This window comes from Streptococcus sp. HMSC057G03 (assembly GCF_001808745.1).
Lineage (GTDB): Bacteria > Bacillota > Bacilli > Lactobacillales > Streptococcaceae > Streptococcus > Streptococcus parasanguinis_Z.
This window is the reverse complement of the sequence record NZ_KV794423.1, coordinates 117,631-160,976: the sequence shown is the minus strand read 5'-3', so window position 1 is coordinate 160,976 and position 43,346 is coordinate 117,631. Positions and strand designations below refer to the sequence as shown.

General features: G+C 44.1%; 36 protein-coding genes and 2 tRNA genes. 36 read left to right on the top strand and 2 right to left on the bottom strand.

What is annotated here, in order from left to right; all coding sequences use genetic code 11:
• Positions 1-852: 852 nt before the first annotated feature.
• The 23 genes from HMPREF2686_RS10750 to rsmA all read left to right on the top strand — a co-directional run bounded on the left by HMPREF2686_RS10750 (position 853) and on the right by rsmA (position 25,614).
• A complete protein-coding gene (locus tag HMPREF2686_RS10750; RefSeq protein WP_315940696.1) occupies positions 853-1,098 on the top strand; it encodes an LPXTG cell wall anchor domain-containing protein in 246 nt (81 codons plus the stop codon).
• Between the two features lie 197 nt (positions 1,099-1,295).
• Positions 1,296-6,107, top strand: a complete 4,812-nt coding sequence (locus tag HMPREF2686_RS04840; RefSeq protein WP_070449432.1) for an accessory Sec-dependent serine-rich glycoprotein adhesin — start codon at positions 1,296-1,298, stop codon at positions 6,105-6,107.
• A gap of 72 nt (positions 6,108-6,179) precedes the next feature.
• Positions 6,180-6,383, top strand: a complete 204-nt coding sequence (locus HMPREF2686_RS10540; RefSeq protein ID WP_186822865.1) for a hypothetical protein — start codon at positions 6,180-6,182, stop codon at positions 6,381-6,383.
• Positions 6,295-7,299, top strand: a complete 1,005-nt coding sequence (locus HMPREF2686_RS04835) for a sugar transferase (protein WP_049506662.1) — start codon at positions 6,295-6,297, stop codon at positions 7,297-7,299. The genes HMPREF2686_RS10540 and HMPREF2686_RS04835 overlap by 89 nt, the downstream gene beginning before the upstream one ends.
• Positions 7,300-7,520: 221 nt before the next feature.
• Entirely contained in the window at positions 7,521-8,738 is a 1,218-nt protein-coding gene (gene secY2 / locus HMPREF2686_RS04830; RefSeq protein WP_003008926.1) for an accessory Sec system protein translocase subunit SecY2, read from the top strand.
• Between the two features lie 8 nt (positions 8,739-8,746).
• Positions 8,747-10,336, top strand: coding sequence for an accessory Sec system protein Asp1 (gene asp1, locus HMPREF2686_RS04825; protein ID WP_049474630.1), 1,590 nt, complete (start codon positions 8,747-8,749; stop codon positions 10,334-10,336).
• On the top strand, positions 10,329-11,873 hold the full coding sequence (asp2, locus tag HMPREF2686_RS04820; protein WP_049506663.1) for an accessory Sec system protein Asp2: 1,545 nt from the start codon (positions 10,329-10,331) through the stop codon (positions 11,871-11,873). The genes asp1 and asp2 overlap by 8 nt, the downstream gene beginning before the upstream one ends.
• Positions 11,870-12,340 (top strand): accessory Sec system protein Asp3, encoded by a 471-nt coding sequence (asp3, locus tag HMPREF2686_RS04815; RefSeq protein ID WP_049474632.1) that lies wholly within the window; start codon positions 11,870-11,872, stop codon positions 12,338-12,340. The genes asp2 and asp3 overlap by 4 nt, the downstream gene beginning before the upstream one ends.
• Positions 12,341-12,364: 24 nt before the next feature.
• Entirely contained in the window at positions 12,365-14,749 is a 2,385-nt protein-coding gene (gene secA2, locus HMPREF2686_RS04810; RefSeq protein ID WP_186822864.1) for an accessory Sec system translocase SecA2, read from the top strand.
• An 11-nt stretch (positions 14,750-14,760) separates the two neighbouring features.
• Positions 14,761-16,275, top strand: coding sequence for an accessory Sec system glycosyltransferase GtfA (gtfA, locus tag HMPREF2686_RS04805; protein WP_049506665.1), 1,515 nt, complete (start codon positions 14,761-14,763; stop codon positions 16,273-16,275).
• Entirely contained in the window at positions 16,259-17,614 is a 1,356-nt protein-coding gene (gene gtfB / locus HMPREF2686_RS04800) for an accessory Sec system glycosylation chaperone GtfB (RefSeq protein ID WP_049506666.1), read from the top strand. Before gtfA ends, gtfB begins: the two co-directional genes overlap by 17 nt.
• Positions 17,607-17,798 carry an accessory Sec system protein Asp4 gene (gene asp4 / locus HMPREF2686_RS04795; RefSeq protein ID WP_003003066.1) on the top strand — a complete coding sequence of 64 codons (192 nt, stop codon included), beginning with the start codon at positions 17,607-17,609 and terminating at the stop codon, positions 17,796-17,798. The genes gtfB and asp4 overlap by 8 nt, the downstream gene beginning before the upstream one ends.
• A gap of 1 nt (position 17,799) precedes the next feature.
• Positions 17,800-18,024 carry an accessory Sec system protein Asp5 gene (locus HMPREF2686_RS04790; protein ID WP_003003038.1) on the top strand — a complete coding sequence of 75 codons (225 nt, stop codon included), beginning with the start codon at positions 17,800-17,802 and terminating at the stop codon, positions 18,022-18,024.
• 366 nt (positions 18,025-18,390) lie between these two features.
• Entirely contained in the window at positions 18,391-19,284 is an 894-nt protein-coding gene (locus HMPREF2686_RS04785; RefSeq protein ID WP_049506556.1) for a TDT family transporter, read from the top strand.
• Between the two features lie 85 nt (positions 19,285-19,369).
• Positions 19,370-20,047, top strand: coding sequence for a CPBP family intramembrane glutamic endopeptidase (locus tag HMPREF2686_RS04780; RefSeq protein WP_070449430.1), 678 nt, complete (start codon positions 19,370-19,372; stop codon positions 20,045-20,047).
• A 78-nt stretch (positions 20,048-20,125) separates the two neighbouring features.
• Positions 20,126-20,467, top strand: coding sequence for a ribonuclease P protein component (gene rnpA / locus HMPREF2686_RS04775; RefSeq protein WP_070449427.1), 342 nt, complete (start codon positions 20,126-20,128; stop codon positions 20,465-20,467).
• A gap of 1 nt (position 20,468) precedes the next feature.
• Complete coding sequence (locus tag HMPREF2686_RS04770) at positions 20,469-21,284, top strand: YidC/Oxa1 family membrane protein insertase (RefSeq protein WP_070449514.1); 816 nt, start codon at positions 20,469-20,471, stop codon at positions 21,282-21,284.
• A gap of 15 nt (positions 21,285-21,299) precedes the next feature.
• On the top strand, positions 21,300-22,247 hold the full coding sequence (gene jag / locus HMPREF2686_RS04765) for an RNA-binding cell elongation regulator Jag/EloR (RefSeq protein WP_037615603.1): 948 nt from the start codon (positions 21,300-21,302) through the stop codon (positions 22,245-22,247).
• A gap of 75 nt (positions 22,248-22,322) precedes the next feature.
• Entirely contained in the window at positions 22,323-22,952 is a 630-nt protein-coding gene (locus tag HMPREF2686_RS04760) for a ribonuclease P (RefSeq protein WP_070449424.1), read from the top strand.
• Positions 22,953-23,099: 147 nt separating this feature from the next.
• Positions 23,100-23,234: a 50S ribosomal protein L34 gene (rpmH, locus tag HMPREF2686_RS04755; RefSeq protein WP_003003086.1), complete on the top strand. Its 135-nt coding sequence runs from the start codon at positions 23,100-23,102 to the stop codon at positions 23,232-23,234.
• A gap of 125 nt (positions 23,235-23,359) precedes the next feature.
• Positions 23,360-24,130: a TatD family hydrolase gene (locus HMPREF2686_RS04750; RefSeq protein WP_070449422.1), complete on the top strand. Its 771-nt coding sequence runs from the start codon at positions 23,360-23,362 to the stop codon at positions 24,128-24,130.
• Entirely contained in the window at positions 24,102-24,686 is a 585-nt protein-coding gene (rnmV, locus tag HMPREF2686_RS04745) for a ribonuclease M5 (protein ID WP_186822863.1), read from the top strand. The genes HMPREF2686_RS04750 and rnmV overlap by 29 nt, the downstream gene beginning before the upstream one ends.
• A 52-nt stretch (positions 24,687-24,738) precedes the next feature.
• Complete coding sequence (rsmA, locus tag HMPREF2686_RS04740) at positions 24,739-25,614, top strand: 16S rRNA (adenine(1518)-N(6)/adenine(1519)-N(6))-dimethyltransferase RsmA (protein WP_070449418.1); 876 nt, start codon at positions 24,739-24,741, stop codon at positions 25,612-25,614.
• Positions 25,615-25,657: 43 nt separating this feature from the next.
• Here rsmA and HMPREF2686_RS04735 read toward each other — a convergent pair.
• Together HMPREF2686_RS04735 and HMPREF2686_RS04730 are read right to left on the bottom strand one after the other, a co-directional pair.
• Positions 25,658-25,746, bottom strand: a tRNA-Ser gene (locus tag HMPREF2686_RS04735).
• 4 nt (positions 25,747-25,750) lie between these two features.
• A tRNA-Leu gene (locus tag HMPREF2686_RS04730) sits at positions 25,751-25,833 on the bottom strand.
• A gap of 247 nt (positions 25,834-26,080) precedes the next feature.
• Between HMPREF2686_RS04730 and rsgA the strand changes: the two genes are divergently transcribed.
• From rsgA to HMPREF2686_RS04665, 13 genes are all read left to right on the top strand, one after another.
• Positions 26,081-26,959, top strand: coding sequence for a ribosome small subunit-dependent GTPase A (gene rsgA, locus HMPREF2686_RS04725; RefSeq protein WP_070449417.1), 879 nt, complete (start codon positions 26,081-26,083; stop codon positions 26,957-26,959).
• Positions 26,960-26,973: 14 nt separating this feature from the next.
• The gene (rpe, locus tag HMPREF2686_RS04720; RefSeq protein WP_070449415.1) at positions 26,974-27,633 is read left to right on the top strand and encodes a ribulose-phosphate 3-epimerase; all 660 of its coding nucleotides are present in this window, start codon (positions 26,974-26,976) and stop codon (positions 27,631-27,633) included.
• Positions 27,626-28,258, top strand: a complete 633-nt coding sequence (locus tag HMPREF2686_RS04715) for a thiamine diphosphokinase (protein WP_070449414.1) — start codon at positions 27,626-27,628, stop codon at positions 28,256-28,258. Before rpe ends, HMPREF2686_RS04715 begins: the two co-directional genes overlap by 8 nt.
• A gap of 1 nt (position 28,259) precedes the next feature.
• Positions 28,260-29,510: a DNA recombination protein RmuC gene (locus HMPREF2686_RS04710; protein WP_003012406.1), complete on the top strand. Its 1,251-nt coding sequence runs from the start codon at positions 28,260-28,262 to the stop codon at positions 29,508-29,510.
• Entirely contained in the window at positions 29,497-30,441 is a 945-nt protein-coding gene (locus HMPREF2686_RS04705) for a 3'-5' exoribonuclease YhaM family protein (protein ID WP_070449412.1), read from the top strand. The genes HMPREF2686_RS04710 and HMPREF2686_RS04705 overlap by 14 nt, the downstream gene beginning before the upstream one ends.
• Positions 30,442-30,576: 135 nt before the next feature.
• Complete coding sequence (gene purR, locus HMPREF2686_RS04700) at positions 30,577-31,392, top strand: pur operon repressor (protein WP_003012466.1); 816 nt, start codon at positions 30,577-30,579, stop codon at positions 31,390-31,392.
• 23 nt (positions 31,393-31,415) lie between these two features.
• Positions 31,416-31,970, top strand: a complete 555-nt coding sequence (locus HMPREF2686_RS04695) for a hypothetical protein (RefSeq protein WP_049506569.1) — start codon at positions 31,416-31,418, stop codon at positions 31,968-31,970.
• A gap of 205 nt (positions 31,971-32,175) precedes the next feature.
• The gene (gene rpsL, locus HMPREF2686_RS04690; protein WP_003003125.1) at positions 32,176-32,589 is read left to right on the top strand and encodes a 30S ribosomal protein S12; all 414 of its coding nucleotides are present in this window, start codon (positions 32,176-32,178) and stop codon (positions 32,587-32,589) included.
• Between the two features lie 19 nt (positions 32,590-32,608).
• Entirely contained in the window at positions 32,609-33,079 is a 471-nt protein-coding gene (gene rpsG, locus HMPREF2686_RS04685) for a 30S ribosomal protein S7 (protein ID WP_003003105.1), read from the top strand.
• A 319-nt stretch (positions 33,080-33,398) separates the two neighbouring features.
• Positions 33,399-35,480 carry an elongation factor G gene (gene fusA / locus HMPREF2686_RS04680; RefSeq protein WP_003003071.1) on the top strand — a complete coding sequence of 694 codons (2,082 nt, stop codon included), beginning with the start codon at positions 33,399-33,401 and terminating at the stop codon, positions 35,478-35,480.
• A gap of 279 nt (positions 35,481-35,759) precedes the next feature.
• Positions 35,760-36,770 (top strand): type I glyceraldehyde-3-phosphate dehydrogenase, encoded by a 1,011-nt coding sequence (gap, locus tag HMPREF2686_RS04675; protein ID WP_003003093.1) that lies wholly within the window; start codon positions 35,760-35,762, stop codon positions 36,768-36,770.
• A 234-nt stretch (positions 36,771-37,004) separates the two neighbouring features.
• A complete protein-coding gene (locus tag HMPREF2686_RS04670) occupies positions 37,005-41,795 on the top strand; it encodes an endo-beta-N-acetylglucosaminidase (RefSeq protein WP_070449411.1) in 4,791 nt (1,596 codons plus the stop codon).
• A 202-nt stretch (positions 41,796-41,997) separates the two neighbouring features.
• Positions 41,998-43,197 carry a phosphoglycerate kinase gene (locus HMPREF2686_RS04665; protein ID WP_070449409.1) on the top strand — a complete coding sequence of 400 codons (1,200 nt, stop codon included), beginning with the start codon at positions 41,998-42,000 and terminating at the stop codon, positions 43,195-43,197.
• The last annotated feature ends 149 nt before the right edge of the window (positions 43,198-43,346 follow it).

The following is a 43,346-nucleotide window of genomic DNA, read 5'->3' as shown; positions in this document are numbered from 1 at the left end:
ACGTCCGAATCAGTGTCAGCGTCTGAGTCAGTTTCAGCATCTGAATCGGTATCTACTTCAGAATCAGTTTCAACGTCTGAATCAGTCTCAGTCTCAGAATCAGTATCTACATCAGAATCAGTATCTACATCAGAATCAGTTTCAACGTCTGAATCAGTTTCAACGTCTGAATCAGTTTCAACGTCTGAATCAGTATCTACATCTGAATCAGTGTCAACATCCGAATCAGTCTCAGCGTCTGAATCGGTCTCGACGTCAGAGTCAGTCTCGACGTCAGAGTCAGTCTCAACGTCTGAATCAGTTTCAACTTCTGAATCGGTCTCAACCTCTGAGTCAGTTTCAGCGTCTGAATCAGCATCAACGTCCGAGTCAGTTTCTACCTCTGAGTCAGCATCTGCGTCCGAGTCAGTATCAGTTTCTACCTCTGAGTCAGTGTCTGCATCAGAATCGGCATCTACTTCAGTTTCAGTTTCGACATCAGAGTCGGCGTCTACGTCCGAATCAGCATCTGCATCTGAGTCAGTGTCAACGTCTGAATCGGTATCAGCATCAGAATCAGTGTCAGTGTCTGAATCGGTTTCAACATCAGAATCAGTGTCAACGTCCGAATCGGTTTCTGTATCTGAATCCGTTTCTACGTCCGAGTCAGCGTCAGCCTCTGAATCAGCATCAACGTCTGAATCAATCTCGACATCTGAATCATTGTCAGCATCGTTGAGCAGTTCAGTATCTGAAAGCCAGTCAGTCTCTACTTCGGTTTCAGTTTCGACATCAGTCTCTGCATCTGAGTCAGCATCATTGAGTACCTCTGCACCTGAATCAACTTCAACATCAGTAAGTACTTCAGTTTCAGTGAGTCAATCACAATCAGGATCAACATCTGGTAGCGGTTCATACTCTAACTCAATGAGCCAATCAATTTCTCATTCAGAGTCATTGTCTGCATCAGAATCAGCAAGTGGATCACAAAAACACAGCCAGTCTGTAGTGCTTCCAAATACTGGCGAAACAGGATCTGTAACATCAGCTCTTCTTGGGGTTGTTACAGGGTTAGCTGGAATTGCTGGACTTATCCGACGTAAAAAGAAGGGGAAATGATCTAGTAGGAAATATCATTTTTTTCGAGTGAATCTCATAGGAGATTCACTTTTTTACTAGTAGAATGAAGTGTTTTTAATGTGTTACAAAAAAATTTGAAAATTAAACAATAATATAGAAGTTTTTTGTAGCAAATTACTTGAATCTACGTAGTATTCCTGTATAATTAATAATGACTACAATGTAAGGGGAATATCATGCAATTTAAGCGTTCAAAAGGAAACTTTCGTGAAACAGATCGTGTCGTACGCTTCAAATTAATTAAATCAGGAAAAAATTGGCTTCGAGCATCAACGGCTGCTCTAGGCCTCTTTCGCGTGGTGCGTGGGCAAGTGGAGGAGACCATCATTGCCAACGTACAGCAAGATCAAATAGAAAATCAAAAGCATAACCAAGCCTTCTTAAAAGGTTTGATTACGGTAGGGACTGTTTTTGGTGGTGCTGTGCTTGCTACGACAGCTAAGGCGGAGGATGCAACATCACTTGCACCAACGGTTTCTGAGACAAAAGAGGAAACCTTGGCAGAAGTGGATAGTGTGGTCTTAGGAAATACCTCTACCCAGTCTTCAGAATCCAGCTCTGTTTCAGGATCAACTAGCCTTTCTACATCTGTGAGTGTATCTACTTCGATCAGTGAATCCGCATCTTTATCCTTGAGCGAAGTTGGATCAACTGCATTATCAACGGCACTTAGCGAGTCTGCTCAAGCTCTAGAGTCAGAGGTAGTTGTTGATGAACCGACTAGTTTAGAAGAAGCCACTGTTTTAGAACAAAATACCTCTGAAGCTGAATTGCTTCAAGAAATTGCAGGGAATTACGCATCTAAAATGACGGACAACGATCGCCGATCAGTTGTCGAAGCGGTCATTAACAAAGTGCAGGCCGAAGTGACTGCAAGCAATAACTTGATCCACACCAATGCCAGTGCTCAAGCTTATGCTGACCAGCGCGATCGTTTGGAGAAAGCTGTCGATGAGATGATGACGACCTTGACAGCTGCAGGTTTTGTGGGAAATACAAATGTAGATGGGAAACCTGCGATCTCTGCTCAGTTGGCTCCTCTAGCTGAGGAAACATACTTGGCTGATGATGTATTGGATATGAGCCCGAACCCAGAAGATCCCAATGGTGCGAGTGTAGAAGATCCTACACTTGACACACCAGGATATGCTAAGGATCCTCATCTAGATAAAGATCTCTTAAGATTTTCGCCTGAAGAGTTGAAAAATTTTTTAGGTGAACCCTACACCAATCGTTATACATTTGGTATTTGGGACTTTGTGAATAAACAAGGAGAGTCACTTGGTTACTATGCGACCATGTCGATTGATATCAGTGAGATAGATCCGGAAAAGCATAAGGCAATGGATGTTTATTTCCGCATTGTCCGAAAATCAGATGGGGCTGAAATTTTTTCACAAACTGTATCTCCAAAAGGATATGGCCAAGATATTCAATTACCAAAAGAAGTACTGATTGGTCAGGCTCCCTTTGGGAACAAGGTTTTTAATTCGGAACCTTCTACAGATAATGGGACCTTTGGAATGATGACGAATTTTATTCCGGAACAGGCTTTCTTATTCCGGAGTATTTATGATGTCATGACGCCTGAAAATCAGGGGCAATTGATTAGGACGTATCCTAGTATCAAAATTCCATCTATGATGGGACAACAATCGACCTTCTATAGAGAAGTGGACCCGAATGGTAGATGGTTTAATGGGCAATATGAACCAACGGGGAAAGAAAGATCCTTACTAGAGTATAGAATCTACGGATTGGAAGGCCAGCATTATACAGCTTCCAATCCACGCGAATTTCCTGGTTATGTACAGGTCCCAGCGCACACCGTGTTCCCGAATCGTAAAAGTGGGGTGTTCGATAATAGTAAGAATGGGAAATCAAGAATTGAACTATTAGGGGATGCGCGTGAGCATTTCATTAAAAGTGAAGTTGTCACCCTTAATCAAAATGGTGATTATTCTCTTCGCTACTATGTTTTAGATCCTTCTAAAATCCATGATGTTAGTAGTGGTGACGTAGGCAATACTCAGGTAACCGATGTATATACACTTGTTTATGAAAAAGAATTTAAACAAGATAGTACGGATAAGCTTTCAGATTTAGGTGGAACTCGTAAAGTTGAAAGTAAAAACAAGGACTATTTTCTGAATGTCACACCAAGACGAATAGATTACCAACATTTCGAATTGGATATTACGGGTTGGTTCTCTAGTAAGGAGACAGCTACTTACACTGATGAGAAAACAGGAATAGAATATACTGTTCCAAAACCATTCACGGAACTTCCAAAATCAGCATACCTCGATAAAAATACGACCATGGTCGTTGGAGAAGATGCAACACCTCAAGGAGCAGATGGTTTTTCCAACTTCAAACAAACGATCAAAAAAATAGTAGATTCATATCCCTTAACGAGTGTGAATTATTACTATCGGAAGATGACACCGTCAGAATCTGCTTCACAATCTCAAAACTTCTCGATTTCAACTTCAGAGTCACTAGTTTCAGAATCCATTTCATCTTCTCAATCTGTTTCGGTCAGTGAGTCCGTTTCCTTGTCACAAGCATCTAGCTCCGCCAGTCAATCAGATTCACAGGTTTCAACCTCGATTTCCTTGTCACAATCTGTCTCGACAAGTGAATCCAACTCGTTGGTTCAGGAATCGGTTTCCGCCAGTCAATCAGAATCCTTGGTTCAAGAATCCGTTTCAGCAAGCCAGTCGGAGTCGTTAGTACAAGCCTCCGTTTCAGCGAGTCAATCAGATTCGTTTTCAGCAAGTCAATCGGATTCGCTGGTTCAGGCATCTGTATCGTCTAGCCAATCAGAATCACTAGTCCAAGCGTCAGTTTTGGCAAGTGAATCAAATTCATTGGCTCAAGAATCGATTTCAGCCAGCCAATCAGACTCATTGGTTCAAGCCTCGGTTTCTGCCAGTCAGTCCGAATCCTTGGTACAAGCGTCAGTTTCTGCAAGCCAGTCTGAGTCTTTGGTTCAGGCATCTGTATCGGCGAGTCAATCGGAGTCGTTAGTACAAGCCTCCGTTTCAGTGAGTCAATCACAATCTACTTCTGATGTTGAATCTAAGTCTCAAATTACAGAATCTATGTCCTTTTCTCGTTCTGATTCAATGAGTCAATCGGAAACGCAAGTATCGACTGATTTGCAATCAACATCATTGAGTCAATCAGAATCGTTAGTGCGAGAGTCAGTTTCTGCGAGTGAATCGGAATCATTGGTTCAAGAATCGGTATCGGCCAGTCAGTCAGACTCGCTGATACAAGAATCAGTTTCCGCTAGTCAGTCCGAGTCGTTGGTTCAAGAGTCCGTTTCGGCTAGTCAGTCCGAGTCGTTGACCCAGGCATCCGTTTCCGCTAGTCAGTCAGAATCACTGGTCCAAGAGTCAGTTTCTGCGAGTGAATCGGAATTATTGGTTCAGGAGTCTGTATCGGCCAGTCAGTCAGACTCGCTGATTCAAGAATCAGTTTCCGCGAGTCAATCCGATTCGCTAGTTCAAGAGTCGATTTCAGCTAGTCAATCTGAGTCCTTGATTCAAGCATCAGTTTCCGAAAGTCAATCGCAATCTACTTCTGATATCGAATCTAAGTCTCAAATTACAGAATCTATGTCCTTTTCTCGTTCTGATTCAATGAGTCAATCGGAAACGCAAGTATCGACTGATTTGCAATCAACATCATTGAGTCAATCAGAATCGTTAGTGCGAGAGTCAGTTTCTGCGAGTGAATCGGAATCATTGGTTCGGGAGTCTGTATCGGCCAGTCAATCAGAGTCGCAGGTTCAAGTCTCAGTATCTGCTAGCCAATCAGATTCGTTGGTTCAAGCATCTGTATTGACCAGCCAATCAGAATCACTAGTTCAAGAGTCGATTTCAGCTAGTCAATCAGACTCGTTAGTACAAGAATCCGTTTCGACAATTCAATCCGACTCCTTGGCCCAAGCATCCGTTTCTACTAGTCAGTCCGAATCGTTGATTCAGGACTCCGTTTCAGCGAGTCAATCCGATTCGCTAGTTCAAGGGTCGATTTCAGCCAGTCAATCAGAGTCGCTGGTACAAGAATCAGTTTCTGCCAGCCAATCAGACTCGTTGGCTCAAGCATCTGTATCGGCCAGTCAATCCGATTCCCTGGTTCAGGAGTCTGTATCTGCCAGTCAGTCAGACTCGCTGATTCAAGCATCCGTTTCAGCAAGTCAATCTGAATCCTTGGTTCAAGAATCAGTTTCTTCAAGTCAATCTGACTCCTTGGCCCAAGCATCCGTTTCGGCAAGTGAATCAAATTCGTTGGCCCAAGCATCCGTTTCGGCCAGTCAATCCGACTCCTTAGTACAAGCGTCGGTTTCAGCTAGCCAATCAGACTCGCTGGTACAAGAATCAGTCTCAGCAAGTCAATTAGATTCATTAGTTCAAGCTTCTGCTTCGACAAGCGAATCAGCTTCAACTTCTCATGTCGTAGCTGCATCGCAGGTTTCAGAGTCTGGATCGTTCTCTCGATCCGTTTCTGAGAGTCTATCTGCTTCACAATGGACATCCTATTCAGAATCTCTAGCGTCAACATCTGTTTCAAAATCTGACTCCTATAGCCAATCAGCTTCACTCCTTTCTTCAAGCGAATCGGCTTCAACGTCCATGCCAGTATCTGAATTTCCTTTGACGAGTGTTTCAGATTCTATAAGCGCATCATCGACAGAGAGTCAATCCTTATCGCAGGAAATTTCTGAATGGATCAGTGTGTCTTATGCGTCAAGTTTCTCTGCTGTGACAAGTTCTTCGGAGTCTGTCGTGTCTTCGTTTGGCACCTCTTACTCAGAATCTCCATCAGATGCAAGCTCACTAACTGCGACGCACTCTTCCGGACCTGCTCTTCCAGAGACAGGTGCCCATCCTTCATCTAATATTCTTGCTACAGGAGCTTCCATTCTTCTGTCTGGATTAGCCCTTTTAGGAATTCGGAAAAAAGATGGCAAATAAAATCTTAAAAGACCGGAATGAACCGGTCTTTTATTGATCTAGAATGTCTAAGAAGTTGGGAAATATGTTATAATGAATGAGGAAGTTTTCGTTGAGGGATATGAAAAAGGTTACTTTGTGAAAAGCTCTGTTTGCCCTCATATCTTCAGAAAATATGGGATTAAAAAAGAAGAGTCAGAGGAAAGAGATGAAAATCCATTTTACAAATTTATTTGGGCAATCTTCGAAAAGTGTTGCCCTGATGGCACAAAACGATATTATGAATGTGGTTCGTGAACTTGGGGTTAATGAACTAGGGATCTACTTTTATGATCATAGCAATGAACCAGCTAGCGAATTGAACTCGCGAATGGATGGGATTTTAGCAGGCGTTGCTTTTGGGGATATCGTCTTCGTTCAATCTCCTTCTTGGAATGGAATTGAGTGGGACCGCCGTTTGGTTGATAAGTTAAAACTCCTTCAAACCAAGCTGGTCATGTTTATCCATGATGTTCCACCACTCATGTTTGAGAGCAATTATTACCTGATGCCTAACTATATCGACATGTACAATCAGAGTGATTTGGTCGTTGTTCCGTCAGAGCAAATGTACCATCGTCTAGTCTCAGAAGGGCTCACAGTGAAAAAATATGTGGTCCAAAAGTTGTGGGATTTGACCCACAGTTTGGATCTCTATACCCCGCAATTTGAGAAAAAACTGATCTTCTCAGGGAATCCGTCGCGTTTCCCTCATATCATCGACTGGAAATATGATACACCCCTTCATGTCTATACTGAACCAGTTGAAGGAGTTGATTATTCCAAGGTCCATATTGAAGGCTGGCGAACCAAGCAAGAATTGCTTTTGGAGCTTTCTAAGGGTGGTTTTGGGCTGGTCTGGGGAAATTCAGAGAACCCCGAGGATGAGCGAGATTACTACAAAGAAAATATTTCCTACAAATTATCGACTTACTTATCTGCAGGTCTTCCAGTAGTGGTGCCAGACTATTTGTCAAATGCAGGCTATATTCGAGAAAAAGGGCTTGGCTTTGTAGCATCCAGTCTTGAAGAAGCCAATCGTTTGGTTCAAAACTGCACAGAGGAAGCGTATGCCCAAATGGTCCAAAAAGCTCACTATACTTCTTATTTGATCCGCAATGGCTATTTTACAAAAAAATTATTCGTCGATACCATCATGGCCTTGGATGAATAACATTCAATGAACAATCCTTTAGATAAACATCTGAAGGATTTTTTGTTGAATACAGTACCAAATGGGGAATTTGAAATATTATCAAATATTAGTGACAAATGAGTTTGGAAACGTCGCAAATTATGGTAAAATAAGTTGAGATAAAATGCTCTAAAGGCACATATTAAAAGGCTATTCCCCAGGTGGAAGAGTCAAAATGAGTAAGAGAAAGTTTAAAAGAAATGTTAAAACGATCTGAAGTAGGAAAGAGATTTTGTTGGACGATATTTTTCGTCTTTATTTATGTTTTGGGAAGTAAAATTTCCTTGCCTTTTGTTGACTTATCAAAGGCCTTGAGACTCAATGAGGGAACGACAACCGGTTTACAGCTCTCAAGTGCTGTGATGGGGGGGAACCTCCGTGGAATGTCGATCTTTTCGATCGGTCTATCCCCGTGGATGTCTTCCATGATTTTGTGGCGGATGTTTACCGTTTCAAAACGCTTTAACCTCGAAAAAACCAGTTCGGAAATTGTGGAGCGGCGAAAGATGTACGTGACCTTGGCACTCGCCATTGTCCAGTCCTTGGCAGTGGCCATGTATCTCCCCTTGAAGACAGGGTTGAACTCCGGACTTGTCATTGCGGTCAATACCATGATTATGGTAGCCGGAGCCTTCTTTCTAGTTTGGCTCTCAGATCTAAATGCCGCTTTGGGGCTTGGAAGTTCTGTTGTGATCATGATGGCTGGGATGGTTATGTACCTGCCAGAAGATGTGATGCAGACCCTTTCAAGTGTCAATAATATCCCAGAGATCGCTTATGTTCTGGGCGTGATTTTTATCTTGATTTTTGTCTATGTGGCAGTCTTGGTGGAATATTCCAAGTACCAGATTCCTGTCAATAAATTAGGGATCCACAACAACTTGAAAAGTTATACTTTTTTGGATATCAAGCTCAACCCAGCAGGAGGGATGCCCTTTATGTACGCCATGACCTTGGTGTCCATTCCTCAGTATGCCATGCTCTTGATCTTGTCTATGGATTCCAATGCTAAGTGGGCTGCTCGTTTAGCCAAACACTTGGTGATGGGAGATCCGATTTGGATCCTTCTTTACATTCTGATGATCGCCCTTCTCTCTTTTGCTTTCGCCTTTGTTAATGTGAACGGAGAAGAAATTGCAGATAAGATGATGAAGGCTTCCGAGTATATCGATCATGTCTATCCTGGAGCAGATACACGTCGCTATATCAATAAAATTGTGCTACGCTTGACGGTTTTTGGAACCTTGTATCTGATCCTCTTCACGGCGCTTCCTTTTTCTCTCTTGTTATGGGATAAGGATCTCTTGCGCTTGACCATGATTCCAGGAACCTTCCTCATGTTTGTCGGGATGATTTACAATATCCGAGAAGAAATTCGTGCCCTTCGTGTGAATCAACGTTATACAAGAATATTCTAGGAGTAACCATGTATTATTTTGTACCAGCCTGGTATGGAACGGACCGCATCTGGCAGCAAACAGCTACCCCTTGGTACTGGATGCGAGAGTCTATTGAATTTGACGATACCATTAATCAAGTTCGTATTTTTCAAGAAGCAGAAATGGATCGGATCTTATTGTTGCCTCAATATAGTCCACAACTGCGCTATTTTTTACACCGCCAAGATTTGTTAGAGACAGATGTCCTTTCGATTTTTGATAAGATCCAACAGGTTCCGTCTAGTTTGGCGATGCGCCCAGTTCAGCTTCAGGACATCGAATGGCCGAGTGAGACCACTTTTTCCTATACTCCCTTTTTGGTGATGGCATTTCGAAAGGGCCACCACCTAGCAAAAATTGATATGGGAGTGGATGGAAACCTTCTCTCTTTGACCCGTTATAAGAATGACGAGATCAGCTACATCGAGTACTTAGATGATCGTGGCTTTATCTCTAGTAGAATCTACTACAATGAGGGAAAACCCTATTTCCAAGAGTATCTGAGTTTTGATGGGCAATGGGTTTTGAGAGAGATGTTGATCGAAGAGAACCACTCCGTCATGGTTAATGAAGCTTTCTTTCATGCCTTCAAAAAAGAAAGCTATGCCAATATGGGAGACGTTGTCGCTGAAAAAATGAAGGAGCAGCTAGCAACCTTGGTTCCAGGACGAGATCAGTTGGTTTTGGCAGCTCATCCAGCAAATTTGGCTTTTTTACAAGATACAGCAAGTAGTGTCAAGAAAGTCTTGTCCTTCTATGGAGATCGTCAGCCCTTATCTGCTGAAAACTTTGCCCTCTATTTTGATATGATTGATGCCCAGCTCTTGATTACAGATAGTGAAAAAACCAAAAAAGCGATTGGGGGCTTTTCCCCTAGCCTGGCTCAAAAGACACACCGGATTACCTCTTTTGACTCCCGCCTCCGTTTGGGCTCTAGTCAGGAGCGCAAGGAATCCAAGATTTACTTTTATGTCAACGAAGCCGAGCTTCCAAGTAAGAGCCAACTCAAGAAGGTTCTGGAAATTTTAGCGCAACATCCCTTATTTGAAGTTGTTTTTGCATTTTACAATGGATCACCGGAGCGGGTGAAGGAATTAGAAGGGCAACTCGAGGAATTGATTGCTAGTGAGCAGGACTTGCATCTTGTTCAGTCGCCAAGTCAGTCAGAAGGGCTTGGAGAAAACCAAATCATTGATGAAGAGTCTGTACAAGACGCACCGGACTACCGTTTTGTGGTTAAGAATTTTTCAAATGAAAATGATATTATTCAAGAGTTGGAAAAAACTCGCTTAATTGTCGATTTAAGTGAGGAGCCCAACCTCTATACGCAGATTGCAGGGATCTCTGCGGGGATTCCTCAGGTCAACCGCGTCCAGACAGAATATGTCGATCATTTGAAAAACGGCTATGTCTTATCAAAGGGAGACAAGGAATTAGAAAAGGCAATCACGCACTTCTTATTGGAATTGAAGCCTTGGAATGAAGCCTTGGTCTACTCGATCGAAAAGATTCAAGAATACACCGGTCAACGCTTGATCGAGAAATGGGAAGGATGGATGAAAGAACGTCATGGATAAAAAACTACAGATACCCCATATTCTCCAAATCGGCTCAAGCAGTTGGCGGGATCAGGTGGAGCTTCCTGCTGGACTTGGCTGGCACTTTTTTCAAGCCACTGCTCTTCCATCGCTCAAAGACTATATGGAAGAAGAGGAAATCTCTAAATTTAAAGCCTTGATCCTAGAGAATCCAGAAGATTTGTTGGCTTTAGGAGAAGACCTGACTTATTTTCAACCTTATACCGTTTTTTATGACGAAAGCCGTAAGCTAGAGGCCCCTTCTGAAGAATTAGCCCATCTCTTAAGGCTTAAACAAGCGAGACCCTGGAATTTCTCAAACAAGCATCAATTTCTCTATGTTTTAGACCGCTTTTTATACGACAATCAATACGGGGATGCCTTTACAGTTCGTGATCTGCAGGTGAGACCTGATTTTGCTGGTCAGCAAACAGTCTTGGGGCAACATTTCCTCAAGCTTGACGGAGCATACGGGGAAGAGTTTACGCCGATTGCTCAGTGGGTTTACAATTATGTGTATGACGCTAGCCGCCCCATCAATTTTTGGTTGGAATACGAAAAAGATCCTAGCTGTCAGCTACAACTGCGGATCCAATTTTACCGCTATGGAGCTCTAGGAGAGTGGGTCAAAGATGCGGTCTTTTCAGAAGAAGAGATGGAGCAACCACTAGAATTGGATGGAGCAGAACCTTATTATCTAGCCTTCTCACTAGAAGCAAAAGGAGAGGGAACGCTTACGATCGGAGCCTTACATAAGCGCTTGTCCCATGGTCCTTTAGGAGAGATGACCGTAGGAGCTAAGACGCTACGGGACCACAAGCGCCAAGAGATTTTTGCTTATTTCCATCCGGGCGATCTGAAGCCCCCTTTAAACATTTACTTTTCTGGGTATCGTCCAGCCGAAGGATTTGAAGGGTTTGGGATGTTGCGTGCGATGGGTAGTCCCTTTATTCTCTTTTCTGACCCAAGACTGGAAGGTGGATCCTTTTATATGGGATCAGAAGAATTAGAAAATCAAATCACAGCCTTTATTGATCAGCACTTGGACTTGCTCGGCTTTGAGCCAAAAGATATGAATTTCTCAGGGTTGTCCATGGGGACCTTTGGTGCCCTTTACTATGGTGCTCTTTATTCTCCTCATGCGATCTTGGTTGGAAAACCCATTGTCAACCTGGGGGATGTCGCTGCCAATCTGAAATTTAAACGTCCAGATGAGTTTGGAACGTCTCTAGACATGATGCAGTTGATCATCGGCCAAGTATCACAAGAAGGGATCGGCCAGCTCAATCAACGTTTCTGGGACCGGTTTGAAAAAGCGGACTTTAAGGATACCATTCTAGCCCTTGCCTATATGCGGGATGATGACTACGACCAGCAGGCTTATCCAGATATTTTAGAAGCCTTATATGAATTACCGGTTCGTATTATTAGTACTAGCCGCGCTGGTCGACACAATGATGCGAGTGGTCCGATCATTGAGTGGTTTGTGACCCAGTACAAAGAAATCATGGAAAGAGACTTTGGAAGAAACCAATGATAAAAATAAAAGAAAATGAAAGCAGACGAATCTACTGGGGCGATACCGTTCTTGCAGATTATCTTTGGGGGTCAACGATTCAAGCAACTGCCCAAGGAAGCGTTCAATTTCAGAACCCCCTCATGCCATCTGGTCAAGTACTGAAAACCTGGCATTCGCAGACGAATTTTGGGGCAACTCGTCAAATTCCTAGTCTGCCTCTGCTCAAAAGAGAGCAAGATTATGAATTGGTTATCACGATGGAAGCGACTCCCCCTCATACCGTTATGGTAGAAATTATCTTTAGAGATCGCTTTGGAGAGCTTGTTGGCCGTCGAGTAACCGCAGAAGGTCGCTTGCAGTTCACCTATCCAGATCAAGCTTACGCCTACGAAGTACGCTTGCTCAGTGCAGGTTTGCAAGAGTTTACCTTCCACTATTTCACTATTCAACCAATATCGTCTGAGGGAGCAGAAGTTCTCGCTTAGACGAACATCACTGCAAAAAAGAGGATCACATTGGATTACGTTAAATTAAGAAACATCAAAAAAATCTTAAAAGAAGTCAATAGCTGGAAGGATGATATGGCCCGCTTGACGGATCGTCAGCTGCAGGAGAAGACTGCAGAATTTCGGGAACGTCTAGCAGAGGGTGAAACCTTGGATGATCTCTTGCCAGAAGCATTTGCGGTTGCGCGGGAAGCCGATAAACGGGTCTTAGGTATGTTTCCCTATGACGTCCAAGTCATGGGAGGGATTGTTCTGCATCAGGGAAATGTCGCTGAAATGAATACCGGTGAAGGAAAAACCTTAACAGCGACCATGCCGGTTTATCTCAATGCCCTAGAAGGAAAAGGGGTTATGGTCATTACGACTAATACCTATCTGGCAACTCGGGATGCAGAAGAGATGGGACAGGTCTATCGCTTTTTAGGTTTGACCGTCGGCGTTCCTTTGAAACAGTCAGAGGACGAAGAATTAGATCCAGAAGTCAAACGCGAAATTTACCAATCAGACGTCATCTATACGACCAATACCAGTCTGGGCTTTGACTATCTAACAGAGAACTTGACGGCTTCAGCAGATGGCCAATTTTTGGCAGACTTCAATTACGCTATTGTCGATGAGATTGATTCGGTGCTTCTAGATAGTGCGCAGACCCCCTTGATTATTTCTGGTTCTCCTCGGGTTCAGTCCAACCTTTATGGGATTATTGACACCTTGATCCAAACCTTCAAAGAGGGGGAAGACTTCAAGTTTGACGAAGAAAAGAAACGCGTTTGGTTGACTCGAAAAGGAGCTCATGCAGCAGAAGCCTTTTTAGCCATTCCCAACCTCTATGATCCCCAATACCGTGACTTGGTCCGCCATATCAGCTTAGCCCTGCAGGCTAATAAAAACTTTATTAAGGATAAGGACTATGTCATCCATCCCAATGTCGAAGGGCAACCGGAGATTGTCTTACTAGACCAGGCGACGGGTCGCTTGATGGAAATGACCCGTTTGCAAGGAGGACTCCACCAGGCGATTGAAGCCAAAGAGGGCCTCAAGCTCACCCAAGAAACACGGGCCATGGCTTCTATTACTTACCAAAACCTCTTTAAGATGTTTCGGAAGTTGGGAGGCATGACCGGGACTGGGAAGGTCGCTGAGGCAGAGTTTCTTGATACCTATGCCATGTCAGTGATCAAGATCCCAACCAATCGCAAGAAGATCCGCAAGGATTTGCCGGATGAAATCTATCAGACCTTGCCGGAAAAAATCGTGGCTTCCCTGGATTATGTGAAGAAAGTCCATGAAAAGGGTAATCCGATTCTGGTCTTTGCCGGATCGGTTGAAATGTCGATTCTTTATTCGAATCTTCTTTTGCGCGAAGGGATTCCTCACAATCTTCTTAATGCCAACAATGCTCCCCGAGAGGCCCAGATCATTAAAGAATCAGGTCAAAAAGGAGCGGTGACAGTTGCGACCTCAATGGCCGGTCGGGGAACCGATATCAAGTTGGGACCAGGAGTCGCTGAGTTAGGTGGTTTAGTAGTTGTAGGAACTGAGCGGATGATGAACCAGCGGATTGACCTTCAAATTCGTGGGCGTTCAGGTCGTCAAGGAGATCCCGGTTTGACCAAGTTTTTTGTCTCTTTAGAAGACGATTTGATGAAAAACTGGGGACCAGACTGGATCCAGGATACCTATCAAGACTATGATGTGGATGAGCGGATTGGTTCAGCCAAAGCTCTGACTAAGCGCAAGTATAGAAACTTGGTGGAACGAGCTCAAAATGCTAGTGAAAGTTCTGGTCAGGCTAGTCGTCGGATGACGCTAGAATTTGCGGAAAGCATGAACATTCAGCGTGCCATCGTCTACGAAGAGCGTGACCGCTTGATCAAACAAGAAGGACGCTTGGATGATATCGTTGAAAAAGCACTTCGTTCCGTCTTTTCAAGCGTAGCCCACAAAAAAGAATACAAGGAACCTGTAGCTTTTTATCGCTATATTTTAGACAATGTTAGCTACCAAGTGGATCCGGAAAAGGCCCACCAAACCTTCCGTAGCAAAAAAACCAAAGAGAATTTCTTATGGGAGATCGCGAAGAGTGAGTTAGAGGCCAAGTATGAGGTCTTAGGCACCGATGAGGTGATCGCCCAATTCCAGCGCATGGCCATCTTAAAAGCTATCGATGAAAACTGGGTCGAGCAGGTCGACTATCTGCAACAATTGCGGATGGCTCTATCTGGTCAATACACCAGTCAGAAAAATCCTTTGGTGGAATTTTTCCAAGAAGCCTACCAATCCTTTGATCGAATGAAAGGGGCGGCCAAAGAACAAATGGTCCGCAATCTTTTACTGAGTCGAATAGAAATCAATAAAAAAGGGGAAATTGTCTTGCATTTCCCATAAAAGAGGACATTATGACAGTATACAATATCAACCTTGGAATCGGTTGGGCCAGCAGTGGTGTTGAGTACGCTCAGGCCTACCGGGCCCAGTTGTTACGCAATATCCATCAACCAGCTAAATTTGTTTTTATGGATATGATTCTAGCCGATAATATCCAGCATTTGACAGAAAATATCGGTTTTAAAAATGATGAAATCATCTGGCTCTACAGCCATTTTACAGATATTAAGATTGCACCAACGACCTATACCATTGACCAGGTCTTAGCAGGTTTTGCCGGGAAACCGACGCGCGAAGAAGTCGATGGCAAGATCAAGCGCTTCTTTTATGAAGACCAGGACAATTTTTTGACCTGCTACCTGCGCTCAGAAAACAGTCCTTATGTAGAGCGTTGCGAGTATGTGTCTAGAGGGATCTTGGTGAGAAAGGATTATTTCTCCTATGCCCGCTATTGTACGGAGTACTTCATTCCCAAGAACAACCAAGCCAACTTGATTGAGCGCCGTTTTTACAATGAGGACGGGACGGTTGCCTACAGCATGCAGATGGCAGATGGCCGCGAAATCTATCGTTTCCCAGATCGTTATCTGGTTGGTCGCCAAGAACTGATTCGCTACTTCATGCAGACCCTTCAATTGACCAAACAAGATTTGGTGATTTTGGATCGGGAAACCAATATCGGGCAGCCCATTTTTGAAGAAGCGCAAAAAGCGCGTCTAGGTGTGGTCGTCCATGCCGAGCACTTCAGCGCCAATAATGTCGATGATCAGTATATCCTGTGGAATAACTACTACGAGTACCAATTTACCAATGCAGATAAGGTAGACTTCTTTATTGTCGCGACTGACCGCCAAAAAGAAATCTTAGCCGAGCAGTTTGCCAAATACACCAACCATCAGCCGGCTATCTATACCATTCCAGTTGGAAGCCTTGCAAGCTTGCCACAAAACGAAAATCGCACCCCATTTTCTATGATTACTGCCTCTCGTTTGGCGACAGAAAAGCATATTGACTGGTTGGTGCGAGCAGTGGTTCGCGCCAAAAAAGAATTGCCAGAACTGTCTTTTGACATCTATGGAAAAGGTGGAGAAGAAGGCAAGTTGCGCTCTCTGATTGATGAATTGGGGGCAGCAGATTATATCCACCTCAAAGGGCATGCCAATTTAGAGGAAATTTATAAGAACTATGAGGTTTACCTGTCCGCGTCGACCAGCGAAGGCTTTGGGTTGACCTTGATGGAGGCGATTGGTTCTGGACTTCCGATCATCGGTTTTGATGTTCCTTATGGCAACCAAACCTTTGTCACAGAAGGTAAAAATGGCTATCTCATTCCGCCTTCAGCAGATCAAGTGGTCGACCAGATTGCTTCTGCCTTTGCGGAGAAAATCATCCAGCTATACAAAAAGGATGATCTAGCCAGCATGCGTCAAGCATCTTATGCGCGTGCAGAAGACTTTTTGACCAGCCGAGTAGAAGAAGCTTGGGCACAATTGATAGAAGAGGTGACACATGCTGAACGTATTTGATAGTTATTCTCGTGAAAGCCAAGACTTGCTCCACTCCATGAAAGAGTCTGGCTTTGACCACCCGACCGTTGTTTTGGAGCCAAATGGTTTCTTACCAGACGGTGTCGAATCTCCCTTTATCTATTTCTTAGGACAAGCAAAAGGAGAGAAGCGCGGACGCTACTTTAATGAAGTTCCAGTGCCTGATTTCTGGGAAGTTTCTGGGGATAACAGTTCGGGAAAAGTGACCTACTATGGTCAGGAAAAAGCTCGAATTGTGTACCATGCTGCTTCCTATAAACGCATCGTCGAGCGCTTAGAGTGGTTAGATGATAAGGGGCAAGTGGTCATGATTGAGCACTATGACCAATACGGTCGTAAGATTGCTGTAACGACTTGTGGTGATCAAGGTCAGCATTTGGTGACCACTTATTTTGAAGGGGATACCGAGCGCTTGACAGAAAATCACCAAACAGGGGATTTGATCTTGACCTTGGACCATCAACCCATGCGGATTTTCAAGAATCGCTTAGATTACTTTGTCTTTTATCTAGAGTATCGTGGTTTTGATTTAGATGGTTTAGTCTACAATACGCTGGCTACCTCCTTTAGCATTAGTCTCCAGCTGGGCAATAAAGGCATCAAAGGACGCGACGTCCTGGTGTGGCAAGAACCTCTTCACGACAGCCTTCCGGGCAATATGCAGTTGATTCTAAAGAGCCCAGAAATCCGGACCAAGAAGATCTTGATTCCGCAAAACGCTACCTATCATCGCGCTTTGCAGTTGACCTCGCAAGATCAGCATAGCTATTTTGGACCTCTTGGCTACCTGTATGATTTCAAGGTGAAAGACGATATCCGTAAAGACGCCTTTGTCTTGACCAATTCGGATCAGATCGAAGCCTTGACCTACCTAGTAGAGAACTTGCCAAATGTGACCTTCCGTGTAGCAGCTTTGACGGAGATGTCTGCGAGCCTCTTGTCTATGGTCCGCTATCCAAATGTGGTCTTGTACCAAAATATCAGTCAAGAGCGGATCAAAGAGTTGCTTAAGGTCTCTAGTATTTATCTGGATATCAACCACTATGCAGAGGTACAAGGCATTGTTCGCAAGGCCTTCGAACACCAGCAAGTTATCCTTGCCTTTAGCCATACCCTGCATGACCGCCACTTCCTCGCACAAGCCAATATCTTTGATCAAGGAAAAGAAGCAGATATGGTGGCCCGCATCCAGGAAATCTACCAATCTGTGGATAACTACAGAGAAGCCGTTGCGCAACAAATTGCTCAATCAAGTAGCGTTGAGCCAGCTGTTTTCAAAGCTCGCTTGCAAGAAGGGATAGGTGGACACAGTGAGTGATCGTAAGAAAGATTTATTTTACAAAGAAGTAGAAGGAAGGATGGAGTCTCTCAAACGCCGTCCTGCCGAAAAAGAAAAGACGACACGTTCTGAAAAGATCAATGTTACTTTTAATGTGATCATTGGTTTGGTGATTCTGCTGGGAGTTATTTTTACCCTCTTCAGAGTGTTAGGAGGATCCTAAGATGGAAATGGTATTTGCAATCGGGATCTCGATCTTATCCCTCGCTCTTGTGGTTCTGATCACCTTGCAGCCTCGCCAACAACAATCGCTTTCAACAGATGCGACCAGTAACCTAGGAAAGCCAAGTTACTGGCGCTCCCACCGTGGACTCAAGCTAGCGACCCTTGTTGTTAGCATCGTCTTTCTCGTATCCTTATTTCTTTATATGATGGTCGTACAGGCCTAGTTTTTAATAGAATAGATAAAAAAGAAGTTGGTATTCTCCAACTTCTTTTAGAATGTAATCCATCTGTTTCTTACCTAATGCAACCTAAATGATACTTAAAAAATTAAAGAGATATCTACAATTTGATGAGGCTGGGACAAAAGTCCTAGCCTCTCAGTTATCTTTGAATTGTCGAGCAAGACGCAGCGGTTGACTGGGCTCTACTACGCTGATTTCATCAGCTTTTACAGCCCTACACAACTGTGCGGAGGTGGGGCGACGAAATCGAATTCTAACGAATTACCGATTTCTGTCCCACTCTCTTTTTTATCCTGCTTCCTTCTCTTTTATGGTATACTGAAAGCGACAACATGATTGGAGCTTCCTATGAAAAAGATCCCCTTAGTATTTTCAGGCTGTCTGTTAGGATTGGTTGGCGCTGGAAACCTTCTTGCGGACTCGCTACCCTTCCTTGCCCATGCCTTTAGTCTGACAGGTTTGTTCTTCTGGTTTTTCTTTGTCGTTTATCATGCAATTCGCTGGCAAGAAACCAAGATAGAACTCCGACAACCAGCCCTTTTATCTGGGATGGCGACCTTTCCCATGGCAGGGATGATTCTATCCACCTATCTTTTACGCCTCTTCCCCACCTTTGGAGGTCTATCACAGTTGGTCTGGTGGTCTGCCTTTCTCTTGGATCTGGGCTTAATTCTCTATTTTACCAAGACCCATGTCCTAGCGCGACCAAGAGCCAATGCCACTCCCAGTTGGACCGTTCTCTATGTGGGCATTGCAGTAGCAGCTTTGACCTATCCTGTTGTGGGAATAAGAGAGATTGCTTATCTCGCTTTAGTGATTGGTTTTGGTTTGACCTTTCTTCTTTATCCCCTTATCTATCATGATTTGAAGCAGTCCCCTTTACCCAGTCATCTGTTGGGCCAAGAAGGCATCTATTGTGCTCCCTTTTCTCTTCTTTTAGCAGCCCTGGTTCGTGTGGGTGGAGCAAGCCTGCCCACCTGGTTCTTACTGATCATGGTGGTGGCCTCGCAAGGTTTTTATTTCTTTGTTTTGACGCGCCTACCGAAAATGATCAAAGAAGGTTTTCAACCTGCTTTTTCAGCCCTGACCTTTCCAACAGTCATCACAGCGACCTCTTTGAAAATGGCCCAAGGCTTGTTGCAACTACCTTTCTTGACAGCTCTCGTATGGCTGGAAACTCTTCTTTGTCTCTTGATTTTAGTCGCTGTCCTAGGTGGTTATGTAGCTTATCTCAGAGAGTAGGAAGGCATCCTTTTTCATTGAAACCTTGTCACGATTATGGTAAGATGCACTATACGATTTGTCATACTTTATAGGAAAGGTATCTATGAAATTCATCAAAGGAAAGCTCTCACTGCTTTATCCCCTCTTTCTGCTCTTGTTTTATTTTTATGTTCGGCCTCAATTTCGCCCTTTGGCCCAGTATGTCTCCAATAGTGTAGCAAGCGCTAATAGCTATTATTGGACCTTATTTGGCCTAGAAGGCCTCTATGCAGTCTTTACAGGATTTTTGGTCTATCGTTTTTCTAAAAAAGCGCAGTTTAAGCTGGGGAAGAACCCTCTTCAAGCTCTGATAGAAGCCGTTTTTGCGGCCTGTTTGGTTTACTGGTTGGACTACTTCATCAGTGGTTTTGTTCAAGGACGGGCAGCCGTTTTGAGCCTGTTTCCACGGGAAATTAGCCCCACAGGGGTGCTTATCCTAGTGATCGCAATGGTTATCATCCGGCCGGTGACAGAAGAGCTGATCTTTCGTGGAGCCTTGGTAAATGCCTACTTCAAAGGCTGGAAACTCTATGCAGAGATTTGGCTTCCAGCCCTCATCTACAGTGGCCTACATTTTCTCCACACTCCCTTTTCGCTAGGAGCTTCTATCCTCTATCTCCTGCCGAGTGTGATTTTTGGGATCCTGTATTATCGGAGTCAGACGCTCCTTGCTCCTATTTTGGCTCATATCTTGCTCAATCTCTACTACACCTTGCCTTTGCTTTTATCTGTATTTAAGTAGCAACTGATTTCCTGAGTGAGATTGGTTTTTTTTGAAAATATGGTATAATAGAATAAATTTAAAAGAGGGAGTTGAGGTTTGAAAAAAAGCTACCGCGTCAAACGTGACAAAGATTTTAATGCTATTTTTAAAAGTGGTCAAAATGTTGCCAATCGGAAATTCGTTGTTTACCGCCTGCGCAAAGACCAACCGCATTTTCGAGTCGGCCTGTCTGTTAGTAAGAAACTAGGAAATGCTGTGACTAGAAATCGCATCAAACGTTTGATTCGCCATGTTTTAATCAAACACCAAGCCTGCCTTACGACCGATGATTTTGTCGTCATTGCTCGTAAAGGAGTGGAGGAGCTCGACTTCCATCAAGTAGAGAAAAATCTTGTACATGTCTTAAAATTAGCGCATGTCTACCAAGAAAGGGAATAATGTGAAAAAGAAACTGAAGTTAACTGGATTATTAGGAGTGGCCTTAATGGTCTTGACAGCTTGTGGGACCTCTCAAGTGACAGCCGAATCGACAGGTGGTTGGGAACGCTTCGTCTACTTCTTTGCGGAAGCCATCCGCTTCTTGTCCTTTGGCGGAAGTATCGGTGTAGGGATTATCGTCTTTACCATTGTCATACGGACGGTCCTCTTGCCTCTCTTCCAATATCAAATGAATTCAACCCGCAAAATGCAGGAAATTCAACCCCTCCTCAAGGAATTGCAAGCTAAGTATCCTGGGAAGGATCTTGATAGCCGGACCAAGCTTTCCGAAGAGATGCGGGCCCTATACAAGGAAAAAGGTGTCAAAACGTCTTCAGCCTTCCTTCCTCTCTTAATCCAGATGCCGGTCTTGATGGCCTTGTTCCAAGCGCTGAGCCGTGTCGAATTCCTTAAAGTCGGTCACTTCCTCTGGTTGGACCTTGGCGCGATCGACCCGACTTATATCTTGCCGGTTCTTGCAGCACTCTTCACATTTTTCAGCAGTTGGTTGACCAATAAAGCCATGCCAGAGCGCAATGGTAGTGCGACAACCATGATGTATGTGATGCCTGTGATGATCTTCTTCTTTGCCTTGTTCTCAGCCAGCGGGGTCGCACTATACTGGGTGACTTCCAATGCTTACCAAGTCGGGCAAACCTATCTCTTGAACAACCCCTTCAAGATTATTGCAGAGCGTGAAGCAAAAGAGCAAGCTTCGCGCGACATGGAAAAACAAAAACGCCGTGCCCTAAACAAAGCACAGAAAAAGAAAAAATAAGAAAGAGGTGGACATATGGTCCTATATACTGGAGCAACTGTTGAAGAAGCGATTCAAAAAGGTCTGAACGATTTAGATATTCCTCGTATGAAGGCACATATTACGGTTGTAGCGCGTGAAAAGAAAGGTTTTCTTGGCTTGTTTGGGAAAAAACCAGCCCAAGTAGAGATTGAGCCCATTGCAGAAACAACTGTTGTAAAAGCCAATCAAAAAGCTGTCAAAGGTGTCCCAGATGAGATCAATGCGCAAAATGAACCGGTTAAGACGGTGAGCGAAGCAACGGTCGATCTTGGACGCGTCGTTGCAGCGATCAAAAAGGTCGAAGAAGAAGGAGAAGTTGTCTCTGAAGAAATCAAGACAGAAATCCTGAAACATGACAAAGAAGCAGATACTGTTCTTGAAGAAAAAGGACATGAACATATCCTTGAAAAAGTCAAAGAACCAGCGACAAAAGAATCAAGCGAATCTGATTTCTCAAATCTTGGTATTGAGGTAGAGGAAAACTACAATATCGAAGAAGTCGTAGCTGATGTGACAGCCTATGTTCAAACAGTGGTCGATGAAATGGATGTGGATGCGACCATCTCAAGTAGTCACAACCGCCGTACAGTCAATATGCAAATTGATACCAATGAGCCAGGACGTGTCATTGGTTACCACGGAAAAGTCTTGAAGGCTCTTCAACTTTTGGCACAAAATTACCTCTATAACCGCTACTCAAAGAATTTTTACATTACCATTAATGTGAATGACTATGTAGAACACCGGGCAGAAGTTCTTCAAAGCTATGCTCAGAAGTTGGCAACGCGTGCCCTTGAAGACGGGCAAGCCCAACAGACAGATCCGATGTCAAACAGTGAACGCAAGATCATTCACCGGATCGTCTCTAAGATGGAAGGAGTCACTAGCTACTCTGAAGGGGAAGAACCAAACCGTTACGTAGTGGTAGACATCGAAGGATAATCTAGCTATTATTTCCCATAAGGGAGAGACGGGATTGAGCCGATCTCTCCTTTTTTAGCTTTAGAAAGGAAGCAGATGGCATTAGCAGCGATTCAAGAGTTTTTAAAGCTTCAAGGAATGAAATACCAGGCTCCAGCAAAGGCAGGGGGGCTAGCCTCAGAGATGGAGCGGTATCGTGCCCTAGCTCAAGCGGCTCGTAAGGAATTCACCGATTTAGTCTCGGCCTTTCAGCAGCGTCACTCTTACTTGGAGCAGGATCGGACCAGCCAATGGATGAACCAGGCTCAGGTCTTGCGGCCTCATTTTTGGGCCTATCTAAAAGGAGAAGGGACGATGGCAGAGCCCATGTTTGCCCTGAGACTTTATGGGGATGCAGCTGATTTTGGAGTTTCCTTAGAGGTGAGCTTTATCGAGCGAAAAAAAGACGAGCAGAGTCTTCAAAAGCAACACAAGGTTCTCACCCTTCCTATCACTCAGCCTGTTTATTATTTCGTCCAGAAAAATGGAGAGAGTCAAAGGGTAGAAGGAACAGAAAAAAATCGCCATGATCTGCTACAAGCAGTAGCAGAAGGGGCGGTTCGTAAGGTCCTCGTCAAATACGATGTTTCTCTAGTCGAGGAGAGTTCCCTAGAGAATATCTTGGATCAGTTGCAAGAGGCGCTGGTGGCTCTGGAACCCTATTACTTGGCAACCCGTCAGGTGTAGAAAGGTGTTCTCCGACCTGTATTTGCAACAATTTTGCCATAGCTATTGACAAATAGAGTCGAATCCGATAGAATAGTAAAGTATGTTTAGTAACTGATCACAACTAGCCGGCTAAACGAATACAAAATCTATGAGGAGGTATTCATCGTGAAACGTACTTATCAACCAAGTAAACTTCGTCGTGCGCGCAAACATGGTTTCCGTCACCGTATGGCAACTAAAAATGGTCGTCGCGTATTGGCAGCTCGTCGTCGTAAAGGACGCAAAGTTTTGGCTGCGTAATTCAGATAAAAACCTAAAAACCAGTAGAAACTCGAGACTACTGGTTTTTGTTTTGTCCGAAAGTGAATTTAGAGGCGCTTTCTGCTATAATAGAAAGAGGAAAAACTCGGAAGAAAAGGAAGATCATGCAGATTTTTGATACCCACACCCATCTCAATGTGGAAGAATTCGCAGGAAAAGAACAAGAAGAGCTCGACTTGGCCAAGGAAATGGGTGTTGTAGCTCACAATATCGTTGGTTTTGACAAACCGACGATTGAGCGAGGAATAGCCTTGGCAGACCAGTACCCAGAACTCTATCTCACGCTTGGTTGGCACCCCACTGAGGCGGGAGATTATAGTCCTGAAGTGGAGGCCTATTTACTTGAACAGCTAAAACATCCCAAAGTCGTCGCACTCGGAGAAATCGGTCTGGATTACCACTGGATGACAGCACCAAAAGATGTCCAAGAAAAGGTTTTTCGTCGTCAGATTCAATTGTCTAAAGACTTGGATCTCCCCTTTGTGGTGCATACACGCGATGCTTTAGAAGATACTTATGCCATCATCAAGAGTGAAGGAGTCGGGCCTCGCGGCGGGATCATGCATTCTTTCTCAGGAAGTTTAGAAGAAGCGAAACGCTTCATGGATCTAGGAATGATGATTTCTTTTTCTGGAGTAGTGACCTTTAAGAAAGCCACAGATGTCCAAGAAGCGGCAACTGGCCTTCCGTTAGGCAAGATCTTGGTTGAAACAGACGCTCCTTACCTGGCACCAGTTCCCAAACGTGGTCGGGAAAATAAAACAGCCTACACTCGTTATGTGGTAGATTTTATTGCAGAACTACGTGGCTTAACAACAGAAGAAGTGGCTCAGGCAACCTATGACAATGCAAGAAAGGTATTTGGCCTTGACTGAGAAAAGAAAAATACCAGAAGTGATTGTCGTGGAGGGCAAGGACGACACAGCCAATCTCCGTCGTTTTTATGAGGTGGATACCTATGAAACGCGAGGCTCTGCGATCGATCAGGATGACTTGGAACGAATTGCTACCTTGCAAGAGTTGCGTGGGGTCATTGTCTTTACCGATCCAGACTATAATGGTGAGCGAATTCGCAAGATCATTATGCAAGAGGTGCCCCAGGTCAAACATGCCTTTTTAAATCGTGGTGAAGCAGTCCCCAAATCCAAGACCAAGGGGCGTTCTCTTGGAGTGGAGCATGCCAGTTTTGAAGACTTAGAAAAAGCCCTAGCTGGACTGGTCGGGTCTTACGAAGATGAAAACTTCTTTGATATCACAAAGACCGACTTGATGCGTCTCGGTCTTTTGATGGGAAGCGATAGTCGCAAACGGCGGGAATATCTAGGCGAAACCTTGCGCATTGGCTACTGCAATGGCAAGCAATTGATCAAACGCTTGGAATTGTTTGGAATTTGTTTGGCCCAAGTCGAAGAGGCCATGGCCAGTTATTAAGACGGAAGTAGAGGGGATCCTTTACCCCTAAACTGATTAGAAAAGAGAAAAAATGAGAATTGCAGATTATAGCGTGACCAAGGCAGTGCTGGAGCGTCACGGTTTTACCTTTAAAAAATCCTTCGGTCAGAACTTCTTGACCGATACCAACATCCTTCAAAAAATTGTGGATACGGCTGAGATTGATCAGCAGGTCAATGTCATCGAAATCGGTCCCGGAATTGGAGCACTGACTGAGTTCTTGGCGGAAAATGCGGCAGAAGTCATGGCCTTTGAGATCGATGACCGCTTGGTTCCCATTTTGGCGGATACCTTGCGGGATTTTGACAATGTCACGGTTGTCAACCAAGACATCCTCAAGGTAGACCTCAACCAGTACATCGCAGAGTTTAAAAATCCAGGCCTTCCGATCAAGGTGGTGGCTAACCTTCCTTACTACATCACAACTCCAATCCTCATGCACTTGATCGAATCCAAGATTCCTTTCCAAGAATTTGTGGTCATGATGCAAAAAGAGGTAGCAGACCGCATCTCGGCTGAGCCCAACACCAAGGCTTATGGTTCTTTATCCATTGCAGTCCAATACTATATGACTGCTAAGGTAGCCTTTATTGTACCTCGCACCGTCTTTGTGCCAGCACCAAACGTCGACTCTGCCATTCTCAAGATGGTCCGTCGCGAAGAGCCAGCAGTAGCAGTCAAGGATGAAGATTTCTTCTTCTCTGTCAGCAAGGCTAGCTTTGTCCACCGCCGCAAAACACTTTGGAACAACTTGACCAGTCGCTTTGGCAAGACCGAAGAAATCAAAGCCAAGCTGGAAGCAGGAATCCAAGCTGCAGGCCTGCAACCTTCTGTACGAGGAGAAGCTCTTAGCTTAGAAGACTTCGCTCGCCTAGCAGATGGCCTTCTAGAAGCAGGAATAAAATAACAGAAAAGCCATAGGTTATAACCTATGGCTTATTTGTATCGTAAGGAAAGGACGGGATTTGAACCCGCGCGTGAATAAAATCCACTTGCCGGATTTCGAGTCCGGTGCCGTACCGAGCTGGGCCACCTTTCCAAGATGCGGAGAAAGGGATTTGAACCCTCACGCCCGAAGGGGCACATGCGCCTGAAGCATGCGTGTCTGCCGTTCCACCACCTCCGCATAGTTCTATTATACACTTTTTAGGAAAAATGCCAAGGAAAAAAAGGAAGGTGCCCTTTCCCGAATTCTGCTAAAAGACAAGTCATAACAGATACTCCGTCTTCTGTTTCTATCCATTTAAAAAACGAACCTATTCGTTTCTAAAAGCGTCCGGAGAGGTTCACTTTTCGTTTTTTCTTATTGAGCAATCCAGCCTTATTTCTCATTTTTTGGTATAATAGGAGTATTAATCTCAAAGGAGTGCGATTTGCAAGGAACCATCGTCAAGGCCTTGGCTGGCTTCTACTACGTGGAGTCAGACGGTCACATTTACCAGACACGGGCTCGTGGAAATTTTAGAAAAAAAGGACAGACTCCATATGTGGGGGATCAGGTGGAGTTTTCAGCTGAAGAGAATTCAGAAGGCTACATTTTGAGCATTGCGCCTCGAAAAAATAGCCTCGTACGCCCCCCTATTGTCAATATTGATCAGGCAGTAGTGATCATGTCGGCTAAGGAGCCAGATTTCAACGCCAATCTTTTAGACCGTTTTCTGGTTCTTTTGGAGCACAAGGGGATTCATCCCATTGTCTATATTTCCAAACTAGACTTGTTAGAAGATATGGAAGACGTCCACTACTACCAAGGAATCTACCAGGCTATTGGCTATGATTTTGTCTTGTCAATTGAGGAACTCTTGCCCCTTTTGACCAATCAAACCACGGTCTTTATGGGACAGACTGGTGTAGGAAAATCGACCTTGCTCAATATAATCGCTCCGGATCTAGAGCTTGAAACGGGTGAGATTTCAGATAGTCTGGGGCGCGGTCGACACACGACCCGAGCTGTCAGCTTTTACCATTTAAATGGAGGAAAGATTGCAGATACGCCTGGCTTTTCATCCCTTGATTATGAAGTGACAACCAGTGAAGATTTAAATCAAGCCTTCCCAGAGATCGCCGATGTGAGCCACTCTTGTAAATTTCGTACCTGTACCCACACGCATGAGCCAGCTTGTGCGGTGAAACCAGCCGTTGAAAGAGAGGAAATTGCACCTTTCCGTTATGAGGATTACTTGCAATTTCTAAGTGAGATTGAAAACCGTCGCGAAACCTATAAAAAAGTTTCGAAAAAAATGCCAAAATAGGAGACACTACAACGATGAAAACAATGAAAATTGCACCCTCAATTTTGAGTGCCGATTATGCCAATTTTGAAAGTGAATTGAAACGCTTAGAAGCAGCTGGAGCTGACTATGCCCATATCGATGTCATGGATGGCCATTTTGTACCAAATATCAGCTTTGGAGCTGGTGTCGTAGAGAGCATGCGTCCACATAGCAAGTTGGTCTTTGATTGCCACTTGATGGTCACCAATCCTGAACACCATATCGAAGAATTTGCCCGTGCAGGAGCAGATATCATCAGCATCCACGTAGAAGCAACTCCTCATATCCACGGAGCTCTTCAAAAAATTCGTCAAGCGGGTGTGAAGGCGAGTGTCGTGATCAACCCAGGGACTCCTGTAGACAGTATCAAACATGTCTTGAACTTGGTGGATCAAGTCTTGGTTATGACCGTTAATCCAGGATTCGGTGGCCAAGCCTTCTTGCCGGAAACCATGGACAAGGTGCGCGAATTAGCCGCTCTTCGTGAAGAAAAAGGCTTCGACTTTGATATCGAAGTGGATGGTGGAATTGATGGCCAAACTATTTCCCAAGCCAAAGAAGCTGGGGCCAATGTCTTTGTAGCAGGCTCTTATGTCTTTAATGGAGGTGTTAATGAGCGCGTTCAAACGCTCCGAGATGCAGTAAATGGGTAACATCGCAATACTGGCGGGAGGTGACAGCACGCTCTTGCCAAAAGATCATGACGTTTATGTAGGCGTTGATGGTGGCTGTTTGAAGCTACTGGAACAAGGTCTGCCTTTAGATATAGCTGTGGGGGATTTCGATTCCGTCTCTGAGACAGATTTGCGCCAGATCCGAACCCAAGCCAAGCAGGTTGTTCAATCCGTCCCTGAAAAGAACGATACGGATTTGGAATTGGCCTTGAAAGCGGTCTTTGAAGCCTATCCAGATGCTGCTGTCACCGTTTATGGTGCCTTTGGCGGTCGCTTGGATCACTTTTTGTCCAATATCTTTTTGCCGACCGATCCAGACCTAGCTCCCTACATGGAGCAGATCCAATTAGTCGACGGTCAAAATCGCTTGATCTACAGACCAGCCGGTTTCCATGAGATTCAGCCAGATCCAGCCATGTCCTATGTTGGTTTTATGCCTGTCGGACAAGGCCACCTAGAGATCACAGGAGCCAAGTATCCGCTCCATCAGGAGAATTATTTTTTGAAGGCCATGTATGGCTCCAATGAATTTTTGGATCAACCGATTCAAGTGAGTCTTGACCGTGGCTATCTTGTCATTGTTTATAGTAAAGACAGAGGTTAATATGAATATCATTCTGCTTCTGATTGGCCTGCTCAATCTGGGTCTCCTCATCTATCTCTTGCAACGGTCAGATGACACAAGACCGGCTTTACGAGAGATGCTGGAAGACCATGAGGATCATTTGACAGACCAGTTGGACTATCGTTTTGAAAAAGAAAGACAAGCAAGCCAGATTGCCAATCAGCAGTTAGAGATCGCCCTGACAGATCGCTTAACCGAGATGCGAGTGGAGATCCACCAGCAGACGACGGCTCTGCGCGCTGAGATGAATGAGCACTTTACTAAAAATCGGGACAAAACAGATGAGCGTATGCGCCAGATCCAAGAGTCCAATGAAGTGCGGCTAGAACAGATGCGCCAAACGGTAGAAGAAAAATTGGAGAAAACCTTGCAGCACCGCTTGCAGACCTCCTTTGAGACGGTTTCAAAACAATTGGAGTCGGTCAACAAAGGGCTGGGAGAAATGCAGACAGTGGCGCGGGATGTCGGAACCCTTAATAAAGTTCTCTCCAATACCAAGACGCGTGGGATTATGGGCGAGTTGCAGCTGGGCCAAATTATTGAAGATATCTTGACCCCAGCCCAGTATGAGCGGGAGTTTGTCACCGTTCCCCAATCCAGTGAGCGCGTGGAATATGCTATTAAGCTTCCAGGACAAGGAGAGGAGCCAGTCTATCTGCCAATTGACTCTAAATTCCCACTGGAAGACTACTATCGTCTGGAAGAAGCTTATGAATCAGGAGAGAAAGAGGAGATCGAGCGTTACCGCAAGGCCCTTCTTGCTAGTATCAAGCGTTTTGCTAAGGATATCCAACAAAAATACCTCTTTCCACCAGCGACAACGAATTTCGGAATTCTCTTTTTGCCAACTGAAGGCCTCTATTCCGAAGTGGTTCGCAATCCAGAATTCTTCGATCGCTTGCGTCGGGACGAACAAATTTTAGTGGCTGGTCCAAGTACGCTATCAGCCCTCTTGAATTCCTTGTCTGTTGGCTTTAAAACGCTCAACATCCAAAAGAGTGCAGATGACATTAGCAAGGTGTTGGGATCGGTCAAATCAGAATTCCATAAGTTTGGAGGGATTCTGGCCAAAACTCAGCGCCATTTAAAGAATGCTTCCAATAATATTGATGATTTGCTAACCAGACGAACCAGTGCCATCGAGCGGACACTCCGCCAAATCGAAAGCGATGAGGACCTGCTGGGACTAGATGTATATATAGAAGATGGAGAAGATGATGGTCAAAATTAACCAAATGAAAAAAGATGAATTGTTCGAAGGATTCTATTTGATCAAGTCAGCAGAAGTGCGCCAAACGCGGGCCGGGAAAAACTACCTCGCCTTTGTCTTTCAGGATGAGACTGGTACGATCGAAGGCAAACTATGGGACGCCCAACCTCACAATGTAGAGAGCTTTACAGCTGGGCGTGTGGTCCATATGGCTGGTCGTCGGGAGGTCTACAATAATACTCCGCAAGTCAATCAATTGAACATGCGTTTGCCACAAGCGGGAGAGCCCAACAATCCAGCAGACTTCAAGGAAAAACCACCAGTAGATCCTAAAGAATTGCATGAATACTTGTCAAACATGATTTTCAAAATTGAAAATCCGGTCTGGCAACGGATTGTTCGGGCCCTCTATGGGAAATATGAGAAAGAGTTTTATAGCTATCCAGCTGCTAAGACCAACCACCATGCCTTTGAAGCAGGTCTCGCTTATCATACGGCGACCATGGTCCGCTTGGCAGATAGTATCGGTGATATCTATCCTCAGTTGAATAAGAGCTTGCTCTTTGCAGGGATTATGTTACACGATTTGGCCAAAGTGATCGAGTTGACGGGGCCTGAAAATACAGAATACACTGTTCGAGGCAACCTCATCGGCCACATTGCACTCATCGATGAAGAAATCACCAAGGTCTTGCAAGACTTGAAGATTGATGACCAAAAAGAAGATGTCATCGTTCTTCGCCATGTGATCTTGAGTCACCATGGCTTGCTCGAATACGGTAGTCCTGTTCGTCCAAAGATCATGGAAGCAGAGATTATTCATATGATCGATAATTTGGATGCAGAAATGATGATGATGACAACGGCACTTGGCTTAATTGGTCCTGGCGAAATGACCAATAAAATCTTTGCTATGGAAAATCGTTCCTTCTATAAACCGAATCTCGACTAGTAAAAACAGAGATAAATACGGGAATGATTCTGCCAAAAATAAAATAATCAGGAAAAAACGGCCTTCTGTAAATCAGAATGTTCGTTTTTTTCGCTTCTTATGGTATAATGATAGAAAAAACTACATGGTGAGAAAATGAAATTAAGAAGAAGTGAACGGATGGTCGTGATTTCTAATTACTTGATCAACCATCCCTATGAATTGACGAGCCTCAATACGTTTGCGGAAAAGTATGAGTCTGCCAAGTCTTCCATCTCAGAAGATATCGTGATCATTAAGCGTGCGTTTGAAGAGATGGAAATCGGAAATATTGAGACCATTACAGGAGCTGGTGGAGGCGTGATCTTTACACCGTCTATCTCAGATCAAGAATCCAAAGAAATCGTCGAGGATCTTTGCAAGCAGCTGTCTGAAAGTGATCGTATCCTTCCTGGTGGCTACATTTACCTGTCTGATCTTTTGAGCAATCCAAAGATTTTGAATCGGATCGGCCGCATCATTGCCAAAGCCTTTCGAGATAAGAAAATTGATGCTGTCATGACTGTAGCGACCAAGGGAGTTCCACTAGCCAATGCAGTAGCTAATGTCTTGAATGTTCCATTCGTCATTGTCCGTCGTGATTTGAAAATCACAGAAGGGTCAACCGTTAGTGTCAACTATGTTTCAGGCTCAAGTGGGGATCGTATTGAGAAAATGTTCCTTTCAAAACGGAGCCTAAAAGCAGGAAGCCGGGTCTTGATTGTCGATGACTTCCTTAAAGGTGGCGGAACGATTAATGGAATGGTCAGTCTCTTGGCTGAATTCGATTCTGAATTAGCAGGAGTAGCTGTCTTTGCGGATAATGCTGCAACTGACCGGGAATTCTTTGAACACAAATCCTTATTGCGCGTGACCAACATCGATGTAAAAGAAAATAAATTGAGCGTCGAAGTTGGAAATATCTTTGATTAAGAGCAGCAAAGGAGGATCAAAAAGTGAAAAGAATTTTAGATCGATTTGATAATAGTCCTTTGTGGATTCGCTTGGTGACAGTTCTGTCTCTATCCTTTATTTTGGTAGCTGGTTTGTATACCGTTAAAAAGAATACGGCTGCCCAGGTAACGACAGAAATTCAACCTGCTAAAAAAACAGGTTCCCTTCCAGTGAAAAAGGAAACAAAGGAAGAAAAAGAAAAGAAGGAAGAAAAGAAAAATACAGAAGCTGCTGAAAAAGCAGTCGTTCAAATGGAAACAACGCCAAGTCAAGATTCTGTGAACGCTGCCCAAGCTGCTGTGAAGAAAGTCAAAGATGCGACTCAAAAGCAATCGCTTGAGGCCCGTATCCAATACATCGCTAACTATTATGGACTGACCTATGAGAGCGACACAGCGGCAACACAGCAGACTCAAACAGACGCTAATGCCAACGCAAATGCTAATGCCAATGCCGGAGTAGCTGGAGCCAATGCGACAGTTCAACCACAACAGCAACAACAGTATGCTCCGGCTGCAAATGCAGGGGCAGAAGAACCTGCTGAAGCTGGTCAATAATGAACTTTTTCGACTTCTTTAAAAAATAAAAAAACATCTTGCAATCAAAGTGCCGTCATGTTATAATAATAGACGGTACTTTTTACTTTTGGTCTCTCAAGAGTGTACAGGGACGTGCTGACAAATGTTGCAAAAGTACACACAGATGGTAGCTGTCACCAAGTGTACCATCACCAAAAATAAAAAATTTCACAGGAGAATGTAGATGCCTACAATTAACCAATTGGTTCGCAAACCGCGTAAATCAAAAGTAGAAAAATCTAAATCACCAGCTTTGAACGTTGGTTACAACAGTCATAAAAAAGTTCAAACAAACGTTTCTTCACCACAAAAACGTGGTGTTGCAACTCGTGTTGGAACAATGACACCTAAAAAACCTAACTCTGCCCTTCGTAAATTTGCCCGTGTACGTTTGAGCAACTTGATCGAAGTAACTGCTTATATCCCAGGTATCGGACACAACTTGCAAGAACACAGCGTGGTTCTTCTTCGTGGTGGACGTGTAAAAGACCTTCCAGGGGTACGTTACCATATCGTCCGTGGAGCACTTGATACTGCAGGTGTAAACGATCGTAAACAAGGCCGTTCTAAATACGGTACTAAAAAACCAAAAGCATAAGGAAAGGGGATAAAGAAAAATGAGTCGTAAAAACCGTGCGCCTAAACGCGATGTATTGCCAGATCCGCTTTACAATTCACAATTAGTTACTCGTCTTATCAACCGCGTTATGCTTGATGGTAAACGTGGTACAGCTGCTTCAATCGTTTACGGAGCCTTCGAACAAATTAAAGAAGCTACTGGAAACGATGCTCTTGAAGTATTCGAAACAGCTATGGAAAATATCATGCCTGTACTTGAAGTACGTGCTCGCCGTGTCGGTGGTTCTAACTACCAAGTCCCAGTTGAAGTTCGTCCAGAACGTCGTACAACACTTGGACTTCGTTGGTTGGTAACAATCGCTCGTCAACGTGGTGAACACACAATGGTTGATCGTCTTGCAAAAGAAATTTTGGATGCAGCGAACAACACTGGTGCAGCTGTTAAGAAACGTGAAGATACTCACCGTATGGCTGAAGCTAACCGTGCATTCGCACACTTCCGCTGGTAATAAAATGATACTAAGAGCGGCAAAGGCCCAAGGCAAAAATAGGAAACTGATGCAGTGTTCGATGAACACAAAGCAGTTTATCTTTTTTGCACCGGGCCTCGCTCGGCTTCAAATCAGTTAACTTGAGCTTTTAGCCCAGGTTCAATTGAGCTCAACTCGGCTAACTAACTTTAGCCCGGGTTCAATTCAACTCTTCTTACAAGTTGGAACCAAAACTTAGCATGAAAACACTGAGAACGGGTAGGTCCTGCCTATCCGTTTTTATTAAATCATGTTATAATAGAATATAGAAATAAAAAATATAGGAGAAACAAACCTCATGGCACGCGAATTTTCACTTGAAAAAACTCGTAATATCGGTATCATGGCTCACGTCGATGCTGGTAAAACAACTACAACTGAGCGTATCCTTTACTACACTGGTAAGATTCACAAAATCGGTGAAACTCACGAAGGTGCGTCACAAATGGACTGGATGGAGCAAGAACAAGAACGTGGTATCACTATCACATCTGCCGCTACAACAGCTCAATGGAAAGACACTCGTGTAAACATCATCGACACACCAGGACACGTGGACTTCACTATCGAAGTTCAACGTTCACTCCGCGTTTTGGACGGTGCTGTAACCGTTCTTGACTCACAATCAGGTGTTGAGCCTCAAACTGAAACAGTTTGGCGTCAAGCAACTGAATACGGAGTTCCACGTATCGTATTCGCTAACAAGATGGATAAAATCGGTGCTGACTTCCTTTACTCAGTAAGCACACTTCATGACCGTCTTCAAGCAAACGCTCACCCAATTCAATTGCCAATCGGTGCTGAAGATGACTTCCGCGGAATCATTGACTTGATCAAGATGAAAGCTGAAATCTATACTAACGACCTTGGTACAGATATCCTTGAAGAAGATATTCCAGCTGAATACCTTGAACAAGCTCAAGAATACCGTGAAAAATTGGTTGAAGCAGTTGCTGAAACTGATGAAGACTTGATGATGAAATACCTTGAAGGGGAAGAAATCACTAACGAAGAATTGAAAGCTGGTATCCGTAAAGCTACAATCAACGTTGAGTTCTACCCAGTACTTTGTGGTTCTGCCTTCAAGAACAAAGGGGTTCAATTGATGTTGGATGCGGTCCTTGACTACCTTCCAAGCCCACTTGATATCCCTGCAATCAAGGGTGTAAACCCAGATACAGACGAAGAAGAAGAACGTCCAGCATCTGATGAAGAGCCATTTGCAGCTCTTGCCTTCAAGATCATGACTGACCCATTCGTAGGTCGTTTGACATTCTTCCGTGTTTACTCAGGTGTCTTGAACTCAGGTTCATATGTATTGAACACTTCTAAAGGTAAACGTGAACGTATCGGACGTATCCTTCAAATGCATGCCAACACTCGTAAAGAAATCGAAACAGTTTACTCTGGGGATATCGCTGCTGCCGTTGGTTTGAAAGATACTACAACTGGTGACTCATTGACAGATGAAAAAGCAAAAATCATCCTTGAATCAATCGAAGTTCCAGAACCAGTTATCCAATTGATGGTTGAGCCTAAATCTAAAGCAGACCAAGACAAGATGGGTATCGCCCTTCAAAAATTGGCTGAAGAAGATCCAACATTCCGCGTTGAAACAAACCCTGAAACTGGTGAAACAGTTATCTCTGGTATGGGTGAGTTGCACTTGGATGTCCTTGTTGACCGTATGAAACGTGAATTCAAGGTTGAAGCTAACGTTGGTGCTCCTCAAGTATCTTACCGTGAAACATTCCGCGCTTCTACACAAGCACGTGGATTCTTCAAACGTCAATCTGGTGGTAAAGGTCAGTTTGGTGATGTTTGGATCGAATTTACTCCAAACGAAGAAGGTAAAGGATTCGAGTTCGAAAATGCTATCGTCGGTGGTGTGGTTCCACGTGAATTCATCCCTGCAGTAGAAAAAGGACTTCAAGAATCTATGGCAAACGGTGTTCTTGCTGGTTACCCAATGGTTGACGTGAAAGCTAAGCTTTACGATGGTTCATACCACGATGTCGACTCATCTGAAACTGCCTTCAAGATCGCTGCATCTCTTGCGCTTAAAGAAGCTGCTAAGACTGCACAACCAGCTATCCTTGAACCAATGATGCTTGTAACCATCACAGTTCCTGAAGAAAACCTTGGGGATGTTATGGGTCACGTAACTGCTCGTCGTGGACGTGTAGATGGTATGGAAGCACACGGTGCAAGCCAAATCGTTCGTGCTTATGTGCCACTTGCTGAAATGTTCGGTTACGCTACTGTCCTTCGTTCTGCAACTCAAGGACGTGGTACCTTCATGATGGTATTTGACCACTACGAAGATGTACCAAAATCAGTACAAGAAGAAATCATTAAAAAAGCTAAAGGTGAAGCTTAATTTACCAAAGCTTAAAAACTCTTCCCACTTTGGGAAGAGTTTTTCTTTGTTCCAAAAGTGAGTACAAGTAAAATAGCGCTTTTCCTATCGATCAAGACTTTGTGAAAAACTTTAATAAAAGAGGTGGTGATCTATGATAAATCTTGCTTTTCGTTGGGAAATAGTTGCTTTTTAATGCAATAAAGTATATAATAGAGACTGTTAAAAGATGTTTGGCGCTGTGTCAAGTTACTCTTTTCACAAAAAATTTTTTTGATTTTCATAAGGAGGAAATCACGAATGGTAGTTAAAGTTGGTATTAACGGTTTCGGTCGTATCGGACGTCTTGCTTTCCGTCGTATCCAAAACGTAGAAGGTGTTGAAGTTACACGCATCAACGACCTTACAGATCCAGTTATGCTTGCACACTTGTTGAAATACGATACAACTCAAGGTCGTTTCGACGGTACTGTGGAAGTTAAAGAAGGTGGATTCGAAGTTAACGGTAAATTCGTTAAAGTTTCTGCTGAACGCGATCCAGAACAAATCGACTGGGCTAACGACGGTGTAGAAATCGTTCTTGAAGCAACTGGTTTCTTTGCTACTAAAGCAGCTGCTGAAAAACACTTGCATGCTGGTGGTGCTAAGAAAGTTGTTATCACTGCTCCTGGTGGATCAGATGTTAAAACAGTCGTATTTAACACTAACCACGATATTCTTGATGGTACTGAAACAGTTATCTCAGGTGCTTCATGTACTACAAACTGCTTGGCTCCAATGGCTAAAGCTCTTCAAGATAACTTCGGTGTTGTTGAAGGATTGATGACTACTATCCACGCTTACACTGGTGACCAAATGATCCTTGACGGTCCACACCGTAAAGGTGACCTTCGTCGTGCACGCGCTGGTGCTGCTAACATCGTTCCTAACTCAACTGGTGCTGCTAAAGCAATCGGTTTGGTTATCCCTGAATTGAACGGTAAATTGGACGGAGCTGCACAACGTGTTCCTGTTCCAACTGGATCAGTTACTGAATTGGTAGTTGTTCTTGACAAGAACGTTACTGTTGATGAAGTGAACGCAGCTATGAAAGCAGCTTCAAACGAATCATACGGTTACACTGAAGATCCAATCGTTTCTTCAGACGTTGTAGGTATGTCTTACGGATCATTGTTTGACGCAACTCAAACTAAAGTTATTGACGTTGACGGTAAACAATTGGTTAAAGTTGTTTCATGGTATGACAACGAAATGTCTTACACTGCACAACTTGTTCGTACTCTTGAATACTTCGCAAAAATTGCTAAATAATTCATGCGTATGATGAGAGGAGGGAAACCTCCTCTTTTTTTGTACTTTTTTTAGGGCTTTCTCATCATATTATAGGAATTGGCAAAATAGATTGACAGTGCTAAATAGATTAGGGTATCCTATTCTTGATTGGAGATTTCTAATACAATAAAATGAAAGCGATTACAGTTCGTAGAGAAAGGAGCCAATGGAAATCGCTCAAGAAAAAGAAAAAAACCATACAAGGAGGTCAAGATGAAAGGTCATCTATTTGAAAAGAAAGAACGATTTAGTATACGAAAATTCAGTGTGGGAGTTTGCTCCGCATTGATTGGGTTAGCATTTTTAGGAACAGGAGCTGTCTCTGCAGATGAGACAGTTTCTACTAGTGAACAACCCTTAGAAACATCTTCAGTAGCGACAGAAGATGTCAATCATCTAGTGAGAGAAGCTGGCGTCTATACTGCAGATGCGGCCTTGCCTGCTGCAGAAACGGAAAAACCAGTCGCAGAAGCGGTCGCTCCGGAGGCTAGTCCTACAAGTACAGAAGCTAGCTCGACAACTACAGATACTCCAGCTGTTTCAGAGACTGAAAAACCGAAAGCTGCTGCAGAAAAAGTGGCCGATTTACCAACCAATGAAGAAAAACAATTAAGACCCAAAGAAGTTAAGTTCGATACCTGGGACGATCTCTTGAAGTGGGAACCAGGAAAACGAGTGGATGACGATATGAACAGAGCAAGCGTTCCACTTGCGAGCCGCTTTCAAGGGAAACAAATTAATGAACAAGCCAACCCTGAAGCGAAGATCCAAGCGCTGTCAAACATGAACTCCAAAGCCAAGGATCATGCGTCTGTCGGCGGGGAAGAGTTTAAGGCCTATGCTTTTGATTACTGGCAATATTTGGATTCCATGGTCTTTTGGGAAGGACTGGTTCCATCAGCAGATGTGATCGATGCAGCCCACCGAAATGGGGTTCCTATTTATGGAACACTCTTTTATAACTGGTCTAGCAGCATCAAGGATCAAGAACATTTTGCAGAAACCTTGAAAGAAGATAGTGAAGGCTCTAAAACTTTCCCGATCGCCCGTAAATTAGTCGAACTTGCCAAGTACTATGGCTTTGATGGTTACTTTATCAACCAAGAAACGACCGGAAATCTTGTAGAACCATTGGGTCCAAAATTGAGAGATTTTCTTCTTTATACCAAGGAATATGCGAAAAGTCTGAACTATCCGATTAAGTATTCCTGGTATGATGCTATGACCTATGAATATGGCCGTTACCATGAGAATGCGCTGGGAGAATACAACTACAATTTCATGCAGCCAGAAAATGGGGAAAACCCAGTGGATACCTTCTTTGCTAACTTTAACTGGGGCAAATCAGAAGTGGATTATTCCATCAGTACAGCCAAATGGATTCATCGGAATCCTTATGATGTTCTAGCTGGACTGGAGCTCCAAAAAGGAGGCTCTTATAAGACTAATGTAGACTGGAATGCCATTTTAGATGAACATGGCAAGCTGCGTCTATCTCTTGGTCTTTATGCGCCAGATACGATTACAGGGCTAGGAAAGACGGGAGAAGGTTACCATACCCATGAAGATCTATTCTGGACAGGTTTCCAAGGAGATCCGACTAAAGGAAAACCAGCAGACCAATCTTGGTATGGAATGTCCAATCTAGTAGTGGACAAAACTCCTATTACAAGTGAAGATTTCAATACTTCCTTCAATACTGGTCACGGAAAACACTGGTTTGTCGATGGCAAGATTTCTAAAGAAGGGGAATGGAACTACCGTTCTGTTTCTGGCTACCTTCCAACCTGGCGTTGGTGGGTAGAGCATAGTGAGGATAGTGCGCCATTGAAAGGTCGTTATGATTTTGATCAAGCCTACAATGGAGGAAATTCTCTAGCCTTTGAAGGAGATTTAAAAGCCAATAGCAGTCAAAATGTCATGCTCTATTCGACCAAGATTCCTGTGACAGAAACGACAAAATTGAGCGTCAGTCATAAAGGTGGGGTCGGAGCAGCTGCCTGGGTAGCTGTTGCCACCAAAGAAGACTACTCTGAATACGAATGGAAAGAATTGACACCGAGTGCGGATTGGTCTACTCAAACCTTTGATTTGGGAAGTTTGGCTGGCAAGACCATTTATGCTGTGAAGATGTTCTTTGACCATGATACGGATGTCAAAGACTACAAATTTAATCTTGGCCAATTGTCGATTACGTCCAACCAAGAGAAACCAGCTACTCCAGCAGAAGTATCCGTTCGGGCAAAACGCCTACAAAATGCGCAAGAAGCAGAAGCAGTCCTCAATTTTAAAGGGGTAGCAGATGCGGATTATTATGAAGTCTATGAAAAAGATGGCGACAACTGGCGTCTTTTAACAGGGTCTTCTGCGACAACCGTCTATCTACCAAAAGTTAGCCGTTCAGCAAGTGCTGAAGGAACGACTCAGGACCTCAAGGTTGTGGCAGTTGGGAAGAACGGCCAACGTTCAGATGCAGGAACTGTGGCCTTTGATTGGGGTATGACCGTGTCAGATACCAGTCTTCCAAAAGCCCTAGCACCAAACGTGGTCATCGGAGCCAAAGTGATCGGTTCGAGCTTCCCAGATGCGGATGGTAGTGAAGGCATCGAGGGGATGTTAAATGGTACCATTACCAGTCTTTCAGATAAATGGTCCTCTGCTCAATTGAGTGGAACCGTCGATATTCGCTTGACACAACCACGGACCATTGTTCGTTGGGTCATGGACCATGCCGGTGCGGGTGGGGAATCTGTCGATGATGGCAAGATGAATACCCGTGACTTCGACCTTTACTACAAGGACGAAGCGGGTGAGTGGAAATTGGCCAAGGAAGTTCGTGGCAATAAAGCCCATGTGTCTGACATTACACTTGATCATCCGATCAAGGCTCAAGAATGGCGTCTCCATGTCATTACGGCAGATAACGGCACCCCATGGCAAGCCATCCGGATTTACAACTGGAAGATGTATGAAAGTCTGGATACGGAAACGGTCAACATCCCGATGAAACATGCTGCAGCGCAAAACCTAGGTAATCATTTTGTTCAAGTCGGTTTCAAAGATGTCCCAGCTAATACTACTCTGACTCTTTATGCCGATAAAGAAGCCACTAGTCCAATTGCGACCATGACAGCCGATCAAGCTGGAAATCTCATATTTAAACCGCTCGCTTTTGAATCAACTCCATCTCTTCTTTACTATCGCGCGCAAGTTCCTGGTAAAGATATCAGTAATGTTTTGGCGATCGAAGTTCCAAAGAATGATAAAGAAATTGCGGGACTTCAATTTGAAGATGGATTGACCAAGAAGGTCTACCGGGAAGGCGATGCCCTTTCCTTGAAAGGGGCGACTCTCCGCGTTCATTATAAAGATGGCCAAGCAGATCAACTGGTCAACCTCACCAACTCAGGTGTAGAGATTCATGGGTTTGACAGTAGCAAGCTGGGAGAACAACACCTAGAAGTCTCTTACCTTGGTCAGAAATTGGATAAGACCCTCACTGTTTTTGTGGTCAGTGCAGAAGAAGCAGGTGAAAAAGCAGTTGCTGGTCTAGAATTGACCGACAAACCAAAAGTGGAATATATCGTCGGAGAAGCATTGGAGAAAGAAGGCGGACGCTTCACAGTTGTCTTTGAAGATGAAACGACCGAAACGCATGCCTTGACAGATGAAGGTGTGGAAGTGACTGGCTTTGATACGAATAAGGAAGGCCGTCAAACCATCACCGTCCATTACAAAGGAGCTAGCACAAGCTTTGATGTCCTCGTGAATCCAAAACCAGCTCTCAACGATGAATACCTCAAGCAAAAATTGGCTGAAGCTGAAGCTGCAAAAGCCAAAGTAGACTTTACTTTTGCGACTCCTGAAGTCAAAGAAGCTTTGCTGGCTGGAATGGCTGCTTCTGAAAAAGTCTTGAAAGAGCATGATACCAGCACACAAGATCAAGTCAATGAGCAGTTGAACCAATTGACCGCTCTCTTGAAATCCTTGGATGGTCAAGCTAATCTAGTCAAAGAAAAAGAGGCTCTCTCTGCCCTAGCAACTGAAGCGACTGTTCTATTAGCAAGCAAGCCAAATCACCCTTCTGGTGAAGCTTTACAGGCACTTCTGGAGAAAAATAAAGAACTTCTAGCTTCTTCAGAGCTCACTCCTGAAGCGCTTGAAACAGCTAAGACAGGTCTAGAGACCTTGATTGCGCTCCTGAAAGAAGATAAGCCAGCGGTCTTTGTAGACCCTGCGACTGGAGTCGAAGTTCAATTCTCCAACTTAGAGCCAACCGTTGTCAAAGGACTAAAAGTCGCAAAAGTTGAAGCCAATCAGGCAGAAAAAGAAGAGCTGAAGGGCCGAGAAGGAATCGTCTTTGATATTGAAGGCGTGGATGCCAGCGGTCAAGATATTGATACCCACCATCCATCCCTTGTGAAAATCCCTGTGGATAAGGATAAAGAAGTGGAGCAAGTTCTCTTCTTCCCAGAAGGTCAAGCTCCTCAATCCTTGGCCTTTGAGAGAGTCGGAGATGTAGTCATCTTTACAGCACCTCACTTTACCCACTATGCGATTGTCTATAAGCCAGCAAAAACGGAAGGACCAGATCAACCGATCCAACCAGAAGAACCTGCTAAACCAGATCAGCCTGTTCAACCGGCTCAACCAAATCAACCAGTCCAACCAGCTGCCCCAGTGACTCCGGATCCAGCTAATCCATTGAAGCCTACAGAGTCTTCTCAAGTGGATCAGTTGGCCCCAACGACTTCTACTCAAGCGGGTCATCAGGAGGAAGAACACAAGGATATGGTCGATCAAGAGATCCATCAGTTGTTAAGTGCCCACCAAGGAGCGAACTCACAGCCAACAGTTCAGCAAGGAACAAAAGATGCCAGCAAAGAAAGTCAATCGGAACACTTGCCAAATACGGCAAGCCTAGAAGCTTCCTTTGCAGCTGAAGCTGTTCTCCTAGCAGCCTTAGGTGGCTTCCTCTTGGCTGGTAAGAAGAAAGAAGAGTAAGTCTTTTACAGGATTCTTTCGTTCACTTAAAAAGTCACTCTCAAAAAACCTCTCTGGTGAAAACCAGAGAGGTTTGATCTTGTATTTAGAAGTGTCGTTCGGATCCTGTGAATTAGAGGGGAAAAGCATTGGATTTTTCTACCTCTTTTACAGCTTTTGTGATATAATTATCATGTATTAAAAAAAGAAGGAGTCATATCTAATGGCAAAATTGACTGTTAAAGACGTTGACTTGAAAGGGAAAAAAGTTCTCGTTCGTGTTGACTTCAACGTTCCTGTAAAAGATGGCGTGATCACTAACGATAACCGTATCACTGCAGCTCTTCCAACTATCAAGTACATCCTTGAACAAGGTGGACGTGCAATCCTCTTCTCTCACCTTGGACGTGTAAAAGAAGAAGCAGATAAAGAAGGTAAATCACTTGCTCCTGTAGCTGCTGACTTGGCTGCTAAATTGGGTCAAGAAGTTAAATTTATCCCAGGTGTTACACGTGGTGCTGAATTGGAAGCAGCTGTTAACGCTCTTGAAGATGGACAAGTTCTCTTGGTTGAAAACACTCGTTTCGAAGATGTTGATGGCAAGAAAGAATCTAAAAACGATCCTGAACTTGGTAAATACTGGGCATCACTTGGAGATGGTATTTTCGTAAACGATGCATTTGGTACTGCTCACCGTGCACACGCATCTAACGTTGGTATCTCTGCAAACGTTGATAAAGCTGTTGCTGGTTTCCTTCTTGAAAACGAAATTGCTTACATCAAAGAAGCAGTTGAAGCTCCAGAACGTCCATTTGTAGCCATCCTTGGTGGTTCAAAAGTTTCAGACAAGATCGGTGTTATCGAAAACTTGCTTGAAAAAGCTGATAAAGTTCTTATCGGTGGTGGGATGACTTACACATTCTACAAAGCACAAGGTATCGAAATCGGTAACTCACTTGTAGAAGAAGACAAATTGGATGTTGCTAAATCTCTTCTTGAAAAATCAAACGGTAAATTGATCTTGCCAGTTGACTCAAAAGAAGCGAACGCATTTGCTGACTACACTGAAGTGAAAGACACTGAAGGTGAAGCAGTAGACCCAGGATTCCTTGGTCTTGATATCGGTCCTAAATCAATCGCTAAATTCGACCAAGAATTGACTGGTGCGAAAACAGTTGTATGGAACGGACCTATGGGTGTATTTGAAAACCCTGACTTCCAAGCTGGTACAATTGGTGTGATGGACGCTATCGTGAAACAACCAGGCGTTAAATCAATCATCGGTGGTGGTGACTCAGCTGCTGCTGCGATCAACCTTGGCCGTGCAGACAAATTCTCATGGATCTCTACTGGTGGTGGTGCTTCTATGGAACTCCTTGAAGGTAAAGAACTTCCAGGATTGGCTGCTCTTACAGACAAATAATCTAAATAGAATAAATGAGGCTGGGACAAAAGTCCTAGCCTCTCAGTTATCTTTGAATTGTCGAGCAAGACGCAGTAGTTGAGTGGGCTCTACTAGGCTGATTTCATCAGCTTTTATAGCCCTACTCAACTGTGCGGAGGTGGGACGAT

Excerpts from the sequence above, each read along its gene's own strand:
- HMPREF2686_RS04840 (WP_070449432.1), top strand. The coding sequence starts at position 1,296 with ATGCAATTTAAGCGTTCAAAAGGAAACTTTCGTGAAACAGATCGTGTC.
- HMPREF2686_RS10540 (WP_186822865.1), top strand. The coding sequence starts at position 6,180 with ATGAATGAGGAAGTTTTCGTTGAGGGATATGAAAAAGGTTACTTTGTG.
- HMPREF2686_RS04835 (WP_049506662.1), top strand. The coding sequence starts at position 6,295 with ATGAAAATCCATTTTACAAATTTATTTGGGCAATCTTCGAAAAGTGTT.
- secY2 (WP_003008926.1), top strand. The coding sequence starts at position 7,521 with ATGTTAAAACGATCTGAAGTAGGAAAGAGATTTTGTTGGACGATATTT.
- asp1 (WP_049474630.1), top strand. The coding sequence starts at position 8,747 with ATGTATTATTTTGTACCAGCCTGGTATGGAACGGACCGCATCTGGCAG.
- asp2 (WP_049506663.1), top strand. The coding sequence starts at position 10,329 with ATGGATAAAAAACTACAGATACCCCATATTCTCCAAATCGGCTCAAGC.
- asp3 (WP_049474632.1), top strand. The coding sequence starts at position 11,870 with ATGATAAAAATAAAAGAAAATGAAAGCAGACGAATCTACTGGGGCGAT.
- gtfA (WP_049506665.1), top strand. The coding sequence starts at position 14,761 with ATGACAGTATACAATATCAACCTTGGAATCGGTTGGGCCAGCAGTGGT.
- gtfB (WP_049506666.1), top strand. The coding sequence starts at position 16,259 with ATGCTGAACGTATTTGATAGTTATTCTCGTGAAAGCCAAGACTTGCTC.
- HMPREF2686_RS04790 (WP_003003038.1), top strand. The coding sequence starts at position 17,800 with ATGGAAATGGTATTTGCAATCGGGATCTCGATCTTATCCCTCGCTCTT.
- HMPREF2686_RS04785 (WP_049506556.1), top strand. The coding sequence starts at position 18,391 with ATGAAAAAGATCCCCTTAGTATTTTCAGGCTGTCTGTTAGGATTGGTT.
- HMPREF2686_RS04780 (WP_070449430.1), top strand. The coding sequence starts at position 19,370 with ATGAAATTCATCAAAGGAAAGCTCTCACTGCTTTATCCCCTCTTTCTG.
- jag (WP_037615603.1), top strand. The coding sequence starts at position 21,300 with ATGGTCCTATATACTGGAGCAACTGTTGAAGAAGCGATTCAAAAAGGT.
- HMPREF2686_RS04760 (WP_070449424.1), top strand. The coding sequence starts at position 22,323 with ATGGCATTAGCAGCGATTCAAGAGTTTTTAAAGCTTCAAGGAATGAAA.
- HMPREF2686_RS04750 (WP_070449422.1), top strand. The coding sequence starts at position 23,360 with ATGCAGATTTTTGATACCCACACCCATCTCAATGTGGAAGAATTCGCA.
- rnmV (WP_186822863.1), top strand. The coding sequence starts at position 24,102 with ATGCAAGAAAGGTATTTGGCCTTGACTGAGAAAAGAAAAATACCAGAA.
- rsmA (WP_070449418.1), top strand. The coding sequence starts at position 24,739 with ATGAGAATTGCAGATTATAGCGTGACCAAGGCAGTGCTGGAGCGTCAC.
- rpe (WP_070449415.1), top strand. The coding sequence starts at position 26,974 with ATGAAAACAATGAAAATTGCACCCTCAATTTTGAGTGCCGATTATGCC.
- HMPREF2686_RS04715 (WP_070449414.1), top strand. The coding sequence starts at position 27,626 with ATGGGTAACATCGCAATACTGGCGGGAGGTGACAGCACGCTCTTGCCA.
- HMPREF2686_RS04710 (WP_003012406.1), top strand. The coding sequence starts at position 28,260 with ATGAATATCATTCTGCTTCTGATTGGCCTGCTCAATCTGGGTCTCCTC.
- HMPREF2686_RS04705 (WP_070449412.1), top strand. The coding sequence starts at position 29,497 with ATGGTCAAAATTAACCAAATGAAAAAAGATGAATTGTTCGAAGGATTC.
- purR (WP_003012466.1), top strand. The coding sequence starts at position 30,577 with ATGAAATTAAGAAGAAGTGAACGGATGGTCGTGATTTCTAATTACTTG.
- rpsL (WP_003003125.1), top strand. The coding sequence starts at position 32,176 with ATGCCTACAATTAACCAATTGGTTCGCAAACCGCGTAAATCAAAAGTA.
- rpsG (WP_003003105.1), top strand. The coding sequence starts at position 32,609 with ATGAGTCGTAAAAACCGTGCGCCTAAACGCGATGTATTGCCAGATCCG.
- fusA (WP_003003071.1), top strand. The coding sequence starts at position 33,399 with ATGGCACGCGAATTTTCACTTGAAAAAACTCGTAATATCGGTATCATG.
- gap (WP_003003093.1), top strand. The coding sequence starts at position 35,760 with ATGGTAGTTAAAGTTGGTATTAACGGTTTCGGTCGTATCGGACGTCTT.
- HMPREF2686_RS04670 (WP_070449411.1), top strand. The coding sequence starts at position 37,005 with ATGAAAGGTCATCTATTTGAAAAGAAAGAACGATTTAGTATACGAAAA.
- HMPREF2686_RS04665 (WP_070449409.1), top strand. The coding sequence starts at position 41,998 with ATGGCAAAATTGACTGTTAAAGACGTTGACTTGAAAGGGAAAAAAGTT.